Annotated in this window: 44 protein-coding genes and 2 pseudogenes (1 of these 46 running past the window's edge); 21 read left to right on the top strand and 25 right to left on the bottom strand. The window is 38.1% G+C overall.

Annotated elements, in window-relative coordinates; translation table 11 throughout:
* The first annotated feature begins 2 nt into the window (after positions 1-2).
* Positions 3-689 carry an IS21-like element helper ATPase IstB gene (gene istB / locus KI363_RS12980; protein WP_246516862.1) on the top strand — a complete coding sequence of 229 codons (687 nt, stop codon included), beginning with the start codon at positions 3-5 and terminating at the stop codon, positions 687-689.
* 55 nt (positions 690-744) lie between these two features.
* Here istB and KI363_RS12985 read toward each other — a convergent pair.
* The 3 genes and pseudogenes from KI363_RS12985 to KI363_RS12995 form a co-directional block, all read right to left on the bottom strand.
* Positions 745-1,167: pseudogene (locus KI363_RS12985) on the bottom strand (MFS transporter); the annotation flags it as partial.
* 447 nt (positions 1,168-1,614) lie between these two features.
* Positions 1,615-3,327, bottom strand: coding sequence for a phosphoenolpyruvate--protein phosphotransferase (gene ptsP / locus KI363_RS12990; RefSeq protein ID WP_212966568.1), 1,713 nt, complete (start codon positions 3,325-3,327; stop codon positions 1,615-1,617).
* Positions 3,327-3,593: a phosphocarrier protein HPr gene (locus KI363_RS12995; protein WP_158321512.1), complete on the bottom strand. Its 267-nt coding sequence runs from the start codon at positions 3,591-3,593 to the stop codon at positions 3,327-3,329. The genes ptsP and KI363_RS12995 overlap by 1 nt, the downstream gene beginning before the upstream one ends.
* Positions 3,594-4,040: 447 nt before the next feature.
* On the opposite strand from KI363_RS12995, the gene KI363_RS13000 reads away from it, so the two are divergent.
* The gene (locus KI363_RS13000) at positions 4,041-4,685 is read left to right on the top strand and encodes a lysozyme inhibitor LprI family protein (RefSeq protein WP_212966569.1); all 645 of its coding nucleotides are present in this window, start codon (positions 4,041-4,043) and stop codon (positions 4,683-4,685) included.
* Between the two features lie 244 nt (positions 4,686-4,929).
* Here the strand turns inward: KI363_RS13000 and KI363_RS13005 are convergent, their stop codons facing one another.
* Positions 4,930-5,865 (bottom strand): hypothetical protein, encoded by a 936-nt coding sequence (locus KI363_RS13005; RefSeq protein ID WP_212966570.1) that lies wholly within the window; start codon positions 5,863-5,865, stop codon positions 4,930-4,932.
* A gap of 211 nt (positions 5,866-6,076) precedes the next feature.
* Between KI363_RS13005 and KI363_RS13010 the strand changes: the two genes are divergently transcribed.
* The 8 genes from KI363_RS13010 to KI363_RS13045 all read left to right on the top strand — a co-directional run bounded on the left by KI363_RS13010 (position 6,077) and on the right by KI363_RS13045 (position 18,037).
* A complete protein-coding gene (locus KI363_RS13010; RefSeq protein WP_158321515.1) occupies positions 6,077-6,499 on the top strand; it encodes an organic hydroperoxide resistance protein in 423 nt (140 codons plus the stop codon).
* Between the two features lie 424 nt (positions 6,500-6,923).
* Complete coding sequence (locus KI363_RS13015) at positions 6,924-7,610, top strand: YesL family protein (protein ID WP_212966571.1); 687 nt, start codon at positions 6,924-6,926, stop codon at positions 7,608-7,610.
* 112 nt (positions 7,611-7,722) lie between these two features.
* A complete protein-coding gene (locus KI363_RS13020; protein ID WP_246516863.1) occupies positions 7,723-8,745 on the top strand; it encodes a LacI family DNA-binding transcriptional regulator in 1,023 nt (340 codons plus the stop codon).
* Positions 8,746-8,872: 127 nt separating this feature from the next.
* Positions 8,873-9,790 (top strand): ABC transporter permease, encoded by a 918-nt coding sequence (locus KI363_RS13025; RefSeq protein WP_306345174.1) that lies wholly within the window; start codon positions 8,873-8,875, stop codon positions 9,788-9,790.
* Between the two features lie 17 nt (positions 9,791-9,807).
* Complete coding sequence (locus tag KI363_RS13030; protein ID WP_212966572.1) at positions 9,808-10,692, top strand: carbohydrate ABC transporter permease; 885 nt, start codon at positions 9,808-9,810, stop codon at positions 10,690-10,692.
* Positions 10,693-10,794: 102 nt separating this feature from the next.
* Positions 10,795-12,429 carry a type 2 periplasmic-binding domain-containing protein gene (locus KI363_RS13035; protein ID WP_212966573.1) on the top strand — a complete coding sequence of 545 codons (1,635 nt, stop codon included), beginning with the start codon at positions 10,795-10,797 and terminating at the stop codon, positions 12,427-12,429.
* Positions 12,430-12,518: 89 nt separating this feature from the next.
* Positions 12,519-14,837: a glycoside hydrolase family 2 TIM barrel-domain containing protein gene (locus tag KI363_RS13040; protein ID WP_212966574.1), complete on the top strand. Its 2,319-nt coding sequence runs from the start codon at positions 12,519-12,521 to the stop codon at positions 14,835-14,837.
* Positions 14,838-15,010: 173 nt separating this feature from the next.
* The gene (locus KI363_RS13045; RefSeq protein WP_212966575.1) at positions 15,011-18,037 is read left to right on the top strand and encodes a chitobiase/beta-hexosaminidase C-terminal domain-containing protein; all 3,027 of its coding nucleotides are present in this window, start codon (positions 15,011-15,013) and stop codon (positions 18,035-18,037) included.
* A 284-nt stretch (positions 18,038-18,321) separates the two neighbouring features.
* Here KI363_RS13045 and KI363_RS13050 read toward each other — a convergent pair whose 3' ends face one another.
* The gene (locus KI363_RS13050; protein WP_158321520.1) at positions 18,322-19,284 is read right to left on the bottom strand and encodes a helix-turn-helix transcriptional regulator; all 963 of its coding nucleotides are present in this window, start codon (positions 19,282-19,284) and stop codon (positions 18,322-18,324) included.
* Between the two features lie 109 nt (positions 19,285-19,393).
* Between KI363_RS13050 and KI363_RS13055 the strand changes: the two genes are divergently transcribed.
* Both KI363_RS13055 and lexA read left to right on the top strand, forming a co-directional pair.
* Positions 19,394-19,873: a GyrI-like domain-containing protein gene (locus KI363_RS13055; RefSeq protein ID WP_158321521.1), complete on the top strand. Its 480-nt coding sequence runs from the start codon at positions 19,394-19,396 to the stop codon at positions 19,871-19,873.
* 708 nt (positions 19,874-20,581) lie between these two features.
* Positions 20,582-23,014, top strand: a complete 2,433-nt coding sequence (gene lexA / locus KI363_RS13060; protein WP_158321522.1) for a transcriptional repressor LexA — start codon at positions 20,582-20,584, stop codon at positions 23,012-23,014.
* Between the two features lie 98 nt (positions 23,015-23,112).
* Here the strand turns inward: lexA and KI363_RS13065 are convergent, their stop codons facing one another.
* The 4 genes from KI363_RS13065 to KI363_RS13080 form a co-directional block, all read right to left on the bottom strand.
* Positions 23,113-24,441, bottom strand: coding sequence for an ABC transporter substrate-binding protein (locus tag KI363_RS13065; protein ID WP_158321523.1), 1,329 nt, complete (start codon positions 24,439-24,441; stop codon positions 23,113-23,115).
* A gap of 37 nt (positions 24,442-24,478) precedes the next feature.
* Positions 24,479-25,270 carry a glycoside hydrolase family 16 protein gene (locus KI363_RS13070; RefSeq protein WP_191967395.1) on the bottom strand — a complete coding sequence of 264 codons (792 nt, stop codon included), beginning with the start codon at positions 25,268-25,270 and terminating at the stop codon, positions 24,479-24,481.
* A gap of 54 nt (positions 25,271-25,324) precedes the next feature.
* Positions 25,325-26,332, bottom strand: coding sequence for a LacI family DNA-binding transcriptional regulator (locus tag KI363_RS13075; protein ID WP_158321525.1), 1,008 nt, complete (start codon positions 26,330-26,332; stop codon positions 25,325-25,327).
* Between the two features lie 206 nt (positions 26,333-26,538).
* Positions 26,539-27,294: a SurA N-terminal domain-containing protein gene (locus KI363_RS13080; RefSeq protein ID WP_158321526.1), complete on the bottom strand. Its 756-nt coding sequence runs from the start codon at positions 27,292-27,294 to the stop codon at positions 26,539-26,541.
* A gap of 120 nt (positions 27,295-27,414) precedes the next feature.
* Between KI363_RS13080 and KI363_RS13085 the strand changes: the two genes are divergently transcribed.
* Together KI363_RS13085 and KI363_RS13090 are read left to right on the top strand one after the other, a co-directional pair.
* Positions 27,415-29,568 (top strand): SNF2-related protein, encoded by a 2,154-nt coding sequence (locus KI363_RS13085; protein ID WP_212966576.1) that lies wholly within the window; start codon positions 27,415-27,417, stop codon positions 29,566-29,568.
* 234 nt (positions 29,569-29,802) lie between these two features.
* A pseudogene (locus KI363_RS13090) lies at positions 29,803-30,507 on the top strand (DUF421 domain-containing protein).
* Positions 30,508-30,605: 98 nt separating this feature from the next.
* On the opposite strand, the gene KI363_RS13095 reads toward KI363_RS13090, so the two are convergent.
* From KI363_RS13095 to KI363_RS13110, 4 genes are all read right to left on the bottom strand, one after another.
* Positions 30,606-31,538: an FAD:protein FMN transferase gene (locus KI363_RS13095; RefSeq protein WP_212966577.1), complete on the bottom strand. Its 933-nt coding sequence runs from the start codon at positions 31,536-31,538 to the stop codon at positions 30,606-30,608.
* A 364-nt stretch (positions 31,539-31,902) separates the two neighbouring features.
* Positions 31,903-33,090 (bottom strand): NAD(P)H-dependent oxidoreductase, encoded by a 1,188-nt coding sequence (locus KI363_RS13100; protein ID WP_158321529.1) that lies wholly within the window; start codon positions 33,088-33,090, stop codon positions 31,903-31,905.
* Between the two features lie 16 nt (positions 33,091-33,106).
* Complete coding sequence (locus tag KI363_RS13105; RefSeq protein ID WP_212966578.1) at positions 33,107-33,712, bottom strand: NADPH-dependent FMN reductase; 606 nt, start codon at positions 33,710-33,712, stop codon at positions 33,107-33,109.
* Positions 33,713-34,406: 694 nt separating this feature from the next.
* Positions 34,407-35,354 carry a DUF1259 domain-containing protein gene (locus tag KI363_RS13110; protein ID WP_158321561.1) on the bottom strand — a complete coding sequence of 316 codons (948 nt, stop codon included), beginning with the start codon at positions 35,352-35,354 and terminating at the stop codon, positions 34,407-34,409.
* A 1,394-nt stretch (positions 35,355-36,748) separates the two neighbouring features.
* Between KI363_RS13110 and KI363_RS13115 the strand changes: the two genes are divergently transcribed.
* A complete protein-coding gene (locus KI363_RS13115; RefSeq protein ID WP_158321530.1) occupies positions 36,749-37,510 on the top strand; it encodes a DeoR/GlpR family DNA-binding transcription regulator in 762 nt (253 codons plus the stop codon).
* A 204-nt stretch (positions 37,511-37,714) separates the two neighbouring features.
* Positions 37,715-39,100, top strand: a complete 1,386-nt coding sequence (locus KI363_RS13120) for a M24 family metallopeptidase (RefSeq protein ID WP_212966579.1) — start codon at positions 37,715-37,717, stop codon at positions 39,098-39,100.
* A gap of 384 nt (positions 39,101-39,484) precedes the next feature.
* Here KI363_RS13120 and KI363_RS22265 read toward each other — a convergent pair whose 3' ends face one another.
* Together KI363_RS22265 and KI363_RS13125 are read right to left on the bottom strand one after the other, a co-directional pair.
* Positions 39,485-39,619: a hypothetical protein gene (locus KI363_RS22265; protein WP_281414128.1), complete on the bottom strand. Its 135-nt coding sequence runs from the start codon at positions 39,617-39,619 to the stop codon at positions 39,485-39,487.
* Positions 39,620-39,649: 30 nt separating this feature from the next.
* Positions 39,650-40,045: a hypothetical protein gene (locus tag KI363_RS13125; protein WP_212966580.1), complete on the bottom strand. Its 396-nt coding sequence runs from the start codon at positions 40,043-40,045 to the stop codon at positions 39,650-39,652.
* Positions 40,046-40,392: 347 nt separating this feature from the next.
* Here KI363_RS13125 and KI363_RS13130 point away from each other — a divergent pair, with 347 nt between their 5' ends.
* A complete protein-coding gene (locus KI363_RS13130) occupies positions 40,393-40,815 on the top strand; it encodes a hypothetical protein (protein ID WP_212966581.1) in 423 nt (140 codons plus the stop codon).
* A 202-nt stretch (positions 40,816-41,017) separates the two neighbouring features.
* Here the strand turns inward: KI363_RS13130 and KI363_RS13135 are convergent, their stop codons facing one another.
* From KI363_RS13135 to KI363_RS13165, 7 genes are all read right to left on the bottom strand, one after another.
* Positions 41,018-41,830, bottom strand: coding sequence for an endonuclease/exonuclease/phosphatase family protein (locus tag KI363_RS13135; RefSeq protein ID WP_212966582.1), 813 nt, complete (start codon positions 41,828-41,830; stop codon positions 41,018-41,020).
* 210 nt (positions 41,831-42,040) lie between these two features.
* Entirely contained in the window at positions 42,041-42,874 is an 834-nt protein-coding gene (locus tag KI363_RS13140; RefSeq protein WP_212966583.1) for a hypothetical protein, read from the bottom strand.
* Positions 42,875-43,069: 195 nt separating this feature from the next.
* On the bottom strand, positions 43,070-44,233 hold the full coding sequence (locus KI363_RS13145) for an ABC transporter substrate-binding protein (RefSeq protein ID WP_212966584.1): 1,164 nt from the start codon (positions 44,231-44,233) through the stop codon (positions 43,070-43,072).
* Positions 44,234-44,257: 24 nt separating this feature from the next.
* Positions 44,258-45,688, bottom strand: coding sequence for a phosphoglucomutase/phosphomannomutase family protein (locus tag KI363_RS13150; RefSeq protein ID WP_212966585.1), 1,431 nt, complete (start codon positions 45,686-45,688; stop codon positions 44,258-44,260).
* Between the two features lie 136 nt (positions 45,689-45,824).
* Complete coding sequence (locus tag KI363_RS13155; protein ID WP_212966586.1) at positions 45,825-47,495, bottom strand: ABC transporter permease; 1,671 nt, start codon at positions 47,493-47,495, stop codon at positions 45,825-45,827.
* Positions 47,458-48,582, bottom strand: coding sequence for an ABC transporter ATP-binding protein (locus tag KI363_RS13160; RefSeq protein WP_212966587.1), 1,125 nt, complete (start codon positions 48,580-48,582; stop codon positions 47,458-47,460). The genes KI363_RS13155 and KI363_RS13160 overlap by 38 nt, the downstream gene beginning before the upstream one ends.
* A 61-nt stretch (positions 48,583-48,643) precedes the next feature.
* A complete protein-coding gene (locus tag KI363_RS13165; protein ID WP_158321540.1) occupies positions 48,644-49,666 on the bottom strand; it encodes an ABC transporter substrate-binding protein in 1,023 nt (340 codons plus the stop codon).
* 121 nt (positions 49,667-49,787) lie between these two features.
* Here KI363_RS13165 and KI363_RS13170 point away from each other — a divergent pair, with 121 nt between their 5' ends.
* Positions 49,788-51,560: a cache domain-containing sensor histidine kinase gene (locus KI363_RS13170; protein WP_191967397.1), complete on the top strand. Its 1,773-nt coding sequence runs from the start codon at positions 49,788-49,790 to the stop codon at positions 51,558-51,560.
* 4 nt (positions 51,561-51,564) lie between these two features.
* Complete coding sequence (locus KI363_RS13175) at positions 51,565-52,710, top strand: response regulator transcription factor (RefSeq protein WP_158321542.1); 1,146 nt, start codon at positions 51,565-51,567, stop codon at positions 52,708-52,710.
* 240 nt (positions 52,711-52,950) lie between these two features.
* Here the strand turns inward: KI363_RS13175 and KI363_RS13180 are convergent, their stop codons facing one another.
* Positions 52,951-53,970: an alpha/beta fold hydrolase gene (locus KI363_RS13180; RefSeq protein ID WP_212966588.1), complete on the bottom strand. Its 1,020-nt coding sequence runs from the start codon at positions 53,968-53,970 to the stop codon at positions 52,951-52,953.
* Between the two features lie 136 nt (positions 53,971-54,106).
* Here KI363_RS13180 and KI363_RS13185 point away from each other — a divergent pair, with 136 nt between their 5' ends.
* Complete coding sequence (locus KI363_RS13185; protein ID WP_212966589.1) at positions 54,107-55,006, top strand: LysR family transcriptional regulator; 900 nt, start codon at positions 54,107-54,109, stop codon at positions 55,004-55,006.
* A 297-nt stretch (positions 55,007-55,303) separates the two neighbouring features.
* Here the strand turns inward: KI363_RS13185 and KI363_RS13190 are convergent, their stop codons facing one another.
* Both KI363_RS13190 and KI363_RS13195 read right to left on the bottom strand, forming a co-directional pair.
* Positions 55,304-55,915 (bottom strand): hypothetical protein, encoded by a 612-nt coding sequence (locus tag KI363_RS13190; RefSeq protein ID WP_212966590.1) that lies wholly within the window; start codon positions 55,913-55,915, stop codon positions 55,304-55,306.
* Between the two features lie 15 nt (positions 55,916-55,930).
* A complete protein-coding gene (locus tag KI363_RS13195; RefSeq protein WP_158321546.1) occupies positions 55,931-57,103 on the bottom strand; it encodes a ParM/StbA family protein in 1,173 nt (390 codons plus the stop codon).
* Positions 57,104-57,648: 545 nt separating this feature from the next.
* Here KI363_RS13195 and KI363_RS13200 point away from each other — a divergent pair.
* On the top strand, positions 57,649-57,671 hold the start of the coding sequence (locus KI363_RS13200) for a hypothetical protein (protein WP_212966591.1). The gene runs 1,090 nt beyond the window's last position; 23 of the gene's 1,113 nt are visible here — the first part of the coding sequence; the start codon lies at positions 57,649-57,651; the stop codon falls past the right edge of the window.

Raw genomic sequence — 57,671 nt, forward strand, 5'->3', positions numbered from 1 at the left:
GCTTGAAGTTAAGTTGGATAAGAGAGCATTACCATGAAATTAAAGCTGAAAATAATTATGACTATCTTCTTCAATTATTTGAAAGGGAGGTTGAAAATAGAGAGGAAAGAAAAGTGAACTTATTACTAAAGCAAGCACAATTACCAAAGACAGGCGACCAACCTTTTCAATGGGAACATATTCAAATCCCTCAAGGGATTGATCGTGATAAGATCCTCCAAGGGGAATTTATTCATGAAAAGGAAAATCTGATTTTATATGGTGGAGTCGGCACAGGGAAAACTTATTTGGCAACATTAATTAGCTTAAATGCCATACATAGGTATGGCACCAAAGTGAAGTTCTTTACGTTGGCATCTTTAGCAAATAAATTAATAGAGGCGAACCAAAATGGTTCCCTCCCCAGGCTGATTAAACAGCTTGAAAGACTGGATTTACTTATATTAGATGAACTAGGCTATATTCCTCTTCACAAAGAAGGTGCAGAGTTATTGTTTCAGGTGATATCTATGTGTTATGAAAACAAAAGCTTGGTGATTACTACCAACCTTCAATTTGGACAATGGAATCATGTTTTTGGGGATCCAATATTAACAGAGGCTGTGATTGATCGACTTATTCATCATTCACATTTACTACTATTTAACGGTGAGAGTTTTCGTTATAAAGAATCATTAATACAGCAATAATTGGAGGCGGTAAGTGGCATGCATTTTTAAATGCCATTTCATACATTTTTTACTTGCCAAATACATCACCACCAGTTGAAAAACCCTGAATAATTCTAGCTATTAATAAGAGGATAGGTGCCCATATCCCGATTTGATCATATGTAGGTAATAAACCGATTAGTAATGTGGAAACAGCCATTAAAATAATCGTAACGGTTAAAACAATTTTTCTCCCTAATCTATCTCCGATTTTCCCAAATATAATACCACCCAATGGGCGCATTAAAAAAGCAATGGCAAATGTTGCAAAAGTGAACACTAATTTTAGCTCATCATTCTCAACAGCAGTAAAAAAGTTTTGACTAATAATAACAGCTAAATAGGAATACAAGCCAAAATCAAACCATTCCATAGCGTTTCCTACCCCTGTAGCAAATACGCTTTTCCTCGTTTGTTGAATATCGACAATGTTGATTTTTTTCTTGTTAAATTTCATTTATCCTGTCAGCTCCTTGTTCTTGTCAGCAACAATCACCTATTGTTATTCAGTTCAATGATTACAGCTCACCACTTTATATAGAAACCGTTTAGTTTTTAATATCCCAAAAATGTCCGTGCGATATCCGCCTTTTGTCGAAAGTTGTGAAATAAAATTAACTGGCTGTAGGACCCATTTGAAGATTCACCGCTCCTACGGCAACTCTTGAGGTCGAATTGGATGTACGTAAATAAGGAAGAGTGGAGAAAATTGACCAACATCCCGCTCCCCTATCAATTAGTCACCAGGATTATTCAAAAATATGAAAAAAATGCCAGGTACCAAGACTATTCATAATAGCATCAGTACCTGGCACAGGCATTCATTATTGTGTTGTATTCATCACGAAACAATACCCGGAACCAAGACAATTCAACATTGCTATGATCCCGGGCGTTTCCTTTTTTACTGGTTAATCTTTTTCATAGCTTCTAGTACATCTGCTGTGTTACTCATTTGTATTGCTTCTTTTGCAAGGTTTTCCATTTCTTGCTTGGAAAGTTTCGCAATTTGCGCGCGAGCTCGCAAAATCGATGTGGCGCTCATTGAAAATTCATCAAGACCAAGACCTAATAGTAGCGGGATCGCTAATTCATCTCCAGCCATTTCGCCACACATTCCAGCCCATTTGCCTTCTTTGTGAGCCGCATCAATGACCATTTTGACCAATCGTAAAATAGCAGGTGAATATGGTTGATATAAATAGGAAACTCGTTCATTCATTCGATCGGCAGCCATCGTATATTGAATTAAATCATTGGTTCCAATACTAAAGAAGTCTACTTCCTTCGCAAAAAGATCTGCCATTACCGCTGTTGAAGGAATTTCGACCATAATCCCTGTTTCAATATGCTCTGCAACAGAGATACCTTCACTTACTAATTTTTGTTTCTCTTGCTCTAAGATCTGTTTCGCTTCTCTAAATTCGTCAAGCGTCGCAATCATTGGGAACATTATTTTCAAATTCCCATAAGCACTTGCACGCAATAAAGCCCGCAATTGCGTACGGAAAATATCCTGCTGCTCTAGACATAATCTGATCGCTCGGAAACCAAGGAAAGGATTCATTTCTTCTGGTAAATCAAGATATGGTAGATTTTTATCGCCACCAATATCAAGTGTTCTTACCACTACGGCTTTCCCTTCCATTCCTTCCAATACTTTCTTATAAGATTCAAACTGTTCTTCTTCTGTCGGTAACTCAGTCCGGCCCATATACAAGAATTCTGTTCGGTACAAACCAACTGCTTCTGCGCCATTATGCAGCACACCTTCAAGATCATCCGGTGTCCCAATATTCGCCGCAAGCTCGACTTGATGTCCATCAGCAGAAACAGATTTTTCATTGACGAGCTTCGCGAGCTCTGCCTTCTCTGCCTCAAACTGCTGTTGTTTTTCCTTGTATTCAGCCAATACTTCAGTTGATGGATTAATATGGATTTCTCCTTGAAGACCATCAACAATCAGCATGTCTCCATTATTAATTTTTTTCGTCGCCTCTTTGGTCCCAACGACAGCTGGAATTTCCAACGAGCGCGCCATAATCGCGGAGTGCGATGTACGACCACCAATATTCGTTGTAAAACCCTTCACAAACTTACGATTCAATTGCGCCGTATCAGAAGGTGTTAAATCTTCAGCTACAACCACAACTTCTTCGGAAATCATACTAGGATTAACAATCTCGACACCAAGCAAATGGGATAAAACCCGTTTCGTTACATCGCGGATATCGGCTGCGCGCTCGCGCATATATTCATTATCCATTTGCTCAAACATCGTGATAAACATATCTGTTGTATCTTTTAAAGCTTGTTCCGCATTTACCTTTTCCGTATTGATTTTATCTTCAATAGAAGCAATCAATTCGGGATCGCTTAACACTAATAGATGCGCTTCAAAGATGTCTGCTTTATCCTTCCCAAGCTCTGCCTCTGCCTGATTTTTAATCAATTCGAGCTCTTGTTTGGAAGTATCAAGTGCCCCTTGGAGCCTGTCCACCTCTGCAGTAGGATCGGATACGGTTTTCTTCTCAAAAGTTAGATCTGGTTCTACTAAACGATAGGCCTTCGCGATAGCTATTCCTCTTGAAGCAGCTATTCCCGTAAGTACGTTCATTAGTCAACCAACCCCTCATTTTTTAATGTGTCGGCAATATGATTTAATGCCGCTTCTTCATCAGTTCCCTCAGCGATCACTTTAATCTCGGCATCCTTGCCAACTCCCATAGCCATGATCGACATAATCGATTTCAAATTGGCTGGTCTCCCTTTATATTCGAGAGTAATCTCTGACTGAAATTGACTAGCTGCCTTTACTAAATTTGTCGCTGGACGTGCATGAATACCTGTCTCATCTGTTATTGTGAATGCTCTCTCTAACATATCAAATTCTCCTTTAGAAATAAAATCATAGTACTTGTGTCGCAAAATAAAAACCTAAATAAGTACATATATGGCTTGCATATACATTACTTACCTAGGTTTTGCCTGCATTACCAGTCACAATCCTATAAAATATTGAACAACATATATTATATACAATTATCCACTTATCTTCAAAAGATTACCCTAGATTTTGACCATTTGTAGCGATAACTTGCTGATACCACTCTCTTTCGATTTCCTGCTAAAAATCTTTTTAAAGAACTCTATAAATCTCATATGCGACTAGACTTCCTCCCGTGTCCTTATTTTTAATAGCAGAAGTTAAACCTTAATAATTGCAAAACAGCCTATTTTACATTTGTGGCAATTAAAAGTAATATGGTTTGATGAGGAATTTTTAGGAAAACAACATAAGGAATCTTATTACAAAGTGAGGGCTAGATGATGAAAAGTAATAGAAAAATATTAATGACGATGTCTTTAATACTCGTTATTTTATTGGCAGCTTGTGGGAGCTCATCTAACGAATCCAATGCTGCTTTGGAAGACCAGTCTGAAGAGAATCAGTCATCTCAAGACACAATGGACAATTCTGCTGATGAAGATTCAATAGACAATAATGCAAACACCGACAATACGGATACGGACGATAATAATGCAAACGAAAAAGTGGATCCATCTAACAATGAACCTACAAAAGAAGAAGACTTGTCTGCTAATACGACAGCAAATCTGAAGGAAGAGTATCTCCAGAAATTAAATGATGCGAAAAACGAAGTGGAAGAGATGCGGAAAAATCCTATAGACGATACTACCATCGCTATGAAAAAAGTAGAAGGAGATGCATACGATATTTGGGACGGATTGTTAAATGAAATTTATAAAGCCTTAGAGAAGCAACTTCCTGCAGAGGAGATGGAGCAACTTAGAAAAGAACAACGTGAATGGATAGATAACCGAGATCATACTGCAAAAGAAGCCTCTCTTAAATATGAAGGCGGGACAATGGAACAATTAGAATATGTAAAGGTTGAGAACGACCTTACAGAAGAAAGATGCTTTGAATTAGTTGAAAACTATATGAAATAGAGACATTTCTCTTCAATCCATAATTGTTTTTGAGATAGTAAGAAACACCTGCTAACTCCACCGTAGCGAGAAAGCAAGTGTTTTTTACTTTGGCAACTTTTAAGTTAATCGTGACGTCTTGCAACTTCGCGGAGTTCCGCCACAAACTGCTGCGTTGCCTCTTGTTGCTTAGATTCTTTTAGTTGATCTGCTAATTGTGATTTTAATAAAGCCCACCATTCCCTTCTGTTTCAGACCACATATTCTACTCACGGAAAACGGGATCTGTTACTTGTTCACCTAGTGAATCGTAATTTGCTCCTCCGGATGTACCATCACTATTTAAAACGTAAATCAGTTCCATTCTGGAAAAGAAATCAAATTGTTCATCCGTATATATATCCTCAATCATTTCTGTTTCCCCTTTTGGAACAGTGAGAACATAATCCGAGTTATCATAATTACCGTTAATGAATATATGTTCATCTATTCCAGCTAATGAAACTTGGCTTGGTTTAATTCTTATGTGGTAATCACTATTATTGACAATTTGCAAGTGTGCATTGACTGGACTGTGATGCGTTGGTTCTGCAAAAGTTTCTATGTCTGCAGGATCAAACCGTTCAAACACAAGACGGATCGTTATTCGTTCTCTATCTTCCTTTTTCAAATCTGAATAGTCAACTAATTCTATTTCTTCCTCCCACTCTGGCAATTTTTCTGTCTGCTCCATTTCTATCAATTTATTATCTCTTATAATGAACATTTGATCTTCATCATATAATAATTGATAGGATATAGGATGGGTGAAGGTAGGAGGATCATCATGAACGCTAACACGACTAATATCCGAAACAATATTCTTTTTATACCGATCTAGATTATCGTACACTTTTTCCTCAATGGTTTCGAAGTGGAGTTCTATACTCTTCCCATCCACCTCGTATGTACCATTCACCTTTTGTTTTATATTCTTATTTCCTCCATAAGCCTGTAGATATAGTTCAAATGTTTCATCATCTTCTAAATTAACAAAGTATTGAAAGGTTGTCCCCATCTCACTGCTCTCTACTTCTGCTGTTTTGAAAAATGAAGATTGTGCTGTATCTCCCCCTATCTTTAAGAAGTAGGTAATCCCCAAAACCGCTAGAAGCAGAATTGCTACTCCACTTACCATCATGATCCACTGCCTTTTATCCAATTGAAACTCTCCTTCTTATGGTTATAATTCACTATGAAAATATTACCATAAAAGTCATAGATTCCAATACAATTCGCTCTATACGGGAAAGTGATGTGGAGAACCTAAAGTCGAAGACGATTTGTTTCATAAAAAATAGAGTCCTTATGCATAAAAGAACATGCATAGGGTAAATAAAAAATAGAGTAATTAATTAAGGAGTTGATGTTTCATGTCAGATGTATTATTTACATCTACAGCAACCGCTACAGGAGGGCGCGAAGGTCACGTCCATTCATCTGATAACGTCCTTCAATTTGATACAGCCCAGCCAGGAAGTGCTAGAGCCAAAGAATTAGACCAATCGACAAATCCTGAACAACTATTTGCAGCTGGATATGCTGCTTGCTTTGACGGTGCCTTACAATTAGTCGCTAGCAAGGAACATGTCAAGTTCTCTTCAGAAGTTACTGCCAATGTAAGCCTATTAAAAGACGAGGCAGACCAAGGCTTCAAACTGGCTGTTACCCTGCAAGTGAAAGGAACAGATATTGAAAGGGACAAGCTAGAAGACTTAGTTGAAAAGGCCCACCAATTCTGTCCTTATTCGAAGGCTACTAGAGGGAATATTGAAGTGAAATTAGAAGTATTATAAAAGGATGTTCAACAAGTTTGGTAAAAAATGACACTGTGAATTTTTTCAATCAGCTGTTTTTTCCTTATCCCCACTGATTGGGATTCGCGACATCTTATCGCTTTACCCGGACTAAAACATCCTCCCCCTAAACCAATCGGGAATAAATGCAATGAACTAGAGACTGTAGACAAATAGGTAGGTCTACAGTCTTTTTATCGTGCAAACTAAGATTCCATCTCCAAATCAGAGAGTGCCAGACAGTTACTTTTTGATTACACTAAAAAACTTCCAGTCACCTCCTGATTATCTCGGTTTCTTTTTCAATTTGATTTTTCCTTTATGAATGAATTTAAGTAAGCGCTAGAAATTCTAGTTGAATTTCCCTATGCAACATGATAAAGTTAGCTCCATAAAAAGTCCTACAATAAGGTGGTGAAAAGGCATGGGAACAAGTGGTTTCATTAAGGGGTTGTATAGTTTTTCCTTATGGGTGATAAAATTTGTTTCACTCAATGCAATTTGGTTGATAATGAACATTCCTATTGTGTTTCTTTTTTTGAATGTATTGGCTGCCGAAACAGCTGATCATTTGCTTGTTAACATATTTACGATTGTTATCTTGATCCCATTTTTATTATTTCCCTCGACTACTGCCATGTTTGGAGTTGTTCGCCAATGGATTATGGGTAACACGGATATACGAATTCTACATTCATTTTGGAAATATTATCGGGAGAATTATGTTAGAAGCTTATTGGGAGGAGTGATTATTGCTCCACTTAGCGCTATTCTAGTGGTTGATTACTTCTATTTCACGGAGGCAAGCTCTCCATTATTTTATATTTTCCTCTTTGTCGGAGTGTTCATCTTTGTCTTGATTATGCATTTTTTCTCTAATACGGTGCATGTAGATTTAAAGTTTTCTACTACATTAAGAAACTCCTTTCTACTATCTGTAGGTAGTCCAATCCATACGATTGGTATTGCCGCTAGCAGTTTCATTATTATATATATCAGTATAAAAGTAGCTAGTACTCTCATTTTTTTAGGTGCGGGGTCCTGTCTAGCTTATTGCTCCTTTTATTTATATTACAAAAGTCAAAGTCAAATGATAGAACAAAAATCTTAAACCTTCTTTCGAAAGATTAAAAGCACAATTATATTTCATATGTATGCGTTGACATTTGAAATGTGAAGTGGTACATTAGCCATAATAAAAACGTTTTTATTTTTAAAAGAAGGTGATTGCTATAAAAAAAGTAACCATTAAGGATGTTGCAAGGCAGGCGAATGTTTCTATTTCTACTGTCTCTAATGCACTAAATGATATAAACGTACTCCATCCTGATACAAAAGCACATATATTAAAAGTCGCAAAAGATCTGAATTATATTCCTAATTTACATGGTAAAAATTTAAAGGCTAAGAATACTAAAACACTTGGTTTATTTTTAAGAAGTATAAAAGGTCCCTACTATGGAACTTTAGTGGATTCAATAGCAAATGAATGTGAAAAATATGGATATGATTTAAGTGTATTTATCACTAAAAATGAAAGTGCAACAATTAATAATATCATGGGCAGGAAAGTAGATGGTGCCATACTGCTAAACGAATGGCTTACCGAGGATAATCTAGATTTATTGGAAAACTCAATGATTCCGTTAGTCTTTCTTGATCGAGAAAAAATAGGAAAATATATCTCTAGTGTTGTGTTCTCATCCTATAAAGGCGGAGAGATGGTGGCTCGCCATTTGCTACAACTTGGGCACAAAAAAATAGGCTATATACATGGTGTAGAAGATCAATACGATGATAAAGAGAGATTTAGAGGTTTCCAAAACACTTTAGAAAAAGCAGGCCTATCGGTGGATGAAAATAATTGTTTGTATGGATTATTTGAAGAGGAGACGACATTTAATGAAGTTAAACAATTTATTCGAAGTGGAAAGGAATTACCAGATGCCTTTTTTGCCGCCAACGACCTCAGTGCTATTGGTTGTATCAAAGCATTACAATCTGAAGGATATGCCGTACCACAAGATATAACTGTAATAGGTTTTGATGATATTGAGTTAAGTGCTTATTTTAACAACGGCATAACAACCGTCAGAAACCCGATTGTGAAGCAAGGTGTTAAAGCAGTAGAAAGATTACTAAATATGATTACAAACAAGGATACAGGAAAGTTGGATAAATTAGATGGTGAATTAATCATCAGAAATTCATGCTCATCTAATAGACGATTAACTTCTCATTCCTAAAAAAGCTTCCCTATGCAACTTAATAAGTATATTGAACACGATTCAACTAAATAAAAACGTTTTTATATTTACTTTTTTAAAATAAAAACGTTTTTAGTAAAGAAAAATATATAAAGGAGGTTTTCACGTGGGGAATAAGACCCTATTAGGGAGACTTAAAAATGAGCTTCCATTACAGTTGATGGTTCTACCAGGTGTCATTTTTATGATTATCTTTGGGTATCTACCGATCTACGGATTGATTATTGCTTTTAAAAGTTTCTCTGTAACGGACACGATCAGTTCAGCACCTTGGGTTGGTTTAGAAAATTTTAAAATCGCCTTTACGGACAAATTCTTTTGGGAGGCTGTTGTCAATACATTGGCTATTAGCTTTATCAAACTATTGATTGGTTTTATCTCACCTATTATTCTAGCGATTATGATTTTTGAATTAAAGGATGGCAAGTTTAAAAAAATCGTTCAAACGATTTCTTACCTCCCTCACTTCCTCTCATGGGTCGTTCTAGGTGGGATGTTAATCAGCTGGCTCTCAACTACTGGGTTATTGAGCACGCTGCTAGTCAATCTGGGAATCATGGATCAACCGCGAAACTTTTTAGTCAATCCCAATAATTATTGGGCAATCGCTTCACTTTCTGAAGTGTGGAAAAGCGTTGGTTGGGGGACGATCCTTTACTTAGCTACTATGGCCGGCATTGACCCATCTTATTATGAGGCCGCTAAAATGGACGGGGCTACTAAGTTACAACAAATTTGGCATGTGACGTTACCAAATATGAAGTTCATCATTATTTTAATGTTTATCTTAGCGGTAGGCGGTATTCTGGATTCCAATTTAGACCAAACTTTAGTCTTGATAAATCCATTAAACTCCTCTAAAGCTGAAGTCATTAATTCATATGTCTTTAAAATTGGGTTGGCACAAGGGGACTTTTCATATGCAACTGCTGTTGGACTAGCCATTTCCGTCATCTCCTTACTTCTGGTTTTAATAACGCATGCGGTTACTAAAAGGCTAAATGATAATAAATCCGTATTTTAGGAAAGGGAGTGATTGTTTTGGCTAAAAAGAGGAATGAAGTTGTTGAAGATAGGATTTTCAATATTGTCAATATCACATTACTAAGTTTATTTACCGTAATTATCTTTTACCCAATATGGAATATTGTTGTTCAATCTTTTAGTAGTTTGGATGCGCTAGCAGATTCTGGATTGAGAATTTGGCCAAAAGAGTTTTCGTTCGAAAGCTATAAATTGGTGTTTAATGATGAAACGATTTGGCGCTCTTTTATTATCTCTGTCTTAAAAACTGTTCTCGGAGTTCTCACCCACGTATTTTTTACAGCGATGGTAGCGTATGGAATGAGTAAAAGTAATATTTTCGGAAGAAACATCTACACGGCCTTAGGGATAGGAACGCTTTTCTTTAGCGGTGGGATGATCCCAACTTATTTATTGATCAGATCTCTAGGGTTATTAGATAGCTTTTGGGTTTATATTATCCCTTCTCTATTTAGTTATTATGACATGATCATTATGATGAACTTCTTTAGGGAAATACCTGATTCCATGGAAGAAGCGGCAAAAATGGACGGGGCCGGAGTATGGAAGATATTTTTACGAATTATACTCCCACTTTCGATGCCAGTCTTAGCAACAATCGCCCTATTTAATGGGGTCTTTCAGTGGAATGATTATATGACTGCCAAGCTCTATATTAGCAGTGAGGCACTCTATCCGATTCAAATGAAGCTTTATGAAATCATTGTCCAACAAGAAGCGGCTAATATGCAAAATGTTACGGCCTCAGTCGTAATCCCAACAACTTCACAATCTGTTCAACTTGCAACTATTGTAATCGCTACAATTCCGATTGTTATGGTGTATCCGTTTTTACAAAAATATTTTATGTCGGGCATTATGATTGGAGCTGTGAAAGAATAAGTATCCGCCTTCGTATACGAGGAGGTGAGAAAAACATAAAACATAATCAGGTGTGAGATACTTTGCGCATTTAGGTGAAGAAAAACAAGGGAGGAAAATAAAATGAGAAATAGACTTAGCCTTATGAATGGAAAATGGGCATTTATCTTAGTTGCCTTCGTAATCGGACTTGCTGCTTGTTCAAATGGTGGTGAGAAGACACAAAAAACGGCAAAATTGGAAGACGCTAGATATGAACTAGATGAAGATACACCTGCTTGGGAATTGGATCCGCAGGAAGAGACCGAATTAACTTGGTATGTTAACGGCGATTGGTTTAATACGGAGTATGGAAATGACCCGATAACAAGAACATTAAAAGAAGACTTGAAATTAGATGTGAAATTTATAAAAGGGGATGACGAAAAACTGAACACCCTTTTTGCTGGAAAAAAAATCCCCGATCTTATTACAATCTTTGATGGAAATTCAGATGTTGCGAAAAGGGCCGAATCATGGGCTTTACCTTTGCAAGAGTTAGCAGACAAATATGATCCTTATTTTTACAAAGTCGCCCAAGAACAAACTTTAGATTGGTACCAATTAAGTGAAGGGAAATCATATGGGTACCCTAGTTTCTCCAATACAACCGAAGACTATGAAAAAGGCTTAGTCCATGGAAACGATGGATTCCTCATCAAAAAGGATATTTATGAGGCAATTGGGGAACCGGATATGTCAACACCAGACGGTTTACTGTCTGCATTAGGAGAGATAAAAGAAAAATTCCCAGAAGTAACCCCTTTTGCCTTTAAGGGATTTGCATCTGAAGGTGATGCAAGCTCGCTCAGCGGAACATTACAAGCTTATTTGGGAATTCCTCTTCAAACAGAAGATGGACAGTGGTATGACCGTAACCTAGATGAAGATTATTTAGACTGGATTAAAACGTTCAATGAAGCATTTAAAAAAGGGTATATAAGTGAAGATAACTTTTCTGATGACAATACCGTTTTTGAAGAAAATATCGCGAGTGGAAAATACGCTAGCGTTTTGACTGGAGGCATTGCGCAATTATCCGGGTTTTTGCAACGTAATTATGAGGCAAATCCAGATAGTAAGTATATTGCCATCGATGGGCCGAGCATCGGAAACGAGCCAATGCTAGAACAAGCGGGACCATCAGGTTGGTCTGTTACCTATATTTCGAAAGATGTAAAAGATCCAGCGAAAGCGATTCAACTGTACACCTATTTATTGAGTGAAAAAGGCCAATATTTGACAACCTTTGGAGTAGAAGGAGAAACCTTTGAATTTAATGAAAATGGAAAAGCAGTTTTACTTCCAGAAGTGAAAAAAATGAAGGATGAAAACCCAGAGGAATTTAAAAAGAAATATCGCATGGGCGAATTCTGGTTTTTTGGACATGATAGTTTTGAATTGGAAAAGGGTGAGAATGACCCACCAGAATCAATTGTTCAAATCAGAAAATGGGCAGAACCATATTTATCACCCGAATATTTTATACTAGCCAATATTGACCCTGATCAAGGGACAGCCGAAGCCCGTAATCTCGTAAATATTAAATCTAGATGGGCATCAACCCTTGCGAATCTATTAACAGCTAAAGACGAAAACGAGTTTAATAAAACCCTTGATAGCTATAAAAAGTTTTTAGATGAGAATAACTTTGATGCGATTGTCAAAATCCGCAATGAAAAAATGCAAGAAAACAAAGAGAAATTAGGCTGGGAGTAAGTTTTAAACCGAATCAAGGATGGTCCATCCCTCCTAGATTCTTTATTCATATACTAGAAATGAGTTTTTTAGACATAAAGGAGAAAAAAATGGACAACATAGGTACTTTACAATCGACATTTACTTTTCAAAAGATTGATGGAAAAGCAATTCCTTTCCAAAATGGAATGCCCTATCCATCATTTGAACCACAACAACGACAAATTTTCTCACTTTCAGGAAAGTGGCAAAAGCAACGTTTTGCAGCTGACCATGACTGGACGATGACATATCGTGATGACGATTGGATCGCCAAAACAGAAAAAGAGAGCCTAGGCATTCCCACACGAGACTTTGATGATTCAAGCTGGGAAACGCATACCATTCCCTTACCTGAAAATAACTTAACAGGCAAAGCAGAAATCAATGGCGCCGAAACATATGAAAATGGTGTATGGTATCGCAAGGTTTTTACACTTAATGATGAGTGGACGGAAAAGGAAATAACATTAAAATGTTTAGGCCTTTCTTATGTGGGTGATTTCTGGGTAAATGGTCAATATGTTGGCTATCACGAAGGTGGATATACTCCCTTTTCCTTTGATGTGACATCTTTCCTCCAACCAGGAGAAAATCTGATTGCGATTAGGATTGATAATCCACCTTGGACAACACGAGATGATATTGTTCCTGCTGTGAATAATGATTTCTTTAATTATACGGGAATCATCCAGGATATATTTCTCGAAGCGACCGACAGTGTTCAAGTCGTGAGAGCAGATATTGTCCCAAAAGACACAATGGGGACCGTAGATGTAACGGTCATATTAGAAAATAAAGGGAATGAGGCGAAAACGATTTCCCCTTCCTTTTCAATCTATGAAACAGATTTTACTCATACAAATTGGCTTACAGATCCAAGCGCGAAAAGCATTTGTGGACAAAAGACAAAGGTTGAGGGATTGCCCAGACAAACGATTCAATTGGCCCCTCATGAGGTAAAAGTCGTTTCGTTTGAACTATCCATCCACAATCCTAAAGTTTGGAGTATTCGAGCACCCCATTTATATGTATTTGCGACCGAACTTTACGAAAATGAGCGGGAAATAGATTCCTTTTATACGCAATTTGGTGTTAGAAGAATCGTGACTGAAAAAACCCATATCCATTTAAATGATGAACCGATTTTCTTAGCAGGTGTCGCAAGGCATGAAGAGTGGCCTGGCTACGGCCGAACGGCCAGCTGGGATCGGATAAAAAGTGACTTTTTAAAGATTGAGAAGTTATCCGTCAATATGGTAAGAACAGGTCATTATCCTAACCATATTTATACCTTTATTCTACTCGATCGTCTTGGGCTCACAGCTATGGGTGAAATTCCACTTTGGCAATTTGAAACACATCATTACCAAATTCAGGAAGAGCGAGGCATCTCTTACCAAATGTGGCGAGAAATGATCTTTTCCAACTTTAACCGCCCTTCCATTATTATGTGGAGTACACAAAATGAATCAAAGGATGTTTCATTACGAAAAAAATATAATGAGAATTTAGTCCATGAGGTTAGAAGTACGTATGATGATAAAAGACTTATCACCCAGAGCGCTGCAGCGGATCAGCCAGGAGCTCACGATGACTCAATGGAACCATTAGATGTAGCAGGCTGGACGATGTATTTTGGGATTTTTCATGGCAGTACGCCTTATGAGGGAACAAGGAATTTTATAGAAAAAGCTCACCTTAGATGGCCTAATAAGCCAATTATCAATACAGAATATGGATTATGGAGCAACGCTGATAATAGTCTCTTACAAAAACAAGTCGAAGTTTATCAACATGTCCAGCAGGCCTTATTGGAAAAGGCAACAGTAACCCCAGAAGGACTCATCAATCAAAATGGTTATATTGCTGGTATTGATTATTGGTCGGCTTTTGATTGGTATGTCAATCACAATGAGTTCTATCAAACGATGGGAATCTATCATATGGATAGGAAAACTAAAAAGCCGCTATATGAGAAGTTTATTAGAGATCATGAGCGATTAATGAAACAAACGAATGGCATCGGGAAGTCTCAAGCAGTTCAGTTTGAAAAAACGTTACAAATGCAAATAAGACACTCGCATCCAGGTCAGACAGACATTCAATTTGCAGAGGGACAAGATCTTCAGTTGTTTCATTATCTTATTATAAAAGTATTTGATCCGATATCAGCGGATGGCTTTATAGTGGAATTAACTAATCGTGATGGACAAACGGCCTCCTATCAAACCTTTAACATTGAAATCAACCAGAAGTTTGATGTGTTCATCCCCCTTTGGACATTACCAACATCCGTTATATCTGATGTCCATTCTATTCGCATCCTATATGAGGAGAAGCGACAAATAGAAATAATTGGGGTCACAAGCGCAATGGGCGGAAAATAGTATTTGCCAATCCATGAATAGGAATGATTATACATATTCCTATTCATGGCAACTTATCGTGTATTGAACTATTAAAATAAGGACTTCTTACAGCTACTAGATTCGGAACTTTTAAACTTCTTTGTTTTTCATGAAGCCTGTAAAATATAAAATATATTTCAGAGGAGAACATTATGCCAAAATTTACATTCATGTCCATTGTTTCCATTGCTATTATTTTTATTACCATTGGTTTAGGAATACCTGCAGTGAAACAAGCAAAAGAATCCACAAAAATCATATTCCAGGACTTTGAAGAGGAAGATATCAGCTTTTCCGTAACAAACAATGTAAAAGGATCCCTAACAGGTGAAGAGGCATTTGCAGGAAATCAATCTTTAAAATACGAAGTAGAAACAAGTGGCGATCCAACCATTGAAAGTGGTAGTATCAGTTTTAAAGCTAGTGAGAAAGCCGTTGATGCGTCGGAAAGTAACTATCTTATTTTTCATATAAAAGATACCCAAGGATCCAATACTTTAAAAGTATCCCTGACAGATAGCAACGGTCAAGCTTCTAATTTTGAATGGCAGGCAGTAAGTACAGAGAAAAATAAGTGGATTCAATATCATGTTCCACTAGATAGTATTAGAGGAATTGATCAATCAAGTATTACAGAAATTCGAGTTGGCCAATGGAATGAAGGCATCTATTACATTGATCATGTTTACTTTACAGATTCCCTCCCCCCTACACCTCCAGCAAGCCCAGAGACCAATCATCCTAGTGGAGAATACCATGAATCTGTCAGAATAGAGCTAAAAACTAAAGCGGGAAAGCTACCAATCTATTATACAGTAGATGGAACACAACCAGATAAAACCTCACAACAATATACACGGCCATTGACGATCACAAATGACTCTACCATCACCGCTGTTACATATGATCCCGATCATGATTTGTATAGTGACTACAGTACATTTGAATATACGATTCTTGATAAAAAGGAAATCATAGAACCTAGTTTTTCCCCGGCGAGTGGGACTTATTTTAACAATCGAAGTATTTCGCTTGCGACCCCAACGGAAGGAGCAACCATTTATTATACTCTCGATGGAAGCACACCAACAACGGCAGCAAATAAGTATACTGAACCTATAGATGTAACAGAGGACACGATTATCAAAGCGATTGCTGTAAAAGGTGACTATCAAAGTGAAGAGATGACGAGTGAATATAAGATTACTAATGCTTCGTCGCCTTTTCTGAAAGCAGATGGGAAAATATTGCGTAACAACTTTGGTGCAGGAGAGCAAGTAACGCTTCGCGGGACGAATGCAGGTGGTTGGTTAGTGATGGAAGAATGGATGACTCCAATCCATTCACCTGATCAAAAAACAACGATAGAAACATTAACCAATCGATTTGGTTCAGATAAGGCGTGGGAGCTTATTAATCTTTATCAAGATCATTATTGGCAAGAATCCGACTTTGATCAAGTAAAAAAAGAAGGGATGAATGTATTACGACTGCCATTTACTTATTTTGAGATGCTGAATGATGACGGAAGCTTAAAAAGTACTGCATTTGATCGATTGGATTGGTTTATTAAAGAGGCAGAAAAAAGAGAGCTATACGTGATCCTAGACCTGCACGGGGCCCCTGGTTCACAAAACGGAAAAGACCATTCTGGTGATACAAGTCACCCTGATGGAGGAAACTTATATGGTCATGAGGAAAATATGCAGAAAACGCTCTTTTTGTGGGAAAAGGTAGCGGAGAGATATAAGGATCGTGAATGGATTGCCGGCTATGATGTCCTCAATGAACCTGAGGGTGCTCACGGTAATGAGCAGTTTGAATTTTATGATCAACTTTATCAAGCCATTCGCACGATTGATCATAATCATGTCATCTTTTTTGAAGCAATCTGGGATCCACAAGATCTTCCAAATCCTGAAGTGTATATATGGGAAAATATTGCCTACTCGTATCATTTTTATGGATGGGATGATACAGATGGCTTTTTATACCAGAAGGACTTTACAGACTCCAAAGTTCGGTTGGTAAATGAAACGACAAATTATAATGTACCTTTGTTAGTTGGTGAGTTTACCTTATTTAACAATATTCAAAGCTGGGATTATGCATTACATGTATACGAGGAACAGCAGTGGAATTATACAACATGGACATATAAAGTAACTGGCCTTGGTAGTAGTTGGGGGCTTTATACAGGAGAACCGCCAAAAGTGGATATCTACCAAGATAGCGAAAATGAAATAAGAGAAAAGTGGAGTAAGGTAGGAACAGATACATCATATGTTCGAAATGATTATATAGCCGATACGTTACGTAATTACGCAGATCCATCAGCAAGAACCTCAGACGAAAGAACGCTTATTACTGATTTTGAAGGACTTGATCCGAAGATAAGCTTTAAAACAGGAGATCATGCAAAAGCTTCATTAGATCTTGAAAACAGATCGGGCGGTAATGCATCTGTACAATTGGTTGTCGAAAATGATTCAGATATGAAGGAACAATACGTAAGTATTCAGGCGGATAAAAATGTGGTATGGAATATAGCCGACAAAGAGGGAACCTTTCCTAAATATCTTGTCTTTGATGTGTATAATGGGACAAATGATCCGCAAACAGCCCATATTACATTGATTGATCAAGAAGGGAATGAAGCGAGTGTACCAACACATCGCGATACTCCTGCTCTAGCAACTGCTTGGTCAAAAGTACCTTTGCTTTTATCATCTGTAGAAGGCGATATCGATAAAGAAGCAATTGTTGAAATTAGAATAGCCATGGAGAAAACCGGTGTCTATAATATCGATAATATCTTTATCGGGCAATCATTCGCTAATGAGTTACCAGAACCTTCAAAAGAAGTCCCGGAACCGGATGAGGAAGATCCAACAGGCGAAGATCATGGAGGAAAAGATCCCGACGGTCAAAATCCTGATACAAACGATGACGATCCGGCCCCTGATAAGAATCTTCCTAACCGAAGTGACGATAAACCAAAGGATAAAGACAAGAAAGATGTAAATCATGGCAAACATGATCCAAACACCAATCTTAAAGAGGACAGCAAAAAAAGATTGCCCAATACAGCTACGAATGTCTATAACTATCTACTCATTGGAATTGTGTGCATGTTGTTGGGCGGCCTATTTTATTTTAAGTTTAGAAGGCGCTCTTAAGTCGGAATTTCTATTATTATAAGTTACGAAGCTATAAGCCCCAAAAGTCGAAGGAAGATGAGGTGCACTCAAAACATTAGTTTTTTACTTAAGCTTAGGGCGCACCCCATTCTTCGTCCTTCGTTGTTCCAGTTTATCTTCAATTTCATCATGAGGATAGAACAAAAACACTTTTATTCCGCTTTCAATTAGCCATGACTGACACCCATAAACAATAAATACAAAGGTTGATTTCGTGATCTACTTTTACCAAAAATAAATTGACTAGAAATTCCACAACTACACTATTTATGGGCAAAGCTCAACCTCTCTTGCCAGCCTGCCAAAACCTCTTCTGGCACTTCCCTGATCCTGATGTCCTTACCTAAGAAAAGGAGCCAGTTCGTCATCTCAGTCACCTCTTCAGGATTGTTAACATTAATAAAAGTTTTTAAAATCGCTGCAGTTTGGTATGGATTCGTATAAGAAAGGGATACTTTTACAGGATGGTACTTTTTAAACTGGGCAATCGCTTTTGGACCAAGTTCAAGAATAAGGTTGATGACTGCTTCCTGTTTCCTTAGTTTTTCTAAGATCTTTTTCTTACTTAATCTTTTTTTCGCCGTGTAGGGTTCGACGTGGTTGAGATCGTCAACAGGAATAATCTCCTTCTTTTCTTCCTTTAAGTCAAAACCTTCAATTAGCCATTGGCCTTTTTCTTGATAAAGGTGCAAGAGATAAATGGGATAAGATTTCATTCCCTTTTCTTCTTTGATCTTAATCCATAAATAGCGATCCAAAAGAAGGCTTCGAATCAGTTGTTCTAACATGGGATGAGGAAGATCTGAAAGCTCAAGTAAGTCGGGATTATTGGGATTGGTCCCTGCAAAAAGCAAAATTTGATTAAGTAGAATAAGGTCATCTTGTTGGTTTTCCGAATTAAGGCCTAGTAATTTTTCAGCTAAAGACTGACGACTCTTTAAATAAGGAAGTTGTTGGTTTCTTGTCGCCATAAAGGCAATAAAAAGAGCTTTGACCTCATTATCAGTAAAGCGCACAACGGGCAGGACAGCGTTATGCATGACGGAATAACCCCCATCCCTCCCAACTTCAGCGACAAGTGGCATCCCCATGGCTTCGATTTCTCGGATATCTCTGATTGCTGTCGAACGAGAGATGTTAAATTCTTGCATGATTTCAGAAATTGTAAAGTGAGCGCGGTTATTGATATACCGCATCATAATATTAATCCGTTCAACTTTTTTCATCGCGACTCCTAAACAGTATCATTTTTTGACATGATTTCAGTTTATTATAAATCTATCAAGTGAAAAGACAAATCATTTGATCAATTTTAAAAAGAGGAAGGTTTTGAATATGGCTGATTATACGATAGTAGAAAAAGACAGCTTTACCGTTTTAGGTATTGGAACTGAGTTGAAGAGCGACTACACAGACTTTGCTGGCATCAACAAGGAAAAGGCAGACTTTTGGCAGGCAGTCAAACAAGATGGAAGGCTTGATGCTTTAAAATCGATCGCCACAAATCACTACATTTTTGCTGTGAACGAAGCGGTCAATAACAAGATGATGCATTATGCTGGGGTCATGACAGAGGCATCGCTCCCAGAAGCAACCAGGCTTATCCAATTTCCTAAAGGGGAATACCTTGTTGTGAAAGGCGAAGGGCAAACCGGTGAGGAGCTGAGTCAAAAGCTGACAGGCATTGCCTTTGGTCAAGTCTTACCAGAAGTAAAGGATTTTGCCTATGTCGGCGGGCCCAATGCAACGGTTGAGATGGGGCAAAAAAATGGTTTGGTATTTGGGGAAATGTGGATTCCTGTTGTTAGGAAATAAGCCATTGGGAATATCAAAACAGCAGCATGCTCTCCCAAGTGACCTGCTCCCTATTAAAGGGGAGCAGTGCTTAAGGGCAATTTTCATACACGCTCTTTGGTTGTAAAATCGCCAAACGTCGATCGGATGATGCCTTAATATATTGGTTTGAGCCACTCTTTGCTGAATCTTTAACTGTTCATATTGGTATAAATGAAACCCCATTCGATAATGGGATGTGCGAACAGTTTTTTCATCCTTCTCAAACCGTACCTCTTTTATAATCCAGCCCTCCTCCAGCCATCTAAAGGTTAGAGGGTCACGGTCATCTAAGTTGACCTTTTTCCTGGTCGTAAATGCTAAAGACTCCAATTTATGGTCGATTAACATTTCCATTGGTTTAGGCGTTTGGATGGATAATGTTAATAGACCCAAAACTCGATAGGTTCTCTTCGAACGCTTTATAAAATTTTGCTTCTATTAAAAGTCCTCCCTCTGTAGGGTGATTCCACTCCAACTCCTCCCACTTTTAAGAATGAAATCTTTAATATATTTATAGAGTGAATTTTCTATCATACCAATACCTCATTTATGATCAGATATTCTTATTCTAACAAATTAATGGGATCGAATTCTTATGTATCCTTGGAACTATACCCTCATCACTACCACCAAATATGGTAGAATAAGGGTAAAATATGAAACTTTTGTTGTTGGAGGTACATACCGATGAAATTGAATGTCGAGCAGCGAAAGATTGTGGAGTTAGAGCCAAATGGGCATATGTTGATTAAGGGGGTAGCTGGTTCTGGCAAGACAACCGTGGCTATACGGAGAATATCGTTTTTACAGACACATTATTGTCCAGAAAGTGATGATAATATTTTACTCGTTACGTTTAATAGAACACTACTTAACTATATTCATCACCAATATAAGAAACTAGAAGATGAAGAAAAGGGAGATCTCGCTACATGGTTAACTGGCAATCAGAATGTGACCATTAAAACAATTAACCAAATTATGATTGGTCATTTTAAAGACTATTCGAATCAGCATAATCCTGAACTTAACATTGCGGATCAGCGTGCAGAATATGCAACCATCGAACAAGCGATAGATCAATTGCAAGAGGAATTTCCTAATATAAAATTACTTTCCCCCAAGTATAGTAGCTTTTTGTTAGACGAAATTGATTGGATCAAATCATGTGGGATCCAAGATGAAGAAACCTACCAACAAATTGACCGGATCGGACGATCTACTGGTGGTCGTAACGCTCCGCAAAAATTAACGAAGAATTCCCAAACGAGAGAAGCCATTTTTCGGTTAAAAGAACGCTATGATCAGTTACTGGAAATAAAGGGATTAGTTGATTTTAAAACAATGAATCTACTAGCATTACAACAAGCTCAAAAGATTGGGAAAAAGAAATACACGCATATTATCATTGATGAAAGTCAAGATTTAACAAAGGTGCAATTGCAATTTTTAACAGCCATTTATGCCAACAAGCCGTACAGTTCAATTACGTTTGTAGCTGATAATACTCAGAGCATCTATTCACATTCATGGTTAGGAAAAGGAAGGGCCTATACGACAATTGGCTATGATATGAGTGGAAGGGCACGTGTATTAACAAAAAACTACCGAACGACAACTGAAATTTCCAAAGCAGCTTATGGTCTCATCGAACATGATGAGCAAATCATGGGTAACGTTGATTATGTGAAACCGGCTTTAATCGATCGACATGGACATGCACCTATCTATCGTTTCTTTTTAAGCCATGAGAAGCAACTACAATTTTTCAAAGAGGAAATTAATCACTTAAAACAGGAGTATCGTTTAGAAGACATCTGTATTGTCGCAAAAGAAAAACGACTCATTGAAGATATTGCCATGGGTCTTGAGAAGGAAGGAATTCCAACTGAAGTTTTGCATGATCGGAAACCTGACTTTACAAGAGAAGCAGTGAATTTGGTCACAATGCACTCGATCAAAGGATTGGAATTCAAAGTCATTTTCTTGGCTCACTTAGATGAGGGTGTCTTACCTAATACGGCCCAGGCAGATATCGAAGATGAAGAAACAGTAGCTACCGAGGACCGAAAATTATTATATGTAGGGATGACTCGCGCCAATGAATTGTTATATATGAGTTCGGTGAAAAGGCCTTCCAAGTTTTTAAAGGAAATTGATCCAGATTTATTACGATTTAAACGCAACTCAGCCTTAAGAACTTTTCAGATCGTGGCGATGTCTGAATACAAATTTAAAGATAGGATTGCAAATGTGAACAGCAAGGAAGAATTGATTCGGCAATGGATGATTCAACAACTAATCCATACCTATAAATACCCGGAAAACCTACTCGAGGTTGAATATGAGGTACAGCAATTTTCTAAGCGTGGCTATGTTGATATTGCAGTGATGAGATATGTGAACGGGGAAAGAGTACCCTTTATTTTTGTCGAGACAAAAAGTCTTGGTAATGGGATCACTGCAAAAAGCCAACTGACTAGCTATATAAATACTTCCAATCATGTTCAATATGGTATTGCAACTGATGGGATAAATATCGCCATCATCGACCATAATGACAAAGAAGTCAACGATATACCAATGTGCCAGCCACACTTCTTGCCAGAAACAAAGTATAAAAGCATTTATAAGAACTTACGAAATAATAAAGAATACGATTATCTACAAGACAAAGACGATCCCGAATTGATTGAAATTAAAGATCGAGTGACTGACTTGGTGCAAGATCTGGATCAGCCGATTCAAGTGCCTATCGTAGGGAATGTAGCGGCTGGTATTCCTTCAGCGGCGATAGAGGATTATCAAGATACACTTTTTGTTCCAGAAGAGTGGGTCATTCAAGCGCAAGATACTTTTGTGTTACAAGTAACAGGCGATAGTATGATCGATGAAGGCATACAACCAGGAGATCTCGTGTTCGTCCATCGCCAACAAACGGCAAACAGTGGCGATATCGTTATTGCCGTCATTGACCAAGAAGCGACAATGAAGAAATACATGCCAATGGGCAGTACCATTTTATTACTACCTGCGAATACAAATTATGAACCTATTCAAATGAATGCGGAGGATGTGTTCATTAATGGTAAGGTCATTGGGGTATTGCAGAAAGTCTAAAATTCTATTAGCGCCAGGCCGAAAGCAATTCGGAATTGTCTTTGGACCTGGCACTAGAAGTGTTAACAATCATTGGGTTGGCCTCAGTAATAGCCCTTTTATTTCTTCGCCTTTTCATCCTCTAATAGAATGGTTAACGCTTCGTCTCCTTCACGCAAAACAGTGTTAATATCTTTACCTTCTTCCACTATCTCTCGTACCATATTGTCATATATACCCCCAGCCAAATGCTCATATTCTGAATAATGGTCACTTCCAGCGGATGGTGTTTGCTTCGTTAATGCTTCTATATTAAGATCACCAGCATGAGGACGTTCCTCGATTAAATCTTCGAACAAATGCTTATTAATCTCAGAATCATTTAGTGCGGATGCTTGCCCCGCTTTTGCCCACTCAATCTGTTTTTCATCTGAGAGTAAATAGGCAATCACTTTAAACGCGTCATCCGGATATTCACTTGTCGCGGTAACGCCTAGACTAAACGCTTTAGATGGGCGCGTAATCCCCGGAAGATCCTCCCATTCAGGATAGGTGACTATATCGAAATTAAACGTTTCATCACTAGTATACCACTCGATTAATTGCCAAAGTGGAAGCATGGCGACATTCCGCCCACTTATAAATTGATCTCCCCATTCAAATAGAAATGCGTCTGACTCCTCTTTCGGGATATTCCCAGGAATACTTGCTAATCGTTCCATTGTTTGTAAAACTTTTACAAACTCTTCCCGAAATTCATCGTTCATAATTCTTGACTCATCCGTATCTGGATCGACAAAGGTAATCCCACGTTGATCATATAAAATACTTGGAAAGGCAGGTTGTAACCCGTGATACTGTACACCCTCTCTTTCTCCAGTGACTTTTTCAGCTAATGAAACAACCTCATCCCAAGTCATATGATCTGTTGGATACTCAACCCCAAATAGATCAAATATATCTTTGTTATAATGCAAGGCGGTCAGCCCTAATGATAATGGAATGGTATATAAATTTCCATCCGAAAAAGTACGGTGTTCAGACAAAATATTAGGTTGTATCCGATTTAAATCAAAATCGTGCTTTTCAATTAGATCCGACAAGTCCAGCACTAATTCATTTTCTATATAATTTTTTATATTGACGGGATTTTCGACAAAATAAATGTCTGGCATTTCGTCTTTTGCGATTAATTCATCTAAATCACCAGTGTCAATACGTTCAATTGTTATATAAGGGAACTCATCTTCAATTGGATTTTTATATTGCTTCTCAAATCCCTCATCATCAATGCCATGAGCATGCAGGAATTTTAACGTAATGGGTTCTGGTTCAACGTTCTCATTTTCTCCACTTTCTTCCGGACCATTTGTTTTTGATGTGCAGGCTGCTAGTAATAGGCTCATGAATATGAGTAAAGTAATCGTTGGCCATTTAAAAACTTTCATCTGAATCCCCCACTTTATTCATTTTTTTAAAAAAACACTAAAAGTCGGAAATAAACTCATACACGCGGACATAATCGATTTCAAAGGTTTGCGGAAATACAGTCGTCGGATCAGGATTTCCCGGCCAGTTCCCGCCAACGGCAAGGTTTAATTGTAAATAAAAAGGTCGGTTAAACGGTGCCGGGAATGGCTCTTGCTCTTTTCCTTTTTCAGGAGAAGAAAACCACGTACTTTGTTTCGAATACAGTTGGTCATCAACGAACCAGCGCATCTCAGTAGGTGTCCATTCCAATGCAAAGATATGGTAGTCTTCAGAAAAGTCCCCGTTACTAAGGGTATAGCTTTGCCCTGTGTACGTGTGAGGGTGACCATAGTGCAACGTTCCATGAACTGTATTAGGAGAACTGCCGATCAACTCCATAATATCGATTTCACCACAGCTAGGCCATTCCCCATATGTCACCATATCAGCAGGCATCATCCAAATAGCTGGCCAAATACCCTGACCTTTTGGAGATTTAGCTCTAATTTCAAATCTGCCATATGTCCATTCGGCCTTTCCCCTTGTCATCAATTTTGCTGACGTATATACCTTGTCTTCATAGGTTTCTTTCAATGCCCGAATCATTAATTTCTCGTTTTCTAGGTAAGCGTTTTCTTTACGAGCCGTATAAAATTGCAACTCATTATTCCCAAACCCATCTCCGCCTCCGACTAGGGTCCATTTTGAGCGATCGATCTCGCTGCCAGTGAATTCATCGGACCAGATCAATCTCCATTCACCTTGAGAAAAGCTCGTATCCGAAGTCTCGCCTGAGTTTATGTTCATTTCAAAACCTCCTTCTCTAAAATCGAAACCCATTTCGTTAAAGAGCAAAAAATATTATGTGATTCTTTGACACGATTCTCTTACAATTAATTCAGTAGGAATCATATTCATGGAAATCGTCTCTTTACAATCAATAGCCTCGATTAAAATATCAGCTGCTTTGCCACCTATTCGGTTCGTATTCTGTCTAATCGTCGTTAACTTTGGGGTAGTATATCGGGCTAATTCAATATCATCAAAACCGATAACAGAGATGTCTTGAGGAACTCGAAGACCACGATCTTTAATGGCTTGTATGGCGCCAAAAGCCATATAATCACCGGCAACAAAAACAGCCGTTGGCCTCTCTCCTAAATTCAGAAGTGTTTGCATCGCTTGATACCCACTATCATAAGTAAAATAACCACCATCAACGATCCATTCCGCTTTGCTCGGTAACCCATACTGCTTTAATGCTTGTTTAAACCCCTCTCTCCGTTTTGGTCCGGAAAAAGTATCATCTCCTCCTGAAATATGGGCGATGCTTCTATGACCTAAGGAATATAAATAGTCTACTGCCTCAAAACCACCGCGATAATTATCTGAGCAGACCGTGCTACCGTGTTCTGATTCCATATCAATTAATACACAAGGGATATCACTTCTAAGTAGTTCTTGTACATCTTCATTATGATAATCAGAATGAACAATGATAACGCCGTCAATACTCCTAAATTGACAATGCTCCAAGTAACTAAATTTCCCTTTTCCGATATCTTTTGAAATGAACATTAAGTCATAGCCTTTCGATTCAATGTTTTCTTTGAAACCTTCAATCACTGCATTAAAAAATGGGTGCTTGATCCCTATTCCAAAGGATTCCACATAGAGGACGCCAACCATCCATGATTTCTTTGTTAAAATAGTCCTTGCATGTGAATTGGGGAGATAGCCCATTTCCTTTGCTACTTTTAAGATTTCCTTTTTTGTTTTAGGGCTAATATCAGAATAATCATTAAATGCCTTAGAAACAGTCGTTGCAGAATATCCTGATTTTAAGGCAACATCATAAATTGTAGGCAAATTAGCACCACCTCATTTTTATCGAAATGGGTTTCGTTGTTGAATACAGTACCACCTTTAAAGAAAATAATCAACAGAATAGATAAATTATTTCGAGTTTTTCACTATATGCCAATTTTCTGCTTTTATCGACAAAAAATAAAGACAATAAAAAACACTTGATCACTCCGTTGCGGGGAGAAATCAAGTGTCTTTTGCTTGGCAACTTATAGGTTAATGGTGACGTCTGCATCTTTGCGAAGTTCCGCCACATATTTCTGCGTTGCCTCTTGTTGTTTCGATGCTTTTAGTTGATCTGCTATCTGTGATTTCACTTCGTCAAATTTGGGCATTTTTTGATCACTGTTTGCTTCTTCTTGTTGGGCTTTCGCACCTTCATAAGCCTCTTTAATTTCATCTTCCGATGGTTCAACATCTCCGGACACTTTCGCGATTAGTTGGTCAAGCCTAACTTGTGTTTCGACCTGTGACATGAATTCATCTTCATCCACGCCTTGTTCTTTAAGTGCCTTAAGGAGCTCGTCTTTAGACTCCACTTCAGATGTTTCGATTAATTCATCTATTATTTTATTGATGTCATCGTCAGAGACATTCTTTATTGTTTTATTTGCTTCTTGAATGAGCAGTGTTTGTCCAACCATACCTTCGGCAACCTGCTCTTTTAATTGATCTTGATCGAGGTCATCAACGCCTTGTCCAGACATTTGAGCTTGCATGACTAGTTGTTGAAATTGTTGTTGATACATACTTTCGAAATCTTCTTTCGATACTTCTTCATCATTGACTTTAGCTACAACATCTGGAATACCCTTTAAATCAGGTTCTGGCATTTCTGTAGTCGCCTGCTCGTTGCCATTGTCTTCGGAACCTTCTTGTCCTTGTCCATTATCTTTATCACCACACGCTGCAAGGATACCAGCAATGAATACAAAAGATAACATTAAAAGCCATGTTTTTTTCATAGGAACCTCCCTTTTTTATCGTGTTGTGCCAGTCTAACATATACAGAATAGAAATAACAAGGGCTGATTAAAAAATGCTATAATGATACGAAAAATACTATATTTTCAGGGAGATTAACGATGATTAGGAACAAGAGGGATGCGAAGCGCTTAGAGTCTGAGTTAAATCGCATTCAGGAGAGTATAAATCGATTTTCAGAGGAGTCTTTTAATCAAAAGATTCATGATTTATGGGAAAAGATGAAGATAATTGAGGGTAAAGAAAAACTAAAGGCAATGCCAATGGATGTTATTTCTACCTTAGAAAAAGGAATGCCCATAAATCTATTAGTCAATAACGGCTTTCGAACGATTTACGATATTGTGGATCAGGAACCAGCCGACCTGATGCGCATAGATGGCATTGGGGAGAAAAGTGCTTATCCGATTTATGATGCCGTCTCCAAAATTAAAGAATCCGTTTATCAACAAGCAACTCCAAGGATCAATCCAGATAATCTATCGAAAGATGATATAGAGTTTCTAGAATCGATTTATAAGAAGTGGGAGCTTTTAAAGGTTATTGAAGCGCTGAAAGTAGATTTTGAACAATTAAATAAGGCGATTGGCCCCGATATTGAAACGGTAAAAAAGCAGAAAGGCTTTATCGGATCCCTATTTCAATCTAAATCTGAAAAAGAAAAAATGAAGTCCGCATTTAAGAATCTAAACCAAGAGAAGTATAAAGAGAACTTACATAACATAAAAGAACAGCTGGATTATATCCTTCATTTTACTGTGAATAGAGATGAGCTAATCCAACACTTTGTTGAGGAAAATGCGTCTTATTACACTGAAATCGAAAAAATTACGGGCTTTGTACAAGTTGAGTTGCACGAAAATTTACCGACAGAAATCGTCGAGGCGGTCAATCATTATCGTTTAGATACGAGAGATTTAGATGTTACGCTAAGACATTATCAAGAGTTTGGAGCGAAGTATGCGTTATATTTTAAACGGACTTTACTTGGAGATGAAATGGGCTTAGGTAAAACCATTCAAGCGCTAGCTATGGTCAATCATTTATCTCAAGATAATCAAAAATATGCTATGGTTGTTTGTCCTTTAAGTGTGGTGGCAAACTGGAAGAGAGAAATTGATCAGCGTTCCAAATTAAAGACATTTATCTTCCACGGCAATAATCGTGATGCTGAATTTGCAAAATGGCAAGCAAGTACGGGAGTGCTTATCACAACTTATGAACAGACATTACGAATGGACTTTGAGGATGAACACCATTTAGATACACTGATTGTGGACGAAGCACACTATGTCAAAAATCCAGAGGCCAAGCGTTCACAAAGTATATATAAACTAGCAGGTATTGCGGAGTATGTATTATTCATGAGTGGAACACCGCTTGAAAATAGATTAGAAGAAATGAAGCAGCTAATATCCATTTTACAACCAGACATTGCGGAAAAGTTATCGCAAGAATTACATTTGTTGCAACCAAATGAATTTAAGCAGGTTGTGGCACCTGTTTATTTAAGAAGAAATCGAAAAGATGTGCTAAGTGAGTTACCTGAATTGGAAATCATCCCACAGTGGATGGATTTTGGTGAAAAGGAAGAAAGATACTACCATCAAGCTGTCATGGAAGGAAAATTAATGGCCATGCGACGTGCAGCGTGGCAAGGTGGTTCACCAGAACATTCACCAAAATTAGAAAAGCTGTTAGACATATGCGAAGCAGCAGCTGAAAACGGGCACAAGGTATTGGTATTTTCCTTTTTCAAAGATGTCATCCATACGATCCAACAATATTTAAAAGGAAGAACATTTGAAGCCATTACAGGAGATGTCCCAAATGCAAGAAGACAAGAGATCATCGATGAATTTACAAAAGCACGGCCAGGATCCGTCTTAATCAGTCAAATTACCGCTGGAGGAGTCGGATTAAACATACAAGCAGCAAATATAGTGATTTTATGTGAACCTCAGTGGAAGCCCTCTATAGAAGAACAAGCCATTAGCCGGGCATATCGAATGGGACAATCCAGAAACGTCATTGTTTATCGGTTATTAACGGAGGAAAGCATCGATGTAACCATGCTGGAAGTATTGGGCGAGAAGTCTAACTTATTCGATTTATATGCTAGAGAATCGGATGTTGCTTCACTTGCCTTAAATGATCAAGAGGAAGCGGAGGAATCCGTTAAGCAAAAAGTATTAAAATTAGAAAAGGAACGTGTGCAACGAAACATAGAGGACTCTTTAAAAAGCCCGCTTTAAGTATTACTCATTTACTTATGGTATGGTTCACCGTAACGTTGGATAAGATAAACTAAAAATGGTGAGGTGCTTTGCAACCTCTCCTTAACTACATGTATGGAAATGTATGAATAAATGTAACACCCTCAATGAATCAACGGGAGGCTAAGTGCTTGTTATAATCCTAAAATGGAGTTTATTTAAATAACATCCGTGTTAAACTATGTAATAGTATTTTTGAGGGATGTGTCTTATATGGATTTTTTCCAAAGCTAAGAAACACTTACCAGCCTTGAGTGGGTTCTTCGAGCTGTTGTTACTTTTTTCTTTTTATTAATTGTCAGTAGAGTATTGGGTCAGCGTGCCATTTCCCAATTAAGACCGCTTGATTTCGCAATTGCTTTAGTCATTGGAAACATTATTGCCCATCCACTATCAGACGCAAAGCTTGGGCTAAAAGGGTCAATCATTACAACCATTGTGTTGGTGATCTTGTATCTTGGAGGCATTTTCATAATCCTGAAGTGGCCATGGTTTAGAAGACTGATGACTCCCGCACCAATTACCGTCGTTCAGAATGGAGAAATCATTTCTAAAGGATTAAAAAAAGCAAGAATATCTATAGATTTGTTACTAGAAGAATTACGGAAGAAAAAAATAGAAGATGTAAAAAAAGTAGCCTTAGCCATGTGGGAAGCAGATGGGAAGTTTTCAATTTTCTTGGATCCAAAATATGAATCCTTAACTCCTTCATCGATTCAGTTGGAAACACAGCCTTTCGATTTTCCAAAGACCATTATTAAAGAAGGTAAAATTAATTCAAAGGAATTAAAACTAATTCAAAAGAGCGAAGAATGGGTGATCTCTAGTTTAAAAAATTTATATCAGACTGAGGTAAAAAATGTCCTGTTCGCCACCCTTGATAGTCAAGATAACCTTAAAGTTTTTTTATATAAATAATCCAAGAGGCTTAAAACATTACAAAACCCCAGCTAGAGTCATAGCCGTCCATTCTTTAGAATAGACGGCTATTCATGATGCGTACCGAAATTTCCGGCTTACATGGATTCAATTAGATATGGTTTAAGCGATTCCGAACAATAAAGCTCGCCGTTATTCGTTACCACAATTCCTGCTACATCTTCGATTTGATTTAATGTATCAATGATTTGGTCGGGTGATTGTCCGAATAAACGACCCGTCCATATTTCTCCATCGACTGATTTTTTTGATACAATGGTTAATCCGGCAATGTCCGATTGAATCGGATATCCCGTATGGGGGTCTAGGATATGATGGTAGGTTTTATTATTAGTCGTGAATTTTCTTTCATAAATTCCTGAAGTAACAACGGATTGGTCTAATGCTTTTAAAACCGCAATATAATTTCCACGTGGAAGGAAAGGGTGTTGAATTCCGATTCGCCAGTAACCATCCTCATATTTTGGTGAAATTCCATAAGTCATTACATTTCCACCTAAATTAATTAAACCTGCCTGAACATCCATAGATTCCATATCGTGTATAAGCAGATCAGCAATAAATCCTTTTGCTAAAGCGCCTAAATCAATAAACATTCCGGTACGCTTTAGAAAAACGGTTTGCTCCTGGTCATCCAGAATAATATCTCTAGCGCTCGTTTTGCTGAGCAAGACTTGAATATCCCCTTCTGAGGGAATATGAGCATCTGCAAATCCGATCCGCCAAGCTTGCACAAGAGGACCAATGGCAATATTTAAAGAACTCCCCGCAGCCATGCTATGTTTCTTTCCGATTTTTATTAATTCGTACAAACTTGGTTTTACTTTCACCGGCTTAATTCCCGCATTTTTGTTCACTTCCATTAATTCCGAAGTGGGATCATGGGCACTAAAACGTTGTTCATATTCTCTCAATTGAATAATTAGTTCATCCAAAACAAAAGATGCATACTTATGCTGAATCGATAATTGGATAATCGTCCCCATCATATGTATTTCACGACTTTGCATGGTGATCCCCCTTTCGCACTGCAGGTTGCTTTGTGGCAAATCTGAAAAAGGAGTTTGGGGCAAAAAAAGTAAAGTCCGAACTAAAATGAGGCTGGATGGATATTGCCCGTCCTGGAAAGCGAAGTATTTCCCGGGTAAATCGGGCCAAACCTACGTTGAATCGGGCGGCTCCCATGTTAAAACGGGCGGAACTTTGAATTAATCGGGCCAAACTCCCATCGAATCGGGCGAAGAAAGGGAGGAATGGGGCCGCCCCGTCCGGCCATATTCCTCGTTGGAGTCCATTATATTTCCTTCACTAAATCAATGTATGTCCTTTAAAGTTGAACGCCAATTCTACCCCAACCTCTTTAGTTCACGCTTGTTATTCTTTAACAGTTGCTCCCGAAACGGTATCTACTTTAGAAGTGGCACCTGATACGGCATCTACGTTACCACCTGTTAACTGTTGTCCTGTTTGTTCTAAGTACCAGTCAATAATCGGTTTAATATCTTGTACATATTCATTAATTCCAAGATAATTACCTTCTTCGTCACGAATGGCCTGATAGCTATGAACGACAAACTTATCTGGTCCGTGTGTTGGCACATGGGTTTTGACGACGTCCTCTTTCCCTTTACGCAATTGTTGAATGACCCAAGCAACACTACTAAAAGCTTGTTTAGGGTGACATTCTGCTAACGGATAACCTACTTGTTCTGGTCGCCGAGAGGCTAACATGTCTTCCGCGTCAAACTTATGGTTATAGTACAAAAATTGGTTATTGCTATCCGCATACGTTAATTCTGCAGGCATGGAATTTAAAAAGTGATTCAATTGATTCACGGTTAAAATACCACGATCCAGTTTCACATACGTATTGCCCTCCACTGCCCCAGTTGCTTCAGCAGCTTGTTCCACCCAGTCATCGGCCATCATGTCGACACCTTGAATCGTTGTATCAATCGACCCAGTAGCATATAAATCCTCTGTACTTGATAGATCTTTCATCCCTTCAGGCGCGTCTAGGATATTTACAACATTGATGAAGCGAATAAATTTCTTAATACAAGTCTCCAAGAATTGAGTTGTTTGCGCATCTTTTAAATTTCCATCTTCATCAAAGGCTTTATGCACTTCTCCTAACAGAAATTCATTTCCTGGCATGACGACAGCATTCACACCGGGTGCATCTAATATTTGCCGCAAATGCAATTGGGACCGTGAAGATCCTTGAACATCATAAGAAGCCCCAACAATCATCACAGGTTTTCCATCAAGAGGATGGATTTTAAAGGATAACCATTCTATGACACTTTGTAATGCGGAAGGGATCGAGTGATTATATTCCGGCGTGGCAATAATAACGCCATCCGCTTCAAGAATTTTTTCATTTAAATATTGAATCGGTGCACTGTCTGTTTGATCATTCGATTGGTTAAACATGGGGACATCTTTAATATCCAAAACTTCAATATCAACCAATTTTTTAAAATGATTAGCGATGAAATTTAATAGTTGATGATTATATGAAAAGTCAGCATTTGAACCAACGATTCCAACGAGTTTCATATATAGACCCTCCTAATTAATTGTCCTCCCATGAAAACTTCTGAACTCTTTTCTGGGTATGATTTTTTCCGAGTAATTGGTTTGTGATCTCAACAAAATGTATAAAGTCATGAAAGATTCCTTCAAGTTCTTCGATTTTATTTTCGTCCTTTAGATTACCATCTTCATCAAAGGCTTGTAATGAATACCCTACTAAAAACTCAGAACTCGGCATAATACGTGCTTTCAACTCAGGTGCATCCAGGATTTGCCGCAAATGAGCTTGGGCACGAGATGAACCTAATTTTCCATACGAAGCCCCAGTGATCATGACTGGTTTATCAATAAGTGGCTGAGTCGTATAGGACAACCATTCTAAAGTACTTTTTAATATCGCTGGTACGGAATGGTTATATTCCGGAGTACTGATAATCACTCCATCCGCTTCCATAATTTTCTCCGCAAGCTGCTGGACTTCATCAGGTGCTTCCCTACCTTTTGGCTTATTGAAGGCGGGCAAATCTTTTATTTCACAAATTTCAATGTTCGCTTGATCGGCAAAATGTTTTTGAATAAATTGTAGCAAAAGACGATTCGTAGAATGATCTGAGTTTGTTCCGACTATACCTAGTAAATTCATCATTTTATTGCTCCTTTCCAATAATATGTACATAGCAAGATTCAGAGAAAACATATTTTTCCTTCCGTCTTAATAGCTTGTCCCTCGTAAAACCCAAGGCATCTTTATACCTTTTTCAGCTAAAATTAATAACCATGACTCATTGAAGGAGCTGCCCTTACTTGCATATTCCCCCAATCTCTGAGGAAAAACTTAAATTTAAGAATCACCAAACGGAAGAAATAGGACCAATGATTGTATTCAAAGCTGTATAACAAATCCCTCTTTACTTTGTGATGTTTCTCACATACTTATTATAATACGTTTTAATCATATGTACAAGAGATGTTAAGAGATATTAAATATTTTTTTCAGAAAAATAAGAGTCTACTTATTTAATCACTACGCCTTCCGCTAGTGTCGAATGAAAGAGACTTGTTTTCAACGCTGGCTTATATTTTATATAATCGTTTTATTTCTTATTGAAAATCCCTTGGATTCGGTCTGCCGAGACGATTCAATCCAAGAGACTTTCTATGTTTTGAGACAATTGTGGGAAGTATTACACTTCGGGGATGAAGTATAATAAGGGGAAATGAAAGTTTCATAAGGTGTCAGTTTTGAAATAAGATCAGAAAAATCTTTACTGGGTCTACTGCTCTTTTAATAAAAAGCAACGAAAAACGAATTCCTTCAGTTTTTCTTTTGGGGAGCCTATTTATCTCCTCTTCATAGATGTTCTACTTCTGAACCTTACCGGCCGATCCGTTAGTACACTTAATGCATTGCGAGTTTTTCTTGCAAAGTCCAGCGGCCGATCAATCGATAACCAGTGTATATACATGAGCCGTGGATGTTCAAATAACCAGTGGTTATGAAACGCGGTTACTAATATTCCTTGTTTCCGGAGCCTGCTGATAAAAGGATTGATCTCCTCCTGTAGAATAACAGTTTCACCGGCGCAAAGCGCACGTCCGTCCGGGGACATAGATTCAAAGGTAAACATCTGCGGAATCAGAAGGAAGGAGCGGCCTTGTCTGCCTAGAACGACCGGTTGAATGTTGTGTCGTGATCTCATCACTAGGCATATGTCATCTTCAAACGTATGCATTTCTCCTTTAAGAATTCGGCTGAACTGATCACAAAGACTGCTATCGGACTGTCTATCCATCTGAACCTCAATATCTTGACCATCATTGCCTTCCGTTTCATATGAACTGAATTCAACTTCGCCGTGTGAACTGGATTCAACCTGGATTTGTTGCGTAGTCAACACTCGCATGGCATCCCTGACTTTTCGGGCAAAAGTAAGCGGCTCTTCGACGGATTCAAAGTGCATATACAAAAGACGCGGTTTATCGAAAAGCCAGTGATTGTGTGTAGCTGTTACAATAATGCCGTGCTGACGAAGCTTGCTCATAAAAGGGTTAACTTCTTCCTGGAGAAGAACCGTCTCTCCAAGACACAAGGCTTTCCCACTTTTATTTATATTTTCAAATGAAAAAGCCTGGGGAACAAACATGAATGATTCTGCAGTTCTGCCCAATACAACAGGATGAAGATTCGTTCTGGAACGAGTTGCAGTACATACACCATTGACCACACTGGGGGTGGACCCAAGTATTCTCGCAAACTCTCGACAAAGCCTAGATGGAGTCGTATCCATTTTTTTCACTAATAAACCCCTCCAAATGAAATGTTATCAATAACCTATGGTAGGATATGCGCCACTCCGTATTCCGCAAGTGTAAAAAACCCACCCTATGTAAAATGGGTTTGGAAGAGCAATTTAAAAACAGGAGCACGCTTAAATGTAATCGATTATTGACACAAAAATATAAACAGCCGTTATGAACCATTTCGGTATTAATCCGGAACCTTCTCAAAGCAAAAAGTGCCAAGTGCAGACAAAATTTCGAATTGTTTCTATACCTAGCGGCGATCTACAACAATGAATCCCGGCGAGAAGGTTATGAACATTTGAATAGATACAATGGAGGCATGTGTCGGGACCCTTTTTTACTTTCACGTCGGAAACGGGGACAAGGTTGGCCGTCCCCCTTTTTTGATTCCACTCCAGATACGGGGACGGCGACGAGGTGGGCCGTTCCCATTTTTTGATTTCACTCCAGATACGGGGATGGCGACGAGGTTGACCGTCCCCATTTTTTGATTCCACTCCAGATACGGGGACGGCGACGAGGTGGGCCGTTCCCATTTTTTGATTCCACTCCAAAAACGGGGACGGCGACGAGGTGGGCCGTCCTCCTTTTTTGATTTCATACCAGAAACGGGGACGGCGACGAGGTGGGCCGTTCCCCTTTTTTGATTCCACTCCAGATACGGGGACGGCGACGAGGTGGGCCGTCCTCCTTTTTTGATTTCACACCAGAAACGGGGACGGTGACGAGGATGGCCGTCCTCCTTTTTTGATTCCACTCCAGATACGGGGACGGCGACGAGGTGGGCCGTCCTCCTTTTTTGATTTCACTCCAGATACGGGGACGGCGACAAGGTTGGCCGTCCCTCTTTTTTGATTTCACTCCAGATACGGGGACGGCGACGAGGTGGGCCATCCCCCTTTTTTGATTTCATACCAGATACGGGGACGGCGACGAGGTGGGCCGTCCTCCTTTTTTGATTTCACTCCAGATACGGGGACGGCTGGGAGGCTGGCCGTTCCCCTTTTTTGATTCCACTCCAGATACGGGGACGGCGACGAGGTGGCCGTCCTCCTTTTTTGATTCCATTCCAGATACGGGGACGGTGACGAGGTGGGCCGTTCCCACTTTTGCCTCCGCTTTGCCTTTTAATAGTTTAATCCGGTTTGTATAGAAACCTATACCTCGACAGGCTACTTAACAACATATAACATAAAATGTTGACATTTATTAATTATGACTTATTAAATTGATATATTTGTTAATTTATGTTAATGTTAAAGTGAATATTTTTAAAAAAGGTAACCAAGAAATGATTTCAATTAATTTCAGATAAAGCAATCTTGATCATCACGACATTTTCTATCATTAAGCGTATATAGTCATGGAGATGGAAATTTTGAACCAAACAAAAAGGCAAGTGTTTATTTTAGATAAAATTAAAGTAAATGGAGAGGTCAATTCTAAGAATTTAGCAGAAGAATTAAATGTATCATTGATGACAATTAATCGGGATTTGAAGGCATTATCAGAGAGCGGAGATGTTGAACTCGTTTATGGAGGTGCTGTGTATAAAAAAAGTGATTTATCCGAGTATCCGATGACAATCAAAAGAGAAGTCAATGCACATGGGAAGAAGCTTATAGGTGAATATTGTAAGCAGCTTGTGAAGCCTTACTCATCTATATTTATTGAAACGGGGACAACCACTTTAGCTGTTGCACATGAAATATTTAGAGCCGAGAATTGTACCTTTTATTCAAACTCATTAATGGTTCTTACAACTTTATCAAAGTACGGAGATATCTCTTTATTCAGTGTACCTGGAGAGTATAGAGAATTATCTCAAGGGTTTTTAGGCGTACAAACGATTGATTATATAAAAGATTTCCAGTTTGATCTTGTTTTTGTCGGAACAGAAGGGGTTACCCTTGAGAAAGGCGCCACTCTACCAGACGAGATTGATGCCTATACCAAGAAGGCCATTATCAAACAAGCCAAACAAGTTATTTTGGTTGCCGATAAGACGAAGTTTGGCATTTCTCATCTTTACAAGATGAGTGATGTGATAGATTTCGATTATATTATAACGGATTTGCCAAAGAATCATGAAATTTACAAGGAAATGAGTCAAGTGACTAAAATCATCTCAGTCGATTAAGAAAAGCGCAAGCGCCCGTTTAGCGACGTACAAACTTTTTAGGAGCCTGACGAGATAAAGGAAACACGATGAACCCGAAGGGTGAATCGATGTTGACTTATCGTAGGAAGGCACCGAAAGTTTGCTAGTCGCTGGGCGCTGAAGCTAGATCCGAACACTAGCCAAATTTTATACTTTCTTGTTTTTAATAAAAGGAGAATGAAAATGGATATTCAATTAACACAAGTAACTCCCCCTAAAATTCACACAAATATTCAATCTGTCATTTTAACAGATGAGACTTTTGCTAAACGCCGCGAAAATTTCTTAAAAAAAATGAAAAAACACCAAATTGATACAGCGATTATTTATGCGGATCGCGAACATGGTGCCAATTTTGAATATTTTACTGGGTTTATTCCTCGTTTCGAAGAAGCTTGCCTTGTTCTTCATGACAATGGAGAATGTTATTTATTGCTAGGAAATGAAAACCTAAAATTAGTTCACAAATCTCGGATTAAAGCAGAAGCCATCCATATTCCCTACTTTTCTTTACCTAATCAGCCGATGGTAAACGAAAAGGGATTTGCACAATATTTTAAAGAAGCCAATATCTCCCCGGACTCAAGAATTGGTTTAATTGGTTGGAAATTATTTACAGGCACTGTCTATGAAAATAGTGATTTATTTGATATTCCTTATTATTTTGTTGATGAAATGAAAAAGTATGTCGCTAAACAAGGGAAAGTCATGAATTTTTCTCCGGCTCTCCTTTCACCCATAGATGGGATTCGAACAGTAAATAATGCAAATGAAGTGGCCCATTATGAATATGGGGCATCATTAGCTGGGATTGGATTATATCAAGCGTTACAAAATATTGAAATTGGAAAATCCGAAAAAGAGATTGCTGCGTTATTAGCTATGGACGGTCAGCCTAACACAGTCACGACAATTACAGCTACAGGTGATAGATTTACTAACGCCATAATCTATCCACGAGACAAAGAAATTCAGTTTCAAGATCATTTCACATTGACTGTCGGTTATAAAGGCGGATTAAGTAGTCGTGTAGGCTATATTGTTGAAGAACCCGGGCAATTACCTAATGAACAAACAAACTATATTGAGCGTTTAGCAAAACCATACTTTACTGCTTATGCTACTTGGTTAGAAACCATTAAAATAGGACTGATTGGAAAAGAAATGTACACTCGCATAGAAAATACATTTCCTAAAAAAGACTATGGTTGGTGGTTGAACCCAGGTCATTTTACTGGTGACGAGGAATGGTTATCCTCACCATTTACGGAAGATTCATCTGCAGTTGTTAAGAGTGGCCAATTATTTCAGGTGGATATTATCCCTAGTGTCTCCGGGTATGCTGGTGCATCATGTGAAGAACCGATTGCAATTGCGGATGATGCTTTACGATCAGAGTTAAAAAACTCTTATCCAGAGGTTTGGAACAGAATGCAAACGAGAAGAAAATATATCAAAGAAGTACTAAATATAAACATTGCAGACGAGGTACTGCCATTAAGTGATACAGTCGCTTTTTACACTCCCTTGCTTTTAAATAAAACATTAGCTTTTAATAAAAAACACTAATTCTAAGATAATAAAATGCCAGGCGTAGAAACCATTAAGATTTGTTTTACGCCTGGCGTTATTAGTTAAAGACGCAGAATATGCCGCCATTAACACTTTAAATGATACTTCTGGTTCAACCTTTCTCTTGCCTTCAAATTGAACCATTCAGTTTTTCCGAATAGCTACTGATTCCTAAAATAAGAAAAGCGTAAGGCGCCCGCCTATTGGCGACAAGCAAATGTTCTGAACCAAAGAAAGGCGCTTTTTTGCCTTTCATTGGTTCAGGTTATTTGACCTCGAGCCGATGGCGCCTGGAGCTGGATCAAGCATTAGCCAAAATTTATACTTTCTTATCTTTTGAAAAAGCCCCAAAAGGAGCTCTAATAAAATCCGGCCAAAATTTTATTTATGCTTTGAAAGTTCTGTATCAGATTCTTTGTAATCAGTAAAGAAAAATAAGAAAAACGCTAAAAGACCAGCCGCGAGAAAAAGTGCTTCTTTAGATGGTTTTATCGTTGGCATATCTGTTAGTGCCATGACCTTTCCTCCTTTCATCAACGACCAAAGTCAAGACCGTTTGCCCTTAAAAAAGACCCCAAGATGTTCAAAAAACTCTTTCTTTGCCTCTTCTGAAACTTCCGTTTTAGAAGCACCAAATATAGGTCCACTTACAATGATAGAAAAATACCCTGATGAGATTAATGTACCCCTAACACTGATTTGCCCAAAAATCAGCAAGATGGCGAGAATAAAGTCAATGGAATCAACTATAAAAGTGGATACTTTCGACTCAGATTTTCCAACTAAGCGCCTCCCACCCGTGATCGGTCCCTGCAATGGGATGGAAAATCCCCCAGTTGGTTGAATAAATATACCATTCATCGTTAATTGGCCCGTAATCAACAGGACAGCGGCGATTAGATTAATATCTAAATAAATCCATTCTGCTGTATTTTTATCCAAAACTCTCACCGTCCTATTCCTTCAGTATTATGTTATTCATTGTGTGAAGGAGCCGTAACAACTCTTTAGCAAAAATCATTTTTTTGCAGCCACCCAAATACTCCATTAATTCATGAAAATCTTGGAGAATATAAAAAACGGCTGTAATATCCCCTGAACCTGGAACGAATATCGCTTTGAAAATAAAAATTCGTAAAGGAAAAGGGCTTTGGAAAGTAACGTAACAGTGGAAGCAGCTTTTTCATTTCATCCATCTGACCATGCTGCAATGGTACTATCGGTACTGGTATAATCCGGGAAATAGGTTTAAAATGGTATATCTATATAAATCATTAGGAGGAATAAACTTGAATGATTTTGGTGAACTTTTGTATGCTGGTAAGACCGACAGTAACAAAAATGGTTTTGCATTTATTCTTTTAGGAATTATATCCTTTGTTGGCGCAAATTTTATCTATGCAAAAATGATGTTAATGGTCATTGGAGGCGTGTTTATACTCGTCGGATTATACCTACTTCTATTTAAACGAAGTGATAAATTTTCAATCTATGAAAACGCGATTGTTTTGACTTTAAAAGGGCAGGAACTTTCAATTCCTAAAGAAGAGATTAACCGTATTGAATATCAGGAAGTAAAAGTTAGAAGAAGTCCGGTCGTGAGTTATTATCCAGTACTTATATTAAACAATGAAAACAAAGTGTTAATGAATAAGGCATTTAATTCCATGATCAATCAAGATTTCAAGAAAATTATTGAGTCATACCTTTGAACAAAAATGCGAAGATGCAGTATCCCTCAAACTGGACAGCAGTTAGTAGGGATTAGCCTTCGCGGTCTTAATTTATTACTGCTATCGGAGCGACTATCCATTAAAGTAACGTACTACAATCTTTAATAACTAAACGGCCCAATTCACAAGTGCGCCGGATCATCGCATAGAAAGCGGAACAGTTTCCCGTTCCGCTTCCCTACTATCGTTTAAATATTAATTGACTAACCACTGGTAAATGGTCTGATGCCTCCGTGTATATGACTTCCTGATTGGAAGCCTCTACTGTTGGAGATGTTAAGATATAGTCAATTCGCTTAATTGGATTTTCGACAGGGAATGTATTCGCATTGTCTTGACCTTCAAATACATCAACAAAATTCCCTTCGTTTAATAATAGTTGAAACTCTTCGCTATGTGGTTCAGCATTCAAATCACCAACAAGTACATTCGGTCCTTCAAAGGCAGATGAAATGCCTATAATTTCCCGTACCTGTGAAACTCTCTCCTCCACACTTAGCCCTAAATGTGTATTGTAAAAGTTCACATGTATTCCGCGAACATTGATTTTTGTTCTTAACAATCCACGTTGCTCATTACCGAAGCTATCTAGATGTATATTTTCTGAATCTATAATTGGATATTTACTTAGGACCGCAGTTCCATATTGCCTATTTTCCACTTGCCCTTCAGCTGGCGAACGATCTAAATTAGCCCCATAAACATAATGGTAGCCTAATATTTCAGCTAGTTCCTTTGCCTGATCTTGAAAATCACTTCTTGAGTCCCAAAAACGATCTACTTCCTGAATTCCAACAATTTCTGCCCCCGCATCTCTAATTACTTGAGCGGTTCTTTGCAAATTCAGTACATTGTCAAGGCCTACACCATGATAAATATTAAACGACATGACCTTTACATCAACTTCTTTTCCATACCCTTGCGCGGAAGCCTGACCTGTGATAGAGAAGATCATGATCATACTTAAAAACAGCCCTAGCATATTTTTCTTCAATTCATTTCCTCTCCTTTTTTGTTTGATTACAAAATCTACTAAAACGACTTCTCATTTTCACCCCCTAATCATTCAAGGTGCTAAGTGAGCGTTTCTATGATGTTGTATGTTCAATCCCAGCCTTTGGGAAAGGAACCTTATTTTATACGAGCCTAAAACATGTAAAACTTCGCAAAATTTAACTATCTTCGGAGAGTGGCAGGCATTTCACTATTTAATTTGGATTTTAATATAGGTTCTGTCATCAAATGATCTATTGTGGTTAGCTATTCCCTTCGTTGATCTATTTTCATAAATACAAAGTGGGTCAGCCTTTAAAATACGGGACAGTTCTTCTTCTGTTTCTTCAAGGCTATCCATGATCTTTGGATAACCATCTGAAGCTAATGATATAAATTCCACATCATGAGGTAAATCTACCGTTTTAATGAGCTCTGGAGGTATAGGGAATCCATTTATAACCGCAAAACTTAAGTGACAATCCGGTGTTGCGTTTTGAAAGTTATATTGCTTTTGAATAAGTGGTCTAATTAATTGGAAACCAATATCGTCTCCTCCTAATAATTCTTCAACCGTTTTCCCTTTTAATAGCTCTCCCTGTAAAATAATGCTCCTAACCTCACTAAAAACTTCGTCAACATATTTTATGTTTTGATAGAGCTTGCCTGCACAATACAGTTGGCAATCTCCGACCATCCATACCTTGTGATGATATTTACTATAAATGATCATCGATGCACTTGGACAAAGGTATGGAAATTCGAGTATCTCTTCTTCCACGTCCAGGGCCTTATACAATTCTTTATATTTTTCATTAATCACTGCAATAATTTCATCGATTGACTCTTGCCCATTTAATGTTGCAATAGCTTTTCGGATCAATTCGGCAGCTAATCTACCCTGTGTTTTTCCATTATACAAACGATCGGATACACTAGTTGCCCCGTCAATGACTGCAGCGAAGTGCTCATTACAAAAATACGTATCCTCACATACATCCATATTGCCACTTTTTGATTGTATAAATTCCTCAACTAGCTTCACCCAATCACCCCTTAATCAAAATAAACGTTATTCGTATCGCTAAAAGCCATTTTCATCGCTACATCTAGCCGTTTTAATGAAGGTAGCTTTCCTTATCAGACGGATCTTTACTGAAGGCTAACCCTGTTAGCAATAAACTTTTTATTTCTATTGCCTAATACTTTCTTTTCGCTGCTGTATCCATGCTATTCTCCTTTATTCGGAGTTTCTCTCAATTTCTTGTGCTTTTTCTTGTATGTTTTTCCAAATGTTCCTACTGCCTTCAGACGCTGCTTGCCCATGAAATCTGTTGTTTTCCTGAACAAGATGGATCAAATACTTAGCCATTGGTAATTGGTAAATAAAAGTCTCATTGCTCATCGAGGTTTTCCTTGTTGGCATCCATCCTGTATTTTTCAAAATTTCTAGTTGAACATCCTCTTGGCCCACAAATTGGTAAAACTGTCTTATGTTTCCCCCATTATCCAAAGCGACAAAACCATTTCCAGAAATAAACAACAGTTCCCCGCTATCTAGTAATGGTAAAACGTCAAATTCAAATGTATTACCAATAAGTTCTTGAATCATTTGTAATTTACTAGACGTAGTAATGAGGACACCTATCTCCATATTAGAAAACCTTGTAACCGCCATATGCTCATCAAGTGGCGGCATTAGCTGGTACTCCTTGACTAAGTTGGTCCAATATCGTTCAAAGGAAATGTCGGAACCCTCCCTAGTGTACTGATAGGCTTCCCAATAGTACGGTATATCCTCATCAAAGTGGAATAACCAAAACGGCTTCGTTTGATTGTTGTGATTGATTCTATCTTGAATGAGTTTGTATGTTTCTAGGGAATCATCAGAGGAAAAAGGGGTTATAAGTTGATCTTCCGCAAAATGATTATTTAGAATGGATCGATTGATCATAATAATCGGTAGCTCCATTCCTAATGGGTACCCATAGAGTTCATCTGTATAATAAAAATTTTCTAATATGGCTTCATGAAAAGGGGCAAATAATTCCTGACCAATTTCCTCACTCGAATATGGGTTCCCTATCTTTACCACTTCATCTAATCCATAACTTGAACCGACCTCAATAATATCGGGAAGATTGCCCTCCGTATGAGCAAGTGCTAATTCTTCCAATAACGTTGCTTGGTTATTAAATTGTTTGATATTCACTTTAATTTTTGATTCTTCTTCAAAATGGTTCATAGAAGAAAGAAGCCCGGGAGTAGTCATCCATATTGTCATTGTATCCTCATATTCATCCTCTTTGTTCAATACAAAGTCTTGGTTGATTAAATTGATCGTATAGACTGTGGATAGAATGACAATACAAACGGATAGAAGAAAAAGAACTCTTAATTTCATCGTTCACTACTCCCTGCTAAGATATTAATGATGATGCAAGATACTAGATTCAATTATCTGCATCACCTGTTGAATGATCCCTTCTATCGTATCATCTGAAGGGGATTCCACCATAATTCTTAATACAGGCTCTGTACCCGAAAAGCGGACCAGACACCATGTGCCGTCTGCCCATTCCCATTTCATCCCGTCAAACGTTTTATATTCCAATAGCTTTTCTTGATAGATTTTTTCAGGAGAAGTATTAAAAATGATTGATTTAATATGCTGCTTATACTCTGCTTCATAGCTATAATTGTGTTCCTTATAATAAAGCTTGCCAAACTTCTCATTTATTTCTTGACGTATTGCACTTAACGGTTTCTTGGTATAGGCTAACATTTCTAGTAGAATACCCGCTGAAAGGATCGCATCCTTTTCCAGAAGATGCCCTTTAATCGTGATACCCCCAGAGCTCTCCCCACCTAAAACAGCATCCGACTGCAGCATTCCTTCAGCAATATGTTTAAAACCAACCGGCTTCTCTATACATTCAAACCCATAATACCTGGCAATATGATCTAATAGATGAGTAGTCGAGAGATTGCGCACCACATTACCCTTCATCCCTTTGTATTCTAAAAAATAATAATACAAAAGTGCTAATATCTCATTTGCATCTACATAACAGCCTTTCTCATCAATAATAGCAATCCTGTCCCCATCGCCATCCGTTGCAATCCCAATATCATATTGTCCTTCCTTCATCATCCCAGTTAACCTCCACAACGATGACTCAGTTGGAGCCGGCACACGCCCTCCAAATAGAGGATCTGCTTTATCGTGGATGATTTTCACCGTTGCCCTAGAATCTACCAATAATGTCAGTAAAGAGTTTACCCCAGTACCAAACATTGGATCATATAGTACACGAATATTAGCCTTTTTTATCCATTCCATGTTGATCTGTGATTCAATAAAAGTAATAAAATCATTCATGTAATTTTTTCTAATGACCAAATTAGTCTCCAAGGCACGGTTATAATTCATTCGTTTTATTTCATTCACTTGAATCATATTGATAGATCTTTCCAACTCAGATGTAATATCTTCGGTAGCAGGCAGACCGCCTTCACGAACATACTTAATTCCATTGTAAATATAAGGATTATGACTTGCTGTAAAGGTTAGACCCGCTGCAGCCTTTTCTTTAATTGTAACAAAGTTTACTAATGGTGTTGGGACGGATGGTGTAAGTAAAACAACTCGGATATGATTCGCTACAAATACTTCCGCCGAAGCTTTGGCAAACTCCTCTGCCATGAAGCGATTATCATATCCGATTACAACACCCTGAGACTGCTTACGATTTTGACAGATTTGATTCGCAATTCCTTGGGAAAACCTTCTCACATTATCAAATGTAAAATTTTCACCGATAATATCACGCCAACCACCTGTTCCGAAACGTATCATGTCATTCCTCCTCATATCATTTTTATTGTTATGGTTCCTTCCATTATTTCTCCTCTAATTCACTAGCAGATCATTGTTTGGTAGAGAATGACGACCTGATTCATTCAGGCTGTGAGTCTAGCCAAAGATCCCCCTATTAAACTGAAATCTCCTTTTTACCAGAAATAATCGTAATAATAATTAATGAAATAATCGTCGCTAAAGATAACATTGATGCTAATGCTGCAGCTGTTCCGAAGTTAGAGGTAAAGACTTCACTATAAATCGAAACAGTAATCGTGGCCGTGGCCCCATAATATAACACTATAGTTGAACTTAATTCATTTATAGTGGTGACCCAACTTAAAATTGCCCCCGATAACACCCCTGGTATCATCAAAATCGCCGTTGTCTTAAAGAAGGTTTTCATAGGTGGAACACCTAAACTTATAGAAGCCTCTTCAACACTCTTATCAATTTGATGCAATATAGCCGTACTGGAGCGCATCGTATAGGGCAGTTTTCGTACAACATACGCTACAACCAAAATTACCCATGTACCAGTTAATTCAATAGGTGGCTTATTAAAGGCAATAATTAAACTAATCCCAAGAACAGTACCCGGTATAACATAAGGAATCATAATTAACGCATCTAAGAAAGAGGTAATTTTAGACTTTCTTCTAACCACTACATATGAAAGTAATAATCCTGCAATAACCATAATCACAATCGCAACACTTGCATACGTAAATGTGTTTTGAATTGCTTTTGGCACTTTATAAAGGACCTCTCGATAACTATCTAAACTAAATCCCCCGACAAACACAGGCCCATTCGTTTTCAAAAACGATGTCGTAATGACGGTCGCTTGTGGAATGATAGATAAGCTCACTACTCCCATAACCATTAAGGTCGCTAGGATCTTTTTTACTGGGCTGAGCCTAATCACTTTTGGTGGTCGTAATGAACTCATTGTATATGTTTTTCTATTCACGATATGTCGTTGAAACAGTAATACAGATGTTGTGACCGCAAGTAAAATCATACTTAATGTACTTGCCATTGCTGGGTTAGACCCCATTTCACTAATAAACTGATCATAGGCTAAAATGGGAAGTACTTTTTCCCCTTGTCCAATTAACATGGGAGTACCAAAGTCAGCGAAAGAGGCCATAAATACCATTAATGCCCCCGTTGAAATGGTTGGAAATATTAATGGTAATGTTACCTTACGAATGCGATCGAAACCAGATACCCCAAGACTTGCTGATGCTTCCTCAAGAGATACATCAATTGTTTTCAAGGCTCCAGACACATATAGGTAAATATGTGGGTAAAACTGTAATGTAAATACCCAGATCATCCCATGTAATCCATAAATAGAAGGTATTTTTATTCCAAGACTCGCTAAAAAGTTCGTGATAAATCCGTTATTTCCAAGCATTAAAATCCAAGAATACGCTCCGATAAATGGAGGGGACAATAACGTTAGAATAATTAAAATATGGAAAACACCTTTAAACGGAATATTGAATCTCGACATCGCATAAGCAACCGGAATACCTAATAAACAAGCAAAGAAGGTTGCAGATGTTGAGACGATAAAACTGTTAATTAAGGCGGAATAATAATATTTATAACTAAAAAATTCTTGATAATTTTCTAGTGAAATTTTTCCATCCTGCCAAAAGCTATTAACAAATATATTAAATAAAGGGTAAATGAGAAAAAATCCTATTAGGATAAATGCCGCAATAATAACAAAATGCCAGAAGTCTAATCGAAGACTAAACGGTTTCCTTAATGCTTGTGTTCTTATGTTCATTTAGTACTTCCTCCCCACTTTCATCGAAAATAACGGCTTCGTCAGGATTTAAATCTACTTTTATCCGATCTCCGGTCTTTCTAAGCATGTTGTATCGAATGGAATGCTCATGTGCACTGATCACTGTGCCCGAGTTAAACCTAATTTTGTACACAACAGATTCTCCAAGGAAGGTAGCGTCGATAATCTCCCCATCTACTAAGGCTGGTCTAGCTTCACTAGTCTCGTAAATCTTAAGTTGTTCTGGTCGAATGGAATATATTGCTTTACCGTTTACATTTTCCAAAAGATTTGTACCCAATGTTACACCCTCGACTGTTACAATCGCTTTATTCTCAGCATCTACTACCTCCAAATCAGCATCTAGAAAGTTCGTTGTACCAATAAAGTTCGCAACAAATTTATTTGCAGGGCTTAAGTAAATTTCATGGGGCCTACCAATTTGTTGAACTTTCCCTTCGCTCATTACAGCGATTCTATCCGATACAGCTAGGGCTTCTTCTTGGTCATGGGTTACATAGATTGTCGTGATATTTAGTCTTTTTTGTAGACTACGAATATCTTCACGCATCTTAATTCTTAGTTTTGCATCTAGGTTGGAAAGTGGTTCATCCATCAATAATAAGCCCGGATAAATCACAATGGCACGGGCTAAAGCAACACGCTGTTGTTGCCCCCCACTCAATTGGGATGGTTGACGATCTTTTAAATGAGCAAGCTCAACCATGTCTAACGCTTCTGTTACCCTTGCTTTAATCTCATCTTTTTTAACCTTCCTTGCCTTTAAACCATAAGCAACATTCTCAAACACAGTTAAGTGGGGAAAGATAGCGTAGTTTTGAAAAACCATTCCGATATTACGTTTATGTGCTGGAACATTATTCATATGCTGGTCACCAAAGTAAAGATTTCCTTCTTCCTGTTGGTAGAATCCCGCAAGTGTTCGCAGTAGTGTAGTCTTTCCACATCCACTTGGGCCAAGCAAGGTGAAAAATTCCCCTTTGCCGATGTCGATATTTATATTATCAATGGCTTTATTCTCACCAAAGTATTTGCTGATTTGTTGTATTTTCACGTGTTCTTGCACGGTCCTTCCTCCTTCTTAAGAAAGGGATCAAGTATACACATGATCCCTTTAAAGCTGTATTCTATTGTTGTTCAATTAAGATTTGCTGGAACTGTTTCATTACTTCATCTTTATTATCAGCAGACCAAGCAAAATCATAATCTACTAGTGGAATTTCATCGTTATCGACCAATCCTTCTGGTGGATTTACATCATTACGGATGGAACGTCTGTTGAAATCCTCTACGATCATTTCTTGTAAGTCTTTACCTACTAAGAAATCAATAAATTTCTTTGCATTGTCTCCATTTTTCGCTCCCTTAATTAAAGCAACACCGTCTGGAACAGCAGATGTTCCTTCTTCTGGATAATGAACATTAACAGATGCTCCACCAGCAATATAGCGGTAAGCAGCTTCTTCCAATGTAATACCAACTGGGAATTCACCGTCTGCTACACCCTTTGGTACAGCACTAGAGCTCGATAAAATTTTCCCACCCAGATTGGATACAAAATCTCCTACAAAGCCCCAACCATCATCGCCATCATCTTGATAGGCAGTAAGCATGGTCACTAATTGGGTATAAGCAGAACCAGATTTACTTGGATCAACGTAAGCAATTTTCCCTTCCCATTGCTCGTCTAATAAATCCCCCCAACTCTTTGGTGCATCCGCGTCAGCTACCATTTCTTGGTTGTACATAATCACCATTGGAAGTGCTGAGAAACCAGTCCAAATATTACTTGGACTCTTAAACTCGGCTGGGATAGCATCGTCTTCAGCCGTTTTATACGCCTCAAAGCTATCACCATATGCCTCTAATGATTCTGCACCGCCACCCCAAAATACATCCCCGCCTGGGTTACCTTCTTCTGCCGTCACACGGTTTAATAATTCACCCGTACCACCCGTTACAACGTCCACTTTAATACCTGTTCTATCTTGGAATTCTTTTACAATTGGATTAATAATTTCATTTTGATGTGGCGAGTACACGGTTAATGAATCAGCATCTTTACTAGCTTTTTCTTTATCATCAGATCCACATGCAGCGATCACCGCTAGAAGCATACCCATGATAAGAAGCATTAGTACCTTCTTCATTTTATAACCTCCTATAATTTTTAATTGTGCTACAATATTGATGATACAGACTACTGAAAACGGATACAATCATATTTTTTTCGGATCATGTATAATTTTTTTCCTATTAAGGGGTGTGGACATGATAGGTAAACTAAACAATCTAAATTTACGCAGTAAACTCATCATCGTGATTATCATTACATCCCTTATCCCATTGTTACTGTTAGGCCTTTTTACATTTAATTATTTATCAGGGTTACTCCAAGAAGAAGTCAGTGAAAATGAGCTAGAACGAATTACATCGATCAACCATCAGGTTTCCTATTTTTTAAAAGACGTGGAACAAATGACACTTTTCTTTTATAAAAATGAAGAAATACAAGCGATTCTTAAGAAGGATAGCGACCGAAGCCTTAATGAAAAATACGAGGATTACGAATATGTCCGGGATGTTTTTGATACTGTTATGGGAGTTAAGGATTGGGATGTTCATCTATATGTAATCGGTCTAAATGGCGACAGGTACTTTTCTAATGATTACCTCCCAAATCGCTACAACACCATAAGGGAGTCATGGGGAGTATTTCGAAAAGCAAACAACGCAAAAGGTTCCCTCGTCTGGGATACAAATTACTCCGTTAATCGAGTCGATCATCAAGACATTGTACTCACAGCGGGACGTATTCTAATCGATTCTAAAACGAATGAAAAAATCGGTTATCTAATGGTCGATATATATGAATCAGCCTTTTCTAATATCTACGAGAAAAATAACTACGCAACCAATGACAGTTTTCTCTTATTAGATGATCAAGGGTACATCATTTCAAGTTTACCTGACAAAACGAATGTCGGGACAAGGCTGAAAACAACTTACTATGACCGGATTATGAACGGGGACAAGGGATTTTTTAAATTTGATTGGCAGGATACAACCTCCATTTTGACCTATCAAACAGATGAAAACACGAATTTCAAGACGATCAGTATTATTCCAATGGATATCATCCAACAGAAAAACAATCTTGTTCGAAATTTAACCTTAAACTTTGCGCTCATTGGGATCATCTTCTCCATCTGGCTGGCCTATTACTTGTCTAAAACAGTGACAAAGCCACTATACAAATTGATTTATTTAATGAAAGAAGTAGAAAAGGGAAATCTCGAGGTTCGATTTGATCCGAAATACAATGATGATATTGGGATATTTGGCAAACGATTTAATCGGATGCTTGAAAAACTAAAGGTCTCTATTCAAGAAAACTATGAAAAACAGGTTCGTATGAAAGATTCAGAACTAAAAGCATTACGTGCCCAAATCAATCCACATTTCCTTTATAACACATTAGAAACGGTAAATTGGTTGGCGAGACTAGAAGGCGTAAATGACATCAGTAAAATCGTTGTTTCACTTAGTGAAATTATGAAGTACTCTGTGAGGAAGGGGGAAGATTTCGTTACCATTGAGCAGGATGTTAAACAGCTTAAAAACTACTTAACTATACAGGAGTTTCGCTATCGAGATAAATTTGATGTCCATTTACAGGTTGATGATTCAGTATTAAATCAAAAAATTCCTGCCCTATTGCTACAGCCAATCGTCGAAAATGCGATTGTACATGGTTTGGAAAATAAGATTTCTAAAGGAATAATCCAGATTGCCATTACAAAAGAGCAAGAAAACATTCGCATTGTGGTTCAAGATAATGGAATCGGAATGGATGAGGAGACACTTTCCCTTGTCAATCGAGAAATTAAAGAAGGAATTGAATTTGATGATTTAGGAATTGGAATTGAGAATGTCCGCAAAAGACTATATTTAAGCTACGGAAATCAATTCAAATGGTCACTTACCTCTGAGGTAGAAGTAGGCACAAAAGTAGACATATTCATTCCATATAAGGAAGGTTAAAAAGATGATGTTTTCTATTTTAATTGTTGATGATGAGTGGACAATTCGGGAAGGCTTAAAAAGAACAGTGCCTTGGAAAGAGTGGGGTATTAAAGTCATTGGAACAGCTACGAATGGAAATGAAGCCCTAGAAATGTTAACTCAGTTCCATGTTGATATTCTTTTGACGGATATCCGCATGCCAGGAATAAGTGGGTTGGAATTAATTGAAAGATGTCGAAGTCAATTTCCAGATTTAATACTAGTCTTATTGACAGGACATGATGAATTTGAATATGCTCAGAAAGCAATTAAGCTCGGTGCAGATGACTTTTTATTAAAACCAACCAATGTGGATGAATTAGAAGCAACAATGCGCTCGATTACTAATGATTTATATATAAAGCAGGCAGAAAAGAATAACATATTGGCTTTATTCATTAAAGATGCCATCCAGCATAATACATTACAAAACATCGAGAAGATCCAATCAATCGGGAATATACGCCCCCAATATGGATTTATCATCGTTCGTTCACAAGCAGAAAAGATAGCTCATGCAACATTAGAGTCCGTTCAGTTAATTGACGATAAAGTATCTCAACAAGTGTATTTTTGCCACTCATTAAAGAATGGAGAACACTGGGAAGAGACGATTCAGAAGTTAAAGAACCATTATAGCAGGATGGAATGTCGGGCTACTTTCCATATAAGCCTTCTGGCAGATGATTTAAATCAACTTATTACAATATACAAGCAAGCAAACTCGGCTTCTCAACTTTATAAGACAAGCGAGAATATTACAATCTTCCAATACCACGATGATCAATATACTCTAGACTTTGAGAAAGTAATCCAGTACATTCAACAGCACTATCAGGAAGCGATTAGTCAAACTGAACTGGCAGCGAAACTCAATATGAGCAATAGCTATTTTAGTAAACTATTTAAACAACATACAGGAATTAATTTTGTTGACTATCTTACATTAAAGCGAATGGAAGTAGCAAAGGAGCTACTGCTATCGACCACATTAAAAACATATGAAGTCGCAGCCGAAGTTGGCTATGAGGAATCTAGATATTTTAGCCAACTTTTCAAAAAAACAACTGGACTAACGCCATTGCAATTTCGCGAGAATGGCTCTTTGGGTAAGTTATCAAAGGAATAATATCGCTCCCTTACATTTGAGTAGGGAGCTTTTTTATTCCTTAAATCCTTAAATGCTAGAATTTCAGAATGAATTCTATTCCAATCAACTAAGTTAGGGAAATACATTGACTAACAATTTAATCTTCTTTAACAATAATGTTCTTGTATATATCATAGTTTTTAATCTCCATATCCATATACATCAAGACATTAACCCTTTCTAGCTACCCTAGCAAGACACTCCAATGCTAACAATAATTTATTCGTCTGGACTAAGCGCCAATAAACGTTTTAGATTGTCATCAATAAATTTATTATCAGGATTGTTCATCCCACGTCCGGCAAAATGACCCCAAATCGACTCGATCGGATGAAAAGAAGCTCTCGGTATACGCTTAGCCTCGTATTTATTTTCGTCAGCCGTACAGAAAAGGTCCGTGCTCCCAGGCATGATACAGGCGAGGGCTTTAATGCTTTTGAGTGCCTTATCGAAGTCGCCATTATAGGTTGGGTTTGCACTAATATCTGCAAATTGTCCTGTCCATAACATCGCCAAAACATTATGCGGGTCCATCTTCATAAAGCTCTTTTCCCATACGCCAGCCACAAAGTCTTCTAATGAATCAAATCCCAGCTCATGATAAAGTTCCTTTCTATAAAACGCCTGCGATACGCCCCATCCCGCATAGACACGGCCAACGGCGTGCATATCTGCGGGAGTCAACTGGTTTCGTTTATTTGCATCGAAGCCAATTGTCGCCATAAGCGCAGCTTTCATTCCATCCAGAACCACATACGTTTGCGGCCAAGTCTTTGCACCTCCACAAAAAGGGGCAATTCGTTCCACCATATCGGGAAAACTTGCTCCCCATTGGAATGATTGAATGCCTCCCATTGACCATCCAACTACGAGAGCAATCTTTTGAATGTCGAATTTTTCGGTCACCAGCCGCTGCTGAAATTGAACATTGTCATAGATAGTTACCTGCGGAAAATTAGCCCGGTCGAATGGAGGCGGTGTGTTACTGGGGGATGAAGATAACCCGTTCCCTAGCAAATTTGGCACGATAATGAAATATTTCTGCGGATCTAGGGCCATGCCGTTTCCAATCAACCATTCATTCTGAACATGCTGGTCACCAAAGGCAGTTGGATAAACGATAACATTATCTTTCTTTTCATTCAATTTTCCATAGGTCTTATAAGCAAGAAAAGCGTTCGGTAACGTCACTCCCGATTGCAAGGTTACGTCACCCAAATCAAAAATTTCATAATCCATCGTATTGTCGCTCCCTTCAAAGTGAAACACATAATGTATTTCTTGTACTTAGTATAAACCTGTGGTACCCTCAAAAAAAGTGAAGGAAAATCAAAGTAGTCTTCAATATTATTGAAGGCAAAAGGGGGATCGTATAATGGAATTACGCCAACTGAATACGTTTCGCATGGTTGCATCAACTTTAAATTTTAGTCGAGCTGCGGAAGCACTGAACTACGTCCCCTCCAACGTCACGATGCAAATAAAAGCATTGGAAGAGGAGCTCGGTGTTCGTCTCTTTGATCGCTTAGGCAAGCAGCTTGTACTCACAACTGCAGGTAAACGCTTTTTAACTCATGTCCAAGAGGTTCTAAACAAATTGGACGAAGCTCGTAGTGCTGTTCTTGACAACGAAGATCTAAACGGCACGCTCACAATCAGTGCCAACGAGGTTCTTTGCGCCTATCGGCTTCCTGTTGTCTTTCACCTATTTCGTTCGCGCTATCCAGGAGTGCGTCTCATCTTCCGCTCTGTTCCTAATCAGCAACTCAAGCAAACGCTCTTTGAGGGAACCGCAGATGTCGTCTTTATGTTGGATGAACCCATTCGTTCAACAGGACTTGCAGTGGAACCATTAGTGGAAGAAACATTCCGCTTTTTCGCCGCTCCAGACCATCCACTCGCAAAACGAACGGAACTAAAGCTGGAAGATTTTCACGGAGAAGTGTTCCTGACGAATGAAAAAGGTTGTACCTATCGAACCATGTTTGACCGGTCATTTGAACAAGGGGGCATTGATACTATTACGTATTTAGAATTTCAAAATGCTGAAGCCATCAAACAATGTGCGATTACGGGAATCGGCATTGCCTTTCTTCCCGAAATAACAGCGAAAACCGAAGTGGAACGGGGCGAACTCGTTGCTCTCCCATGGCAAATTCCCGACTTGCACGTATACACACAAATGGGATGGCATAAAGACAAATGGCTTTCCCCGATCATACAATCTTTCATAGAAGCAGCAAGAGAAGTTATTGCTGTAAAGAAGGGGGAATGAACTGTCTATTTACCGGACTATTAGGAATATCGTCTATAAATCATGCTGTACATTTCTTCTAATTAAAGATCCCTACTACAGGTACCTGAACAACCCACCGCGGTGGGTTATTTTGTTTTATGGAGTGATAACCCATAGATCCTTATGGAAGTATTTGAACAAAATCTCTCCCTGTGGCAATGACAAAGCTAATTCACATATTAGATCACAACCATACAATCATGATCTAGTAAAATAGGATTATCGGTTTTGCTTCTAGAGCAATACCAATAATCCTAATGGATGAAATAATGTGTTTTACTTATTCATTTCGGCAAGGAAATCTCCTAAAAGGCTATCTAAATCATCGTCAGATGGATCCTCTTTCTCCTTTATTTCTTCGGAGTAATCTTCTCTTACGCTTTCCAACTGAAATGAATCTAAATCATCATCGAACGTATTGAACTCATTTGATGAAGTTGTTTTCTCTAAAGAGGGTGAATGGGTTTCCTCGTTCAATTCCTCTGCCTTGGGTTTATCCATGGCCATTTCCTCTTGGAGATATAAAGCATCATCTATGTTCAAGGAATGACTATTCAACGAAGCCAGCAAGGAAGCAGCACGGCTTGGATCATTTATTAGTTGGTAAATAATGCTGCCAAGCAATGCTTCAGAATGTTCATGCTTTAGCCAATTTCGTTGTGCTTTCGTTAATTTATGGGGGAGGGGAATAGAAAGGACTTCTTTCTCCCTTGAGAGTGACTGACCGACCCCTTGCATCACAAACTCGGCAATTTTGCTGGAAAAGTTCCTTCGTTCAGTTTCCTTTAACCTCTGTAGGTGTTTTAATAAATGATCAGGTGTATCAGAAGGTACGCGAAATGAAATGGCTTGACCTCTCTTCACCTCATTTGAGACAGACTTTTTCACGGGATCACCTTAATTCTACTTTTTTACCGTTTCCTGGGGTACCTTTTTCTTCTCTGTCTTCCTTGCAAAGTCAGTAATGAGCTTATAATAAGCGTTTGCCATCATCCAAATACTCTCTTTTTCATCTTCAAAGAAATCAATATTATATCCATCTAGATTGTTATTGATCGATTTTAGATAATCTTTTAATACGATTGACCCACCACCAACAAAGTAACAAATTTCAGTTTGTGAATTTTTTAGCCATGTATTACGTAATAAACGATATTGTTTTTTGGCTAACTCCAGCAGTATGCGGTCTGTAATATCATGAACACTTGTCCGGTTCCCTTTTACCAAGATGTGATTGCGGTTATTTTTCCTGGTTATAATATCCACAACATCACGGCGGCTATCTAATTCTACCCCATGTTTGGATCTAATTTCTTCCCTTATCGCCTCTAGTGATTCAGATACCCCAAGATTAAACCCTTGCGCCTTATCATCATCAACATTCCTATTTCTTATGACAGCAATATCTGTAGACAAGCCACCAATATCTTGAATTAAAATTCTTTTATCGATTAAATCTTTGTTAATGACTTTAAGGTTATTATCCATTACAAGGTTAATAAAGGCAGCAAAGCCCTCAGGATATACCTTTACCTCATTAAATTTAATATTCACCTTAAGTCCCTGGTACTTTGGTGTTACGAGAAACTCTACTTGATGCACAGATCCTATTAATTTTGAACGGTATCCAGCATCCTTGCCCTCTTTTACCTCACGAAGGGGGAGGCCTGTTCCCAACGTATAGTTTGCATCCACAACGTTTTTCACACGGGGGAAAATAGCTGCATTCTCTTCCCTTACTGCATCTAGGGCTAATGTGGAAAGCAGCATGACTAATGTTTGATCTTCTTCTGATTTACGACTTCCTGGGTCTAACTCTTGAGCACTACTACTTTTTGTCGCTAAGTGACCAATACGATAAACCACGTTATTTTCCTTTAGAGCTGGAGAATGCACCTTCAAATGAATTCCCTCGAGCGGATCCTTACTATCTAAATCCTCTATTCCAATTACCGGACGGTCTTCTGTGTCCCTTGCAATAATGTTAGGAATATTTAATTCATACTCTAGTTCCCCAAAAATAGACTTAACCGAATCGTTCCCAACATCAACTGCCGCAATTCTTGACATAGACATTCATTATCATCCCTTTTCAATTAATAGATTTTTACGATCCAATTCACTATGTAAAACAAATACCATTTAGTACCACTTCATTTAAGTTTATAAGAGATTACGAAATTCCACAATGACAGTTACTAAATAAAATAAAACTGTAAACTTGTAAACGTTCCGTAAACATAACGACTTTTGTAAACGGATATGTAAACAACAATGACAAGATTGCACACACGCTGTATTCCCGCTATGTAAACATGTTTGTATACACGTAAACCGATTCGCAAACAACACGTTTACTTTTTGTAAACATGTATACTTACCGGGCGCGATACCTATCATTTTGTATAGAAGGACGCCTTTTCCCTCTTGTGACTGGAATTTATTACCAAAAGGGGAGTACTATATTTCGTATCTCTTAATCTAATTAGGCACCATGAACGGGGGTTGTAACATAAATATAGCTATGTTAAATTTATCCATACTTGTTAAATTTATTAAACTTAGGGAATACACCTAGGGTAATAGATAGAGAGAAACCCATACATAAGGAAGTGAACAGCATGAAAAAGTTAACGTTACTATT

The organism is Lederbergia ruris, assembly GCF_018332955.1.
Lineage (GTDB): Bacteria > Bacillota > Bacilli > Bacillales > Bacillaceae_C > Lederbergia > Lederbergia ruris.

What these genes read in the sequence shown, in the direction of transcription:
- ptsP (WP_212966568.1), bottom strand. Translation starts at nt 3,327, where the DNA reads ATGAACGTACTTACGGGAATAGCTGCTTCAAGAGGAATAGCTATCGCG.
- KI363_RS13195 (WP_158321546.1), bottom strand. Translation starts at nt 57,103, where the DNA reads ATGTCTATGTCAAGAATTGCGGCAGTTGATGTTGGGAACGATTCGGTT.
- KI363_RS13165 (WP_158321540.1), bottom strand. Translation starts at nt 49,666, where the DNA reads ATGAAGAAGGTACTAATGCTTCTTATCATGGGTATGCTTCTAGCGGTG.
- KI363_RS13010 (WP_158321515.1), top strand. Translation starts at nt 6,077, where the DNA reads ATGTCAGATGTATTATTTACATCTACAGCAACCGCTACAGGAGGGCGC.
- KI363_RS13185 (WP_212966589.1), top strand. Translation starts at nt 54,107, where the DNA reads ATGGAATTACGCCAACTGAATACGTTTCGCATGGTTGCATCAACTTTA.
- KI363_RS13015 (WP_212966571.1), top strand. Translation starts at nt 6,924, where the DNA reads ATGGGAACAAGTGGTTTCATTAAGGGGTTGTATAGTTTTTCCTTATGG.
- KI363_RS13050 (WP_158321520.1), bottom strand. Translation starts at nt 19,284, where the DNA reads ATGAAAAAAGTTGAACGGATTAATATTATGATGCGGTATATCAATAAC.
- KI363_RS13085 (WP_212966576.1), top strand. Translation starts at nt 27,415, where the DNA reads ATGATTAGGAACAAGAGGGATGCGAAGCGCTTAGAGTCTGAGTTAAAT.
- KI363_RS13120 (WP_212966579.1), top strand. Translation starts at nt 37,715, where the DNA reads ATGGATATTCAATTAACACAAGTAACTCCCCCTAAAATTCACACAAAT.
- KI363_RS13155 (WP_212966586.1), bottom strand. Translation starts at nt 47,495, where the DNA reads ATGAACATAAGAACACAAGCATTAAGGAAACCGTTTAGTCTTCGATTA.
- KI363_RS13150 (WP_212966585.1), bottom strand. Translation starts at nt 45,688, where the DNA reads ATGATACGTTTCGGAACAGGTGGTTGGCGTGATATTATCGGTGAAAAT.
- KI363_RS13095 (WP_212966577.1), bottom strand. Translation starts at nt 31,538, where the DNA reads ATGCAAAGTCGTGAAATACATATGATGGGGACGATTATCCAATTATCG.
- KI363_RS13070 (WP_191967395.1), bottom strand. Translation starts at nt 25,270, where the DNA reads ATGAACATAAACTCAGGCGAGACTTCGGATACGAGCTTTTCTCAAGGT.
- KI363_RS13100 (WP_158321529.1), bottom strand. Translation starts at nt 33,090, where the DNA reads ATGAAACTCGTTGGAATCGTTGGTTCAAATGCTGACTTTTCATATAAT.
- KI363_RS13170 (WP_191967397.1), top strand. Translation starts at nt 49,788, where the DNA reads ATGATAGGTAAACTAAACAATCTAAATTTACGCAGTAAACTCATCATC.
- KI363_RS12995 (WP_158321512.1), bottom strand. Translation starts at nt 3,593, where the DNA reads ATGTTAGAGAGAGCATTCACAATAACAGATGAGACAGGTATTCATGCA.
- KI363_RS13145 (WP_212966584.1), bottom strand. Translation starts at nt 44,233, where the DNA reads ATGAAATTAAGAGTTCTTTTTCTTCTATCCGTTTGTATTGTCATTCTA.
- KI363_RS13080 (WP_158321526.1), bottom strand. Translation starts at nt 27,294, where the DNA reads ATGAAAAAAACATGGCTTTTAATGTTATCTTTTGTATTCATTGCTGGT.
- KI363_RS13180 (WP_212966588.1), bottom strand. Translation starts at nt 53,970, where the DNA reads ATGGATTATGAAATTTTTGATTTGGGTGACGTAACCTTGCAATCGGGA.
- KI363_RS13035 (WP_212966573.1), top strand. Translation starts at nt 10,795, where the DNA reads ATGAGAAATAGACTTAGCCTTATGAATGGAAAATGGGCATTTATCTTA.
- KI363_RS13105 (WP_212966578.1), bottom strand. Translation starts at nt 33,712, where the DNA reads ATGATGAATTTACTAGGTATAGTCGGAACAAACTCAGATCATTCTACG.
- KI363_RS13055 (WP_158321521.1), top strand. Translation starts at nt 19,394, where the DNA reads ATGGCTGATTATACGATAGTAGAAAAAGACAGCTTTACCGTTTTAGGT.
- KI363_RS13040 (WP_212966574.1), top strand. Translation starts at nt 12,519, where the DNA reads ATGGACAACATAGGTACTTTACAATCGACATTTACTTTTCAAAAGATT.
- KI363_RS13000 (WP_212966569.1), top strand. Translation starts at nt 4,041, where the DNA reads ATGAAAAGTAATAGAAAAATATTAATGACGATGTCTTTAATACTCGTT.
- KI363_RS13175 (WP_158321542.1), top strand. Translation starts at nt 51,565, where the DNA reads ATGATGTTTTCTATTTTAATTGTTGATGATGAGTGGACAATTCGGGAA.
- lexA (WP_158321522.1), top strand. Translation starts at nt 20,582, where the DNA reads ATGAAATTGAATGTCGAGCAGCGAAAGATTGTGGAGTTAGAGCCAAAT.
- KI363_RS13045 (WP_212966575.1), top strand. Translation starts at nt 15,011, where the DNA reads ATGCCAAAATTTACATTCATGTCCATTGTTTCCATTGCTATTATTTTT.
- KI363_RS13065 (WP_158321523.1), bottom strand. Translation starts at nt 24,441, where the DNA reads ATGAAAGTTTTTAAATGGCCAACGATTACTTTACTCATATTCATGAGC.
- KI363_RS22265 (WP_281414128.1), bottom strand. Translation starts at nt 39,619, where the DNA reads ATGGCACTAACAGATATGCCAACGATAAAACCATCTAAAGAAGCACTT.
- KI363_RS13110 (WP_158321561.1), bottom strand. Translation starts at nt 35,354, where the DNA reads ATGGATACGACTCCATCTAGGCTTTGTCGAGAGTTTGCGAGAATACTT.